Annotated in this window: 50 protein-coding genes (2 of these 50 only partly in view); 24 read left to right on the forward strand and 26 right to left on the reverse strand. The window is 65.5% G+C overall.

Annotated features, from left to right (window positions below):
• Together hslO and OIN59_RS07470 are read left to right on the forward strand one after the other, a co-directional pair.
• A protein-coding gene (gene hslO / locus OIN59_RS07465; protein WP_274108763.1) for an Hsp33 family molecular chaperone HslO crosses the window boundary here: on the forward strand, positions 1-935 show its 3' portion. 58 nt of this gene lie to the left of the window's left edge; the window shows 935 of its 993 coding nt (coding positions 59-993); its start codon lies beyond the left edge, outside the window; it ends in the stop codon at positions 933-935.
• A 241-nt stretch (positions 936-1176) separates the two neighbouring features.
• Positions 1177-1647, forward strand: coding sequence for a CZB domain-containing protein (locus tag OIN59_RS07470; RefSeq protein ID WP_274108765.1), 471 nt, complete (start codon positions 1177-1179; stop codon positions 1645-1647).
• Here OIN59_RS07470 and OIN59_RS07475 read toward each other — a convergent pair.
• From OIN59_RS07475 to OIN59_RS07500, 6 genes are all read right to left on the reverse strand, one after another.
• Positions 1628-2173 carry a hypothetical protein gene (locus OIN59_RS07475; protein ID WP_274108767.1) on the reverse strand — a complete coding sequence of 182 codons (546 nt, stop codon included), beginning with the start codon at positions 2171-2173 and terminating at the stop codon, positions 1628-1630. The genes OIN59_RS07470 and OIN59_RS07475 overlap by 20 nt on opposite strands.
• 97 nt (positions 2174-2270) lie before the next feature.
• A complete protein-coding gene (locus OIN59_RS07480; protein ID WP_274108769.1) occupies positions 2271-2549 on the reverse strand; it encodes a septum formation initiator family protein in 279 nt (92 codons plus the stop codon).
• Between the two features lie 34 nt (positions 2550-2583).
• Entirely contained in the window at positions 2584-3870 is a 1287-nt protein-coding gene (gene eno / locus OIN59_RS07485; RefSeq protein WP_274108789.1) for a phosphopyruvate hydratase, read from the reverse strand.
• A gap of 102 nt (positions 3871-3972) precedes the next feature.
• Positions 3973-4263, reverse strand: a complete 291-nt coding sequence (locus OIN59_RS07490; RefSeq protein ID WP_056061699.1) for a DUF1330 domain-containing protein — start codon at positions 4261-4263, stop codon at positions 3973-3975.
• Positions 4264-4266: 3 nt separating this feature from the next.
• The gene (gene kdsA, locus OIN59_RS07495; protein ID WP_274108794.1) at positions 4267-5124 is read right to left on the reverse strand and encodes a 3-deoxy-8-phosphooctulonate synthase; all 858 of its coding nucleotides are present in this window, start codon (positions 5122-5124) and stop codon (positions 4267-4269) included.
• Between the two features lie 12 nt (positions 5125-5136).
• On the reverse strand, positions 5137-6795 hold the full coding sequence (locus OIN59_RS07500; protein WP_274108795.1) for a CTP synthase: 1659 nt from the start codon (positions 6793-6795) through the stop codon (positions 5137-5139).
• 91 nt (positions 6796-6886) lie between these two features.
• Between OIN59_RS07500 and coaBC the strand changes: the two genes are divergently transcribed.
• The 4 genes from coaBC (at position 6887) to OIN59_RS07520 (ending at position 9779) form a co-directional block, all read left to right on the forward strand.
• Positions 6887-8110 carry a bifunctional phosphopantothenoylcysteine decarboxylase/phosphopantothenate--cysteine ligase CoaBC gene (coaBC, locus tag OIN59_RS07505; protein WP_274108797.1) on the forward strand — a complete coding sequence of 408 codons (1224 nt, stop codon included), beginning with the start codon at positions 6887-6889 and terminating at the stop codon, positions 8108-8110.
• Positions 8111-8134: 24 nt separating this feature from the next.
• Complete coding sequence (locus tag OIN59_RS07510; protein WP_274108799.1) at positions 8135-8632, forward strand: hypothetical protein; 498 nt, start codon at positions 8135-8137, stop codon at positions 8630-8632.
• On the forward strand, positions 8629-9075 hold the full coding sequence (dut, locus tag OIN59_RS07515) for a dUTP diphosphatase (protein WP_274108801.1): 447 nt from the start codon (positions 8629-8631) through the stop codon (positions 9073-9075). Before OIN59_RS07510 ends, dut begins: the two co-directional genes overlap by 4 nt.
• A 203-nt stretch (positions 9076-9278) precedes the next feature.
• Complete coding sequence (locus OIN59_RS07520; RefSeq protein ID WP_274108804.1) at positions 9279-9779, forward strand: outer membrane lipoprotein; 501 nt, start codon at positions 9279-9281, stop codon at positions 9777-9779.
• Between the two features lie 73 nt (positions 9780-9852).
• Here OIN59_RS07520 and OIN59_RS07525 read toward each other — a convergent pair whose 3' ends face one another.
• The gene (locus OIN59_RS07525; RefSeq protein ID WP_274108806.1) at positions 9853-10377 is read right to left on the reverse strand and encodes an FKBP-type peptidyl-prolyl cis-trans isomerase; all 525 of its coding nucleotides are present in this window, start codon (positions 10375-10377) and stop codon (positions 9853-9855) included.
• Positions 10378-10431: 54 nt separating this feature from the next.
• Here OIN59_RS07525 and OIN59_RS07530 point away from each other — a divergent pair, with 54 nt between their 5' ends.
• The 3 genes from OIN59_RS07530 (at position 10432) to OIN59_RS07540 (ending at position 12614) form a co-directional block, all read left to right on the forward strand.
• Positions 10432-11562 carry a cupin domain-containing protein gene (locus OIN59_RS07530; protein WP_274108808.1) on the forward strand — a complete coding sequence of 377 codons (1131 nt, stop codon included), beginning with the start codon at positions 10432-10434 and terminating at the stop codon, positions 11560-11562.
• A 13-nt stretch (positions 11563-11575) separates the two neighbouring features.
• Complete coding sequence (locus OIN59_RS07535) at positions 11576-12097, forward strand: hypothetical protein (protein WP_274108809.1); 522 nt, start codon at positions 11576-11578, stop codon at positions 12095-12097.
• 241 nt (positions 12098-12338) lie between these two features.
• A complete protein-coding gene (locus OIN59_RS07540) occupies positions 12339-12614 on the forward strand; it encodes a hypothetical protein (protein WP_108626913.1) in 276 nt (91 codons plus the stop codon).
• Positions 12615-12737: 123 nt separating this feature from the next.
• Here OIN59_RS07540 and OIN59_RS07545 read toward each other — a convergent pair whose 3' ends face one another.
• The 6 genes from OIN59_RS07545 to OIN59_RS07570 form a co-directional block, all read right to left on the reverse strand.
• The gene (locus OIN59_RS07545; protein WP_274108812.1) at positions 12738-13520 is read right to left on the reverse strand and encodes an MBL fold metallo-hydrolase; all 783 of its coding nucleotides are present in this window, start codon (positions 13518-13520) and stop codon (positions 12738-12740) included.
• Positions 13521-13618: 98 nt separating this feature from the next.
• The gene (bamC, locus tag OIN59_RS07550; protein WP_274108814.1) at positions 13619-14710 is read right to left on the reverse strand and encodes an outer membrane protein assembly factor BamC; all 1092 of its coding nucleotides are present in this window, start codon (positions 14708-14710) and stop codon (positions 13619-13621) included.
• A gap of 47 nt (positions 14711-14757) precedes the next feature.
• Complete coding sequence (gene dapA, locus OIN59_RS07555; protein WP_056061726.1) at positions 14758-15654, reverse strand: 4-hydroxy-tetrahydrodipicolinate synthase; 897 nt, start codon at positions 15652-15654, stop codon at positions 14758-14760.
• Between the two features lie 30 nt (positions 15655-15684).
• Positions 15685-16239: a class I SAM-dependent methyltransferase gene (locus OIN59_RS07560; protein ID WP_274108817.1), complete on the reverse strand. Its 555-nt coding sequence runs from the start codon at positions 16237-16239 to the stop codon at positions 15685-15687.
• A 79-nt stretch (positions 16240-16318) separates the two neighbouring features.
• The gene (locus OIN59_RS07565) at positions 16319-16474 is read right to left on the reverse strand and encodes a hypothetical protein (protein ID WP_274108819.1); all 156 of its coding nucleotides are present in this window, start codon (positions 16472-16474) and stop codon (positions 16319-16321) included.
• A gap of 25 nt (positions 16475-16499) precedes the next feature.
• Positions 16500-17717 (reverse strand): MFS transporter, encoded by a 1218-nt coding sequence (locus tag OIN59_RS07570; RefSeq protein ID WP_274108821.1) that lies wholly within the window; start codon positions 17715-17717, stop codon positions 16500-16502.
• Between the two features lie 157 nt (positions 17718-17874).
• On the opposite strand from OIN59_RS07570, the gene OIN59_RS07575 reads away from it, so the two are divergent.
• The 4 genes from OIN59_RS07575 (at position 17875) to OIN59_RS07590 (ending at position 25093) form a co-directional block, all read left to right on the forward strand.
• Positions 17875-19857 carry a DNA topoisomerase IV subunit B gene (locus tag OIN59_RS07575; protein WP_274108823.1) on the forward strand — a complete coding sequence of 661 codons (1983 nt, stop codon included), beginning with the start codon at positions 17875-17877 and terminating at the stop codon, positions 19855-19857.
• 33 nt (positions 19858-19890) lie between these two features.
• Positions 19891-20739, forward strand: coding sequence for a lytic transglycosylase domain-containing protein (locus OIN59_RS07580; protein ID WP_274108825.1), 849 nt, complete (start codon positions 19891-19893; stop codon positions 20737-20739).
• Complete coding sequence (parC, locus tag OIN59_RS07585) at positions 20736-23093, forward strand: DNA topoisomerase IV subunit A (protein ID WP_274108827.1); 2358 nt, start codon at positions 20736-20738, stop codon at positions 23091-23093. Before OIN59_RS07580 ends, parC begins: the two co-directional genes overlap by 4 nt.
• A 209-nt stretch (positions 23094-23302) precedes the next feature.
• A complete protein-coding gene (locus OIN59_RS07590; RefSeq protein ID WP_274108829.1) occupies positions 23303-25093 on the forward strand; it encodes a methyl-accepting chemotaxis protein in 1791 nt (596 codons plus the stop codon).
• Between the two features lie 139 nt (positions 25094-25232).
• On the opposite strand, the gene OIN59_RS07595 is transcribed toward OIN59_RS07590, so the two are convergent.
• Complete coding sequence (locus tag OIN59_RS07595) at positions 25233-25691, reverse strand: RidA family protein (protein WP_274108830.1); 459 nt, start codon at positions 25689-25691, stop codon at positions 25233-25235.
• Between the two features lie 137 nt (positions 25692-25828).
• Here OIN59_RS07595 and OIN59_RS07600 point away from each other — a divergent pair, with 137 nt between their 5' ends.
• The 4 genes from OIN59_RS07600 (at position 25829) to OIN59_RS07615 (ending at position 31122) form a co-directional block, all read left to right on the forward strand.
• A complete protein-coding gene (locus OIN59_RS07600; protein WP_274108832.1) occupies positions 25829-28393 on the forward strand; it encodes a DNA internalization-related competence protein ComEC/Rec2 in 2565 nt (854 codons plus the stop codon).
• Positions 28394-28478: 85 nt separating this feature from the next.
• Entirely contained in the window at positions 28479-30020 is a 1542-nt protein-coding gene (locus tag OIN59_RS07605; protein WP_274108834.1) for a circularly permuted type 2 ATP-grasp protein, read from the forward strand.
• A 2-nt stretch (positions 30021-30022) separates the two neighbouring features.
• A complete protein-coding gene (locus OIN59_RS07610; protein ID WP_274108835.1) occupies positions 30023-30169 on the forward strand; it encodes an alpha-E domain-containing protein in 147 nt (48 codons plus the stop codon).
• Positions 30163-31122, forward strand: coding sequence for an alpha-E domain-containing protein (locus tag OIN59_RS07615; RefSeq protein ID WP_274108837.1), 960 nt, complete (start codon positions 30163-30165; stop codon positions 31120-31122). The genes OIN59_RS07610 and OIN59_RS07615 overlap by 7 nt, the downstream gene beginning before the upstream one ends.
• Here OIN59_RS07615 and OIN59_RS07620 read toward each other — a convergent pair.
• The 3 genes from OIN59_RS07620 to OIN59_RS07630 form a co-directional block, all read right to left on the reverse strand.
• A complete protein-coding gene (locus OIN59_RS07620; RefSeq protein WP_274108839.1) occupies positions 31088-31579 on the reverse strand; it encodes a hypothetical protein in 492 nt (163 codons plus the stop codon). The genes OIN59_RS07615 and OIN59_RS07620 overlap by 35 nt on opposite strands.
• A 6-nt stretch (positions 31580-31585) precedes the next feature.
• The gene (locus OIN59_RS07625) at positions 31586-31867 is read right to left on the reverse strand and encodes a VF530 family protein (protein WP_274108841.1); all 282 of its coding nucleotides are present in this window, start codon (positions 31865-31867) and stop codon (positions 31586-31588) included.
• A gap of 156 nt (positions 31868-32023) precedes the next feature.
• Positions 32024-32941 (reverse strand): LysR family transcriptional regulator, encoded by a 918-nt coding sequence (locus OIN59_RS07630; RefSeq protein ID WP_274108843.1) that lies wholly within the window; start codon positions 32939-32941, stop codon positions 32024-32026.
• A gap of 268 nt (positions 32942-33209) precedes the next feature.
• On the opposite strand from OIN59_RS07630, the gene OIN59_RS07635 reads away from it, so the two are divergent.
• From OIN59_RS07635 to OIN59_RS07650, 4 genes are all read left to right on the forward strand, one after another.
• The gene (locus tag OIN59_RS07635) at positions 33210-34007 is read left to right on the forward strand and encodes an alpha/beta hydrolase (RefSeq protein WP_274108845.1); all 798 of its coding nucleotides are present in this window, start codon (positions 33210-33212) and stop codon (positions 34005-34007) included.
• A 473-nt stretch (positions 34008-34480) separates the two neighbouring features.
• On the forward strand, positions 34481-35743 hold the full coding sequence (locus tag OIN59_RS07640; protein WP_274108847.1) for an efflux RND transporter periplasmic adaptor subunit: 1263 nt from the start codon (positions 34481-34483) through the stop codon (positions 35741-35743).
• Between the two features lie 34 nt (positions 35744-35777).
• Positions 35778-39011, forward strand: coding sequence for an efflux RND transporter permease subunit (locus OIN59_RS07645; protein WP_274108849.1), 3234 nt, complete (start codon positions 35778-35780; stop codon positions 39009-39011).
• Positions 39012-39120: 109 nt separating this feature from the next.
• Positions 39121-40617, forward strand: coding sequence for an efflux transporter outer membrane subunit (locus OIN59_RS07650; RefSeq protein WP_274108851.1), 1497 nt, complete (start codon positions 39121-39123; stop codon positions 40615-40617).
• 185 nt (positions 40618-40802) lie between these two features.
• Here the strand turns inward: OIN59_RS07650 and OIN59_RS07655 are convergent, their stop codons facing one another.
• On the reverse strand, positions 40803-41975 hold the full coding sequence (locus OIN59_RS07655) for a pyridoxal phosphate-dependent aminotransferase (RefSeq protein ID WP_274108853.1): 1173 nt from the start codon (positions 41973-41975) through the stop codon (positions 40803-40805).
• An 88-nt stretch (positions 41976-42063) separates the two neighbouring features.
• Between OIN59_RS07655 and OIN59_RS07660 the strand changes: the two genes are divergently transcribed.
• From OIN59_RS07660 to OIN59_RS07670, 3 genes are all read left to right on the forward strand, one after another.
• Positions 42064-43500, forward strand: coding sequence for an NAD-dependent succinate-semialdehyde dehydrogenase (locus tag OIN59_RS07660; RefSeq protein WP_274108855.1), 1437 nt, complete (start codon positions 42064-42066; stop codon positions 43498-43500).
• 223 nt (positions 43501-43723) lie between these two features.
• Positions 43724-44278, forward strand: coding sequence for a MarR family winged helix-turn-helix transcriptional regulator (locus tag OIN59_RS07665; protein WP_274108857.1), 555 nt, complete (start codon positions 43724-43726; stop codon positions 44276-44278).
• Positions 44275-44967, forward strand: coding sequence for a GNAT family N-acetyltransferase (locus OIN59_RS07670; protein ID WP_274108859.1), 693 nt, complete (start codon positions 44275-44277; stop codon positions 44965-44967). The genes OIN59_RS07665 and OIN59_RS07670 overlap by 4 nt, the downstream gene beginning before the upstream one ends.
• 265 nt (positions 44968-45232) lie before the next feature.
• Here the strand turns inward: OIN59_RS07670 and OIN59_RS07675 are convergent, their stop codons facing one another.
• From OIN59_RS07675 to OIN59_RS07710, 8 genes are all read right to left on the reverse strand, one after another.
• A complete protein-coding gene (locus tag OIN59_RS07675) occupies positions 45233-46201 on the reverse strand; it encodes a porin (RefSeq protein WP_274108861.1) in 969 nt (322 codons plus the stop codon).
• Positions 46202-46591: 390 nt separating this feature from the next.
• Positions 46592-48769 (reverse strand): TonB-dependent siderophore receptor, encoded by a 2178-nt coding sequence (locus tag OIN59_RS07680; protein WP_274108863.1) that lies wholly within the window; start codon positions 48767-48769, stop codon positions 46592-46594.
• A gap of 100 nt (positions 48770-48869) precedes the next feature.
• Entirely contained in the window at positions 48870-50999 is a 2130-nt protein-coding gene (locus OIN59_RS07685; RefSeq protein ID WP_274108865.1) for a TonB-dependent siderophore receptor, read from the reverse strand.
• Between the two features lie 214 nt (positions 51000-51213).
• On the reverse strand, positions 51214-51951 hold the full coding sequence (locus tag OIN59_RS07690; RefSeq protein ID WP_274108866.1) for a TonB-dependent receptor: 738 nt from the start codon (positions 51949-51951) through the stop codon (positions 51214-51216).
• A 201-nt stretch (positions 51952-52152) separates the two neighbouring features.
• Positions 52153-54378: a TonB-dependent receptor gene (locus OIN59_RS07695; RefSeq protein ID WP_274108868.1), complete on the reverse strand. Its 2226-nt coding sequence runs from the start codon at positions 54376-54378 to the stop codon at positions 52153-52155.
• Between the two features lie 25 nt (positions 54379-54403).
• Positions 54404-54658 carry a hypothetical protein gene (locus OIN59_RS07700; protein ID WP_274108870.1) on the reverse strand — a complete coding sequence of 85 codons (255 nt, stop codon included), beginning with the start codon at positions 54656-54658 and terminating at the stop codon, positions 54404-54406.
• Positions 54655-55875, reverse strand: coding sequence for a PepSY-associated TM helix domain-containing protein (locus OIN59_RS07705; protein ID WP_274108872.1), 1221 nt, complete (start codon positions 55873-55875; stop codon positions 54655-54657). Before OIN59_RS07705 ends, OIN59_RS07700 begins: the two co-directional genes overlap by 4 nt.
• A gap of 300 nt (positions 55876-56175) precedes the next feature.
• Positions 56176-57179 carry the 3' portion of a TonB-dependent siderophore receptor gene (locus OIN59_RS07710; RefSeq protein WP_274108874.1) on the reverse strand. Its footprint extends 1102 nt past the window's final position, so 1004 of the gene's 2106 nt are visible here — the last part of the coding sequence; the start codon falls outside the window, past its right edge; the stop codon is at positions 56176-56178.

Below are 57179 nucleotides of genomic sequence, written 5' to 3' on the forward strand. Positions count from 1 at the left end.
GCCTGACCGATGCCTGGACCGAGATCCTGAAGCGCCGCGCGGGCAACACCGCCACTGGCGCCTACCCCGCACCCGTGAGCGAGTTGCTGGGTGAGATGGCTGCCGCCGGTGTGCTGATGCAGTCCAACATCAAGTTCAATGGCGCGCTGGTGCTGCAGGTGTTTGGTGATGGTCCCGTCAAGCTGGCCGTGGCCGAGGTGCAGTCGGACCTGAGCCTGCGTGCCACCGCCACGGTGAATGGCGAGGTGCCCGAGGGCACGCGCCTGTCCCAGATGGTCAACGTGGGCGGCGGCGGCCGCTGCGCCATCACGCTGGACCCCAAGGACCGCCACCCCGGCCAGCAGCCCTACCAGGGCGTGGTGCCGCTGCATGGGGACCACCATGAGAAGCTCGATCGCCTGTCGGACGTGCTGCAGCACTACATGCTGCAGTCCGAGCAGCTCGACACCATCCTGGTGCTGGGCGCCAACGAGCAGGTGGCGGCGGGCCTGTTGATCCAGCGCATGCCCATCAAGGGCGAGGGCAACCTGGCCGCAGGCCTCACGCACCGTGAGAACGAAGACCAGATTGGCCACAACGAGGACTACAACCGCATTGCCCACCTGGCCGCCAGCCTCACACGCGAGGAACTGCTGACGCTGGACGTGGACACCATCCTGCGCCGCCTGTTCTGGGAAGAAAAGCTGCTGCGCTTCGAGCCGCAGCAGGGCGCCAGCGGCCCGCATTTTGCCTGCACCTGCAGCCGCGAGCGTGTGAGCAACATGCTGCGCAACCTGGGGGTGGAAGAAGCTGAGAGCATCCTCGCCGAGCGAGACGACATCGAAGTGGGGTGCGAGTTCTGCGGCCAGCAGTACCGCTTTGACGCGGTCGATGCCGCGCAGATTTTTGTCTCGCCAGCGGTCGCGCAGCCGCCGGGGCCCACAGGCATCCAGTAGCCATCCGCCACGTCTGAGAGCCGCTTGTTGACGATCCCCTGCGAGATCTTCAATAGGCTCTGAGGAGCGTGGTGGTTGGCTGACCATCGTTGACAATCCCCCGCGCCATCCACGCCTAAGATCCCTGGGTCACCGCGCAGTATCTGCTGCTGAGCGCGGTTCATGCACACGGCCCACACACGTGGCCTGTGCGTGTCAATGCGACCACAGCGGGTCGCGCAGGAATCTAACGAGGGATGTCATGGAGTTTTTTCGCCGCGTTCTGGGGCCCCGCCGAGCCAACCCGGCTGCGCCCCCGCTAGCGCTGTATGACAGCGCGGCGGCGCCAGACTCTCGGCGTGCCGACACCTTGCTCGCCGCGCTGGACATCGATGCAGCCATCAACGCCCACGAGCGCTGGAAAAACCGCCTGATGGACTATCTGGAGGGTCGCACCACCGTCGGGCTGGACCCGGCGCTGGTGCGTCGCGCGGACCACAGTGCGCTGGGCCGCTGGCTGCATGGCGTGGGTGGTGAGTTGCTGGGTGACCAGCCGGCCTACCCGCTGCTGGTAGCGCGCTACCAGTATTTTCACGAGCAGGCCGCCACACTGGTGGAACTGGCCCAGCAAGGTGAATGGGACCGGGCCGTGCAGGTGCTCAACGGCGGTTACCGCTATGGCTCTAGTCAGGTGGTGCTGCTGCTCAAGGAGCTCAAGCGCGGTCTGGTGTGAAGCCTGGCGGCGGTGCGGCGTCCCGTTGCTCGACAAGCGCCGTGAACAGGCGGTGCTCACAAGTGGGGTCACTGCATTTCTCGCAGTTCCAGGCACGCAGCCGGGTAGCTCGTGGCGTATTTTCAGCGTCCCATGCGGCCCTTGCGCCCGTGGAATATGCCTTGGGTGCTACTTTTTGTATAGCAATGAGCGCATTGCGAATGCGCTGTTCGCCAACGCCGTACACCACGCGGTAGGGGGCCGCTGCCGCAGCCAGGGCCGCGCGCAACTGGGTGTCGAAGGCCTCTTGCGCATCCCGCTCCTCGGCGGGGCAGGGTTGGTCCAATCCCATCAATAGAGTCAATGCCACCGCATCGGACCTTGTGTGCTGTGCTGGCAGTGGGCTGGCTAGGTGAGGGTGGTGCAGGGTGATGTGCACCGAGCCCGGAGTGATCTGCTGCTGCAGCGCCTGGGCCAATGCCTCCGCCCCCGTGTGGGGGGCGCCCAGCAGGGCAATCAGGGGTGGCGGGGGAGATGGCTGCTGCACGGAGATGAAGGAAGCGCAGACCCCTCTGTCATATCTGCGTTGTGGGTATGGGCGGTGCGGGGAGTTGCAACGCGGTGGCGTGGCTCCGCGCGGCAGCTCAACGGGGTGTGAACTGCACGTACACCTCATTGGGCTTGACCATGCCCAACTCGCTGCGCGCCTTTTCTTCCACCATGTCCAGGCCTTCCTTGAGGTCGTGCACCTCTGAAGTCAGCCGCCCATTCACCTGGCGGGCCTGCTCGTTGGCCGCCTTCTGCACATCAATCTGCCGCTGCATCGCGTTGACGCGCGGCACGCTGCCACGCCCCAGCCAGAGCTGGGCGTGCAGCGCTGCCAGCAAGGCCAGCAGGATGACGGGGACGATGCGGGAGACCAATGGAGGGCTCGCTCAGGCGAGGGCTGTCAAGGGCTCAGCGGAGGTTATAGAACGCAGCGCGGCCGGGGTACTGTGCAATGTCGCCCAGGTCTTCTTCGATGCGCAGCAGCTGGTTGTACTTGGCGATGCGGTCCGAGCGCGACAGCGAGCCGGTCTTGATCTGGCCCGCATTGGTGCCCACGGCGATGTCAGCAATGGTGCTGTCTTCGGTTTCGCCCGAGCGGTGCGAGATCACGGCGGTGTAGCCCGCGCGCTTGGCCATCTCGATGGCGGCGAAGGTCTCGGTCAGCGTGCCGATCTGGTTGATCTTGATCAGGATCGAGTTGGCAATGCGCTTGTCGATGCCTTCCTTCAGGATCTTGGTGTTGGTCACGAACAGGTCGTCGCCCACCAGCTGGACCTTGTCGCCCAGGCGTTCGGTCAGGTGCTTCCAGCCGTCCCAGTCGCCTTCATGCATGCCGTCTTCGATGCTGATGATGGGGTACTTGTCCACCCAGGCCGCCAGCATGTCGGTCCATTGTTGGGCGGTGAGCTTGAGGCCGCCTTCGCCTTCCAGCACATACATGCCGTCCTTGTAGAACTCGCTCGCGGCGCAGTCCAGGCCCAGAGCGATCTGCTCGCCCGCCGTGTAACCAGCGGCTTCAATGGCTTGCAGGATGAGGCGGATGGCCGCTTCGTGGTTCTCTACGCTGGGGGCAAAGCCGCCTTCGTCGCCCACGGCGGTGCTGATGCCCTTGTCGTGCAAGATTTTCTTGAGCGCATGGAACACTTCGGCGCCCCAGCGCACGGCTTCACGGAACGTGGGAGCGCCCACGGGGATGATCATGAACTCCTGCAGGTCCAGGCTGTTGTTGGCGTGTGCGCCGCCGTTGATCACGTTCATCATGGGCACGGGCAACTGCACGCTGCCCATGCCGCCCAGGTAGCGGTACAGCGGCAGGCCGGATTCTTCTGCGGCGGCGCGGGCCACGGCCATGGACACGGCCAGCATCGCGTTGGCGCCCAGGCGGCTCTTGTTCTCGGTGCCATCGAGGTCGATCAGGGTCTTGTCCAGGAAGGCCTGCTCGGAGGCATCGAGGCCCAGCACGGCTTCGCTGATCTCGGTGTTGATGAATTCCACGGCCTTGAGCACGCCCTTGCCCAGGTAGCGGCCCTTGTCGCCATCGCGCATTTCAATGGCTTCGCGGCTGCCGGTGGACGCGCCCGAAGGCACAGCGGCCCGGCCCATCACGCCCGACTCGAGCAACACGTCGCATTCGACAGTGGGGTTGCCGCGGCTGTCCAGAATTTCGCGACCGACGATGTCAACGATGGCACTCATGGTTTTCCTTTTGCAGAAGTTTTAAATCAAATCAGGCTGTAGCGCTTGATGGACAAGCGCAACGAGCTATCAATTAGTGAGCAAATGTCGCGCGCGTTCAGCTCAGACACCTTCGACGCACACCATGCGCATGACGGCGGCGCCTTCACGGGCGGCCTTGGCTTTCTGGTATTCGGGCGTGTCGTAGAAGGCGCGGGCGGCTTCAAAGCTCGGGAACTTGAGGATCACGGTACGGCCGGGGTTCCAGTCGCCCTCCAGCACTTCGACCTTGCCGCCGCGCACGCACACCTCAGCGCCGTGGGCCTGCATGGCCAGGGTGCTCCACTTGCGGTACTCGTCGTACTGCGTCGGGTTGGTGACGGTGACGGATGCGATGACGTAACCACTGCTCATGTCTCAAGCTCCAAAGTTGTTTTCGAGGAATCCATTTTTCTTGGTGACATCGTCCAGCGCCACCAAGGTCTCCAGCAGCGCCTTCATGTGCTTGAGCGGCACGGCGTTGGGGCCGTCCGACCAGGCTTCGGCGGGCTTGGGGTGGGTTTCCATGAAGAGGCCCGCCACACCCACAGCCACACCGGCGCGGGCCAGCACGGGCACCATGTCGCGCGCTCCACCACTCACGGCGCCCAGGCCGCCAGGCTTTTGCACCGAGTGGGTCACGTCAAACACCACGGGGGCGCCCGAGTTGCGCATCTCGGCCAGGCTGGTCATGTCGGCCACGAGGTTGTTGTAGCCAAAGCTCACACCGCGCTCGCAGGCCAGGAAGCGGTCTTCTGACAGGCCCACTTCGGCTGCTGCCGAGCGGGCTTTGTCGATGACGTTCTTCATGTCCCAGGGCGCAAGGAACTGGCCCTTTTTGATGTTCACCGGCTTGCCGCTTTGCGCCACCGCGCGGATGAAATCCGTCTGGCGGCACAGGAAGGCAGGCGTTTGCAGCACATCGACCACGCTGGCCACCTCGGCCACGTGCGAGGTGTCGTGCACGTCGGTCAGGATGGGCAGTTGCAGCTGGCGGCGCACTTCATCGAGGATCTTGAGGCCAGCGTCGATGCCGACGCCGCGCTTGCTGGTGCCGGAGGAGCGGTTGGCTTTGTCGAACGAGCCCTTGTAGATCAAGGGAATGCCCAAGGCCGTGCAGGCTTCCTTGAGCTGACCCGCCACATCGAGCGACATCTCCAGGCCTTCGATGGAGCAGGTGCCTGCGATCAGGAAAAAGCGCTGGTCCAGGCCGACGTTGAATCCGCACAGCTGCATGGTGGGGCCCCCTTATGCTTTTTTCGCGGCTTGCTGGTGTTCCACGGCGGCCTTGATGAAGGCGTTGAACAGCGGGTGGCCGTTCCAGGGCGTGGACTTGAACTCGGGGTGGAACTGCACGCCGATGAACCAGGGGTGCACGTTTTGCGGCAGCTCCACGATTTCGGTGAGTTCCTCTCGCTGCGTCAGCGCCGAGATCACCAGGCCCGCCTTGCGCAGCTGGTCCAGGTAGTTCACGTTGGCTTCGTAGCGGTGGCGGTGGCGCTCGGTCACCACATCGCCGTAGATGCTGTGGGCCAGCGTGTCCTTGGCCACGTCCGAGCTTTGCGCACCCAGGCGCATGGTGCCACCCAGGTCGGAGTTTTCGTCGCGCTTCTTGATGGTGCCGTCGGCGTCCTTCCACTCGGTGATCAGGGCGATCACGGGGTGGGGGGTGGCGGGGTCGAACTCGGTGCTGTTAGCGTGGGCCAAGCCCGCCACATGGCGTGCGTATTCGATGGTAGCCACCTGCATCCCCAGGCAAATGCCCAGGTAGGGCACCTTGCGCTCGCGGGCAAACTGGGCGGTGGCGATCTTGCCTTCCACACCGCGCTGGCCGAAGCCGCCGGGCACCAGGATGGCGTCGTATTGCGCCAGTTTGGCCACAGCGTCAGCGCTGTCGATGGTTTCGGAATCGACGTGGTCGATTTTCACGCGCACATGGTTGCGCATGCCGGCGTGGCGCAAGGCTTCGTTGACCGACTTGTAGCTGTCCGACAGGTCCACGTACTTGCCCACCATGGCGATGGTGACCTCGCCTTGCGGGTGTTCGGTCTCATGCACCAGGTCGTCCCAGCGCTTGAGGCTGGTGGGCGGGGTGTTCAGGCGCAGCTTGTCGCAGATGAGGCCGTCGAGGCCCTGTTCGTGCAACATCCGGGGCACCTTGTAGATGGTGTCCACATCCCACATGCTGATCACGCCCCATTCGGGCACGTTGGTGAACAGCGAGATCTTGGCGCGCTCTTCCTCAGGAATACGGCGGTCGGCGCGGCACAGCAGCGCGTCGGCCTGGATGCCGATCTCGCGCAGCTTCTGCACGGTGTGCTGGGTGGGCTTGGTCTTGAGCTCGCCGGCCGCCGCGATCCAGGGCAGGTAGGTCAGGTGCACGAAGGCCGCGTTGTTGGGCCCCATGCGCAGGCTCATCTGACGCACGGCTTCCAGGAATGGCAGCGATTCGATGTCGCCCACGGTGCCGCCGATTTCGACGATGGCCACATCCACGGCATCGGGCGTGCCAATGCCGGCGCCGCGCTTGATGAATTCCTGGATCTCGTTGGTGACGTGGGGGATGACCTGCACGGTCTTGCCCAGGTAGTCGCCGCGACGTTCCTTCTCCAGCACGGACTGGTAAATCTTGCCCGTGGTGAAGTTGTTGGTTTTCTTCATGCGCGTTTCGATGAAACGCTCGTAGTGGCCCAGATCCAGATCGGTTTCTGCGCCGTCATCGGTCACGAACACCTCGCCGTGCTGGAACGGCGACATGGTGCCCGGGTCTACGTTGATGTAGGGGTCAAGCTTGATGAGGGTGACTTTGAGTCCCCGCGATTCGAGGATCGCGGCAAGGGAGGCTGAGGCGATTCCCTTACCGAGGGAAGACACCACACCGCCGGTGACGAAGACAAATTTGGTCATGTCTTTTTTGGTGGTGGGAAATTGGGATTATAGATGGCGCCCCGGCGACACCCCTGAGGGCAGGGTCACCCCCGTCTGCTAAATTCGCCCCATGAATGAGCTTGCTGGCAAACACATTGTTCTGGGTCTGAGTGGGGGCGTGGCTTGCTACAAGGCAGCCGATCTGTGCCGCCAGCTCATCAAGGAGGGCGCCACCGTGCAGGTGGTGATGACCGAGGCGGCAGAGCATTTCATCACCCCGGTCACCATGCAGGCGCTGTCTGGCCGCACGGTGTATGGCTCGCAATGGGATGCGCGCGAGCCCAACAACATGCCCCACATCAACCTCAGCCGCGAGGCGGATGCGATCCTCATTGCGCCCTGTAGTGCAGACTTCATCGCGCGCCTGGTGCAGGGCAGGGCGGACGAGTTGCTCAGCCTGATGTGCCTGGCACGCCCCGCGCAGCGCGTGCCGTTGTTGTTGGCCCCCGCCATGAACCGTGAAATGTGGGCCCACCCCGCCACGCAGCGCAATCTGGCCCAGGTGGCGCAGGATGGCGCGGTGGTGCTGGGTGTGGGCAATGGTGACCAGGCTTGTGGTGAGACGGGCGACGGCCGCATGCTGGAGCCGCTGGAGCTGCTCGATGAGCTGATCGCGTTTTTCACGCCCAAGACCCTCGCTGGCCGGTCGGTGCTCGTCACGGCAGGGCCCACTTTTGAGGCCATCGACCCGGTGCGTGGCATCACCAATCTGTCGAGTGGAAAGATGGGCTTTGCTGTGGCCCGTGCGGCCCGCGAGGCGGGGGCTGATGTCACCCTGGTCGCCGGGCCGGTGCATGTGCCCACGCCACGCGGTGTTCGGCGCGTCAATGTGCAGTCTGCGCAGGAGATGTTGGCTGCTGTAGAGCGGCATGTGCAGGCTGCCTCGGTGTTCATTGCCACGGCCGCCGTGGCTGATTGGCGCCCGGCCCACCAGTCCGACCAGAAGATCAAAAAAGACGGCTCGGGCCAGTCACCGTCGCTGGAATTTATCGAGAACCCCGACATTCTGGCCACCGTGGCCCGGTCGTCGCATGCGCTGGAAGGCGACCTCTTTTGTGTGGGTTTTGCGGCCGAAAGCCATGACCTGCTCGCTCATGCCACGGCAAAAAGAGCGCGCAAGGGCGTACCGCTGCTGGTGGGCAATATTGGCCCGGCCACTTTTGGACAGGATGACAACGCCTTGCTGCTGGTGGATGCGCAGGGCCACCGCGAGCTGCCCCGCGCGTCCAAACGCGTGCTGGCGCAGCAGCTCATTGCCGAGATTGCCGCGCGTTTGCCGCCCTTGCGTTTTTGACCGCCACTATGGTGGGGAGGTGCGATGACAACTGGAGCCACCAAGCCCGATTGGGACACGCCACCCGATGGCGACTTTGCAGCCTATGTGGAACGCCTGACAGCCCAGGCGCCGTTGCAGAAAGCCCGAGCGGCGCAGGCAAATGCAGCCGCCACCGCCGGGGCCGTGCAGTCATCCAAGGCCCGTGCACAACCTGCTTCAGCGCCCCAGGCCCTGCCGCCCGATTTGTTGCAGGTGATGCAGCCGCTGGCGGGCGTGTTGCGCACGGTGCGAGCTGTGTTGCTGGTGATGATGGTGTTGCATGGCATCGCGCTGCTCTTGCTCCGCCAGGGCTCGCTGCCGGGCCTGATGGTCATGGGGGCTGTGTGGTGGGGGCTGGGCTGGCTGATGCAGTCGGCTGCGCAGGTTGTTGGGGGTGCTCAGGCCTCGGGCGTGCGCGCAGGGGTGGAATCGTTGCAGGAGCGCCTGCGACATGTGGCGCAGCAGCGCAGTGGTAGTGGAACAGGAAAGAAAACACCGTGAAGATTGACGTCAAGATTCTCGATCCGCGCATGGCGGACCAATTGCCCACCTACGCTACGCCCGGCAGCGCGGGGCTGGACCTGCGTGCCTGTCTGGATGCGCCGCTGACCCTGCAGCCCAACGCGTGGCAGTTGGTGCCCACGGGGATTGCGATCTACCTTCAAGACCCCGGCTACGCCGCGCTGATCCTGCCGCGCTCTGGTTTGGGCCACAAACATGGCATCGTGCTGGGCAACCTGGTGGGTTTGATCGACAGCGACTACCAGGGCCAGCTCATGGTGAGTGCCTGGAACCGCAGTAACGTGGCCTTTACTGTGGAGCCTATGGAGCGGCTGGCCCAGCTGGTGATTGTTCCGGTGGTGCAGGCACAGTTCAACGTCGTCACCGAGTTTGCGGCCACGCAGCGGGGTGAGGGCGGATACGGATCCACCGGCAAAGCCTGACGCGCATCTTTGGCCGTTTTTTGGGGCTGCAGGCGATTGGCGGCCGGGTTGTAAGACCACGCTTACGTTTAGATGGGTCTGTTACCGACGCGGCGATGGCTCCTGTGTCTACGCTACGGCACCCTCAGGCGTTGTTCCAATCTGTATATGGGTTCTTAGTTTCTATCCGCCAGAGCCCGCCCCACAACTTCAGGAGATCGAACATGCGATTCACCCGTCCTCTCGCCCTCGTGGGCACCGTCGTTCTGGCAGCTTCGCTGGCCGCCTGCGGCCACAGTCGCCCGGCACCTGCGCCGCAATATTCCGGCGGTTATTCCAGTGGTTACCAGACGGCTCCTGCCTATCCGCAAAACCAGGCAGCCACCGAATATGGCCGCGTATCCAACATTGAGGTCCTACAAGGTCGCAGCCAAGGCCAGACCACCGGCACAGGTGCCGTTCTGGGTGCGGTGGTTGGCGGCGTTCTGGGCAACCAGGTCGGCAAGGGCTCTGGTCGTGCCGCAGCGACTGCTGTAGGGGTGTTGGGCGGTGCGGTGGCGGGCAACGCCATCGAGGGGCGCAACAACCAGGAATACGTGCAGGGATACCGGCTGTCCGTGCAACTGGACCAGGGCGGTTACCGTGTGTATGACGTGAGTAGCCTGGGCGATCTGCGCATTGGAGACCGCGTGCGTCTGTACAACGGCCAGATCTCGCGCATGTGATCTGACAGGCTGAATAAAACACAACAGGCGCCCTGAATCGCTTCAGGGCGCCTGTCGTGCTTTGGGAGGGGGCTCAGTGCAGGAGCGAGCTGCCCGGCGCCTGGGGCTGGACGCGGAAGAAGCCCGTTCCAGCCGTGCCGCGCCCGATTTCCTCTTCAGTGGCCTCGCGCACGGCCTGCACTGTCAATTGCAGGCGCAATGCAATGCCTGCCAGTGGGTGGTTGCCGTCGAGCACGATATGGTCGGGGTAGATCTCGGCCACGGTGTACAGGGCCGTGCGGGGGGCATCGGGGTTGCAGCCCTCGGGCAGCGCCATGCCGTCAAAGGTCATGCCTTCTTCGACCTCGGCGGGGAAGAGGGCGCGAGGCTCCAGAAACAGCAATTGGTCGTTGAAGTCGCCGAAAGCGTCCTCGGGCTCGAGGTGCAGTGCCAGCGTGGCGCCAGGGCCATGGCCTTGCAGGGCTTCTTCGATGCGGGGCAGAAGATCGTCACCGCCCACCAGAAACTCCACGGGCTCGTCGAGTACGTCGAGTTCTTCGCCCAGGGTGTCTTTCAGGGTCCAGGTCAGTGCGACCACACATTGTTGGGTAATTTCCATAGGAGAATTGTCGCAGTTTGACCAACGGCCCCGCCAAGGGGTAACACTTTCCTCATGAACATCCAGCAACCCCTGGCCTTGCTCGGCGGCCTCACTCCCGCGCAATTCATGCGTCGCCACTGGCAGAAGAAGCCCCTGCTGGTGCGCCAGGCTATCCCTCAGTTTGCGCCGCCAGTGTTGCGGGCCGAGCTGTTTGCGCTGGCGGGGCAGGAGGGCGTGGAGTCCCGTTTGGTACAACAGCTCAAGGGCGCCTGGAAACTGCGCCACGGGCCATTCAACCGCCGTGCGCTGCCCGCATTGCAGCAGCCGGACTGGACGCTGCTTGTGCAAGGCGTGGACTTGCACAACGACGCGGTACACGCCCTGATGCAGCAGTTTCGTTTTGTGCCCGAAGCCAGGCTGGACGATCTCATGATCAGCTATGCCAGCGACGGCGGTGGCGTGGGGCCCCATTTCGACAGCTATGACGTCTTTTTGCTGCAGGCACACGGTAAGCGCCGCTGGCGCATAGGGCGCCAGAAAGACCTGTCGCTGCGCGACGGTATCCCCTTGAAGGTGTTGGCCCAGTTCGAGCCCGAAGAAGAGTTTGTGCTGGAGCCGGGCGACATGCTGTACCTGCCCCCGCGTTATGCCCACGACGGCATTGCCGAGGGTGAGTGCATGACCTACTCCATCGGTTTTCGCGCTCCGGCCCGCGCCGAGCTGGCGCAAGAGCTGCTGGTGCGCCTGGCGGAAGATGCCGGGGACGACGACCACCCTCTGCTGTATCGTGATGTGGGTCAGGATGCGGTGGCGCAGCCGGGGGGCATTCCTGCAGGGCTGCAGGACTTTGCTCGCGAGGCCCTGTCCCGCGCGTTGGCCCAGCCCCTTGTGCTGGAGCGTGCGCTGGGTGAGTACCTGACCGAGCCCAAACCCAGCGTGTGGTTTGAGCCCGGCGACGCGGGTGTGATGCTGGAGGGCGTGCGCCTGGATCGCAAGAGCCGCATGATGTACGACGCACAGCACGTCTTCATCAACGGTGAAAGCTATCGCGCAGCGGGGCGTGACGCCACCCTGATGCGACGCTTGGCGGATGAGCGCCAACTGTCGGCGCGGGAACTGGTCCGCGCCAGCGACGATGCGCTGGAGCTGCTCTCGTCGTGGTGTGATGCCGGTTGGGCGCATGTCTGGACTGGCCGAGACTGATGAGGAGCTGGTGATGAACGACACGGCTGCCACCCCCGCCGAGCCTTTACGTGATCTGCCCAGTGGGCGATTCAGCGGGCGCGAGGCGTTTCAGCAACTGGTGCGCGACGCCATTGCAACGGCGGCACGGGATGGGTGGCAGGAGATTTTCGTCAGCGATGCCAATTTTCATGACTGGCCTTTGGGCGAGCGCGCCGTGGTCGAGGCCCTGCAGGACTGGGCCCGTAGTGGCAGGCGCTTTACCATGTTGGCCTGCAGCTATGACGACGTGATCCGTCGCCATGCGCGCTTTGTGCGCTGGCGTGGCACCTGGGACCACATCATCACCTGCCGCCGCAGCCCGGCTGCCGATCCGCTCGACCTGCCGAGCGCCTTGTGGTCCCCGCACTGGGTGCTGCACCGGCTCGACCCGGAGCGCTGTACGGGGGTAACGGGCTGCGAGGCGGACCGCCGGGTGCTGTTGCGCGAGACGCTCAATGAATGGGTGCGCAGCAAGAGCGCACCTGGGTTTCCTTCGACCACGCTGGGCTTGTAGCTATGGGAGGGCGCCCATTGGGGAGATGCCATACAGCAGGTGCCCCCGACGAGATACTGAGCAAAGTCAAGCTGATGTAAAGCTTTCGTCAGTGTTAGTCAGTATTGACTAAATACCAATATAATCTACGGCTATGCCCGAAAAGGGGCATACAAGTGCATTTTGCCAATGCGTGCATGGGCTCAGAAAGCCTGACGCCGTGGCTTTTCAAGATTCTGTCTGTCCAAATAGGAAAATCGAAATGAAGAACTCCCTCGTTCTGGCCGCCCTGATCGCTGCTGCTGCACTCGCCGCTTGTGGCAAGAAGGAAGAACCCGCTCCAGCACCCGCACCCGTGGAAGCCCCTGCCGCTGCACCTGCTCCCGCCGCCGAGCCAGCAGCTCCTGCCGCTTCCGACGCAGCAGCTCCTGCTGCCGCTGCACCTGCTGCTGACGCTGCTGCTCCAGCCGCTGACGCTGCCAAGGCTGCTGCTGACGCTGCTGCCACCGCCGCTACCGGCGCTTCCGCAGCCAAGTAAATCGCTGCAGGCTCTGGACTGACCTCAAGGTCGGTCTGTGCCACGGCCCCGTACCGCAAGGTTCGGGGCTTTTTTTATGCCTTCCGCCGGACTGAGGCATTCATTGATGCACAGTCCTGGCCATCAATCGTTCACACTGAACCATTCCGTCCCCTCGGTGGGGCTGGCGACCTGGATGTCTTCATCTGCCCAACCCAGTGCGGCGGCGAGCGATTGGCGGGCGAGGGCGGGGAGGTTGTTCTGCGCACTCAGGTGCGCTGCCACCACACGCTGCAAGCCGCCATGCTGCACCGCGCGCAGGATCTCCGCTGTCGCCGTGTTGGCCAGGTGGCCGTACATCCCGCCCACGCGGCGTTTTAAAAATGGCGGGTAGCGGGACGCGGCCAGCATCTCCGGGTCGTGATTGGCCTCGATCATCAGAGCATGGCATCCCTGCAGTTGCTGCAATACATGGGTACTGGCGTGGCCCAGGTCGGTCAGCACACCCAGGTGTGCAGCCCCGTCGGAGCAGCGCAGCTGCAGGGGCTCACGGGCATCGTGGGGTACCGTGAAGGGTCGGGCTTCGAAGGCACCCATGTCAATGACTTCCATGTCGCGCGCCACATGCAGCAAGCCGTCAAAGTCTGGCGCCCCCAGGGCTGCATGGGTGCCCTCGCTCATCCACACGGGAATGCGAAACCGCAGCGCCAGGGACTGCGCACACCCGATGTGGTCCGAGTGTTCGTGGGTGATGAAAATAGCGTCCAGGTCTTCAGACTGCAGCTGCGCCAGCGCCAGTCGCGCCTGCAATTGCCGGATGCCCAACCCGCAATCGATCAGCAGGCGGCGAACCTGGGTGCCGCTGCGGCCCTCGACGACCGTGGCGTTGCCGGTGCTGCCGCTGCCAAGGTTTTTGAATCGCAGCATGGCGGGGCGGGGGCAGGCCTGTGACCAGAAACACTGGCACCCTCACCCGCCAAAGGTGGATAGGGCGCCAGCGGGTGGCAGTGACCGGTGGCCAGCCTTTACTTCAGGTCGTCGGCAATCACGCGCACGATGCGCTCGGCATTGGCTGAGGACTCGGGCGCGCCGGCCTGGTTGAGCACCGATACCGTGGTCGATTCGCCCTGGCTGCGCACCACAATGCGGTACTTGAGTGGGGGCGTTGCACCGGCAGAGCTGAACAGCTTGCTGAAGAAGCCGGGCTCCTTCTTTTCGGTGTCTGGGGCCACGTAGCGCACGAAGTAGGTGCCTTCGTTGCGGTTGCGGTCTTCCACCGTGAAGCCGGTGCGGTCCAGGGCCAGGCCAACGCGGCGCCATGACCGGTCAAAGCCCTCGTCCAGCTGCACCACGGGCACGTTGTTGACCGTGGCCATGCGTGCCGCCTGGGCGCGCGCAGCGGGCGCTGCCGCGACGGCCTTGGACTGCTCCTGGCTCACGCCCAGCTTGACCATGAGGCGGCGCAGGAATTCGGTTTCGAGTTCGGCGTCGGAGGGGCGCGGCTGCCAGACCGTGCTGTCCTTGGAGACATTGCCATAGACCTCGATCATCCCGCGGTGGGTGATGTAGATCTCGGTGCTGCCATTGGCGGTGCGCTCCAGCCGGGTGCGGAATTTGTCACGCTCACCGGTCGAATACAGGGACTCCAGCAGCTTGCCGATGGTGGACCGGATGAAGTCCTGGGGCAGTTTGGCGCGGTTTTCGGCCCAATCGGTTTCCATGATGCCCACATTGGCCTCGGACTGGGCCAGCGTGAAGCCGCTTTCCTGCCAGAAGTCGCGCACGGGCTCCCACAGCTTGTCGGCGGGGCGGTTGACCACCAGCCAGCGCTGGCTGCCGTCTCGCTCGATCCGCACGTCGCCCAGCGACAGGGCTGCCGCATTGGCGGTGCCCGAAGGCTGAGCCGCCTGGCCTGCCTGCATGGCGGCCGCAGACACAGGGCCGCCTGGCATGGCGTAGCGCGAGTCGCGCGACAGCTGGGTGAGGTCTGGGGGGACTTCCAGCGACGAGCCCTTGGCGGCGCTCTTGTAATCGATCTTGTCTCCCTCCAGGGCGGCACAGGCGGACAGAGCCATGGCGAGGGCCAGCAGGCTGAGGCGGGTGGTAGCAGCTTTCACGCGGAAATCCTTGGGAAGTGTCTCGGGGAGCAGGCGCAGAGCCCGGATTAGATCAGGCCGCTGGTGCGCAGCGCCGACTCGACCACAGCCTCGTTGCTGCTGGCCAGGGGCGTCATGGGCAGGCGCATGGTGCCACCACACAGGCCCATGCGGGACATGGCCCACTTGACCGGGATGGGGTTGGCTTCGACAAACAGGTGCTTGTGCACGGGCATCAGCTGGAACTGGATCTGCATTGCGCGTTGCACATTGCCCGCCAGCGCAGCCACGCACAGTTCGTGCATCAGGCGCGGGGCCACGTTGGCCGTCACGCTGATGTTGCCGTGGCCGCCGCACAGCATCAGGGCCACGGCAGTCGGGTCGTCGCCCGAGTACACGCCAAAACCCTTGGGCACATCGCGAATGAGCCACTGGGCGCGCTCGATGTTGCCGGTGGCTTCCTTGATGCCGATCACGCCGGGCACCTGGGCCAGGCGCAGCACGGTGTCGTGTTGCATATCGGCTACCGAGCGGCCGGGTACGTTGTACAGCACGATGGGCAGGTCGCCCGTGGCCTCGGCAATCGCCTTGAAGTGCTGGTACTGGCCCTCTTGGGTGGGCTTGTTGTAGTAGGGCACGACCTGCAGTTGGCTGTCGGCCCCCACGCCGCGCGCGAACTTGGCCAGTTCAATGGCTTCGGCGGTGGAGTTGGCGCCGCAGCCGGCCATGATGGGCACGCGCTTGGCAGATTGCTCCACAGCCACTCGGATGATTTCGCAGTGTTCTTCTACATTCACCGTGGGCGATTCGCCCGTGGTGCCCACCACGCCGATGCAATCGGTGCCTTCGGCAATGTGCCAGTCAATCAGTTTGCGCAAAGTGGGGTAGTCCACGCTACCGTCCTCGTGCATGGGGGTGACGAGGGCGACGATGCTGCCGGTAAGAGGCACGGAAGAAGAAGTCATGTCCGCAGTGGTAAACGGTAAAAGGGCATTCTAACTAGCCCCGGTGGGCAAAAGATGTCGTGAGGGTACGCCCGCCTGCGGGAGTTCCCGCACGGCCGTGATGCGTTGCACGAAACGCGCGGGTTCGTCGATGAAGCCGTGCTCGTAGGCCACCACGCGCAGGTCCTGGCATGCCTGCAGCAGTTCGCCGGGCGCCAGCAGGAACTCCGCCCGCGCCGGGCGCCCCACGGTTTCGTTGCCTTGGGCAAAGGTTTCATAGACCAGCACCCCGCCCGGCGCCACGCTGGCGACGATGGTGGGCAGCAGTGGGCGCCACAGGTAGTTGGTGACGACCACGCCACCAAAGCGGCGACCTGCAAAAGGCCAGGGGCCGTTTTCGATGTCGGCCAGCACCATGTCGCCCAGCCCCGCGCAGGCGGCGATGGCCTCGGCTGACCGGTCTACCCCCACCACGGTGTGCCCCAACTCGCGCAGGTAACGCAGGTGGCGGCCCGCACCACAGGCCACGTCCAGCACGGCGCTCTGGGGGGCGATCAGGTGGCTCCAGCGCCGCACCCATTCCGAAGGGGCTTCCGTACCGTGCATAAGACTATAAAAATGATAGCTGTCGGCGCATGATTCACTTGCGCTAGGGGCCAAAAATGCTTCAAACCCTGTGGAGGGGTCAGAAACACGCCCACATCTGGTCGGCCAGCAGCACCATGAACTCGGGCACGGTGTACAGGCCAAACACCACCAGGCACAGCAGGACTGCCACGGCACCCCCCAGCCAGCGCAGGGCGCGCGGCACGGGTTTGTGGGGTGGGGTGGGGTGGTTCATGTTGGGCTCAGGCGGGTTAGTCGGACTATGCCGGTTGTGGGGTGTTGCGCGTGATCGGGCTTTCCTTGACCGGCAGGTTCACCAGCGCGGCAAACACGCCTAGGCCGATTGCGATGTACCAGACGATATCGTAGCTGCCGGTGGCGTCATACAGATAACCGCCCAGCCACACGCCCAGGAAGCTGCCGATCTGGTGGCTGAAGAACACAAAACCACCCAGCATCGACAGATGCTGCACGCCAAAGATCTGCGCGATGGTGGCGTTGGTGGGTGGGATGGTGGACAGCCACAACGTGCCCATTACCGCCGAGAACACGTACACCGACAGCGGCGACAGCGGCACCAGCAGGAAGATGCTGATCGCCACCGCGCGGGCAAAGTAGATGAAGGCGAGGATGTGGCGCTTGGGCATGCGCTGGCCCAGCGTGCCGGCGATGTAGGTGCCGAACACATTGAACAGCCCGATCAGCGCCAGTGCATAGCTGGCCACCTGCGGCGACAGGCCATGGTCCTTGAGGTAGCTGGGCATGTGCACGCCAATGAACACCACCTGGAAGCCACACACAAAGTAGCCCGCCATCAACAGGTTGAAGCTGGGGTAGCGGAAGGCTTCGCCCAGCGCCTGCTGGATGGTCTGCTCGCGCTTTGCCGGTGCCGTGCCCTTGAAGCCCGGCTCGCGCAGGCCAAAGGCCAGCGGCACGATCAGCAGCACGGCCATCGACAGCACCAGCAGTGCCTGCTGCCAGCCCAGTCCGGCAATCAGCCAGCCTTCGACCGGCACCATCAGAAACTGCCCGAACGAACCCGCCGCCGCTGCCACGCCCATGGCCCAGGAGCGTTTCTCGGGTGCAATCTGTCGCCCCAGCACGCCATAGATCACAGCATAGGTAGTGCCAGCCTGCGCGGCGCCAATCAGCACGCCGGCCGTCAGTGCAAACAGGGTGGGAGTGGGCGACAGCGCCATGCCTGCAAGGCCCAGGCCGTACAGAGCCGCCCCGCCGATCAGCACACGGAAGGCTCCGAACCGGTCGGCCACCATGCCCGCAAAAATACCGATCACGCCCCAGGACAGGTTTTGGATGGCGATGGCCAGGGCGAACGACTGGCGCGTCCAGCCCATTTCCTGGGTGATGGGCAAAAGCCACAGCCCGAACCCGTGGCGGATGCCCATGGACAGCGTCACGATGGCCGCACCGCACGCCAGCACCTGGAACATGGATAGTTTGGGAGGATTCATATGCATGCGCAGGAATGTAGCCAGATTGCGTGAACCGCGCTGATACACCCGCGACCAATACAGTTGGCGGTGGGGGCGGCGAAAACGCAGAGGCTGGCGCAATGGTTGGAGAGGCTGGGTATTTATCCAGCTATTGCTGCGGTGCCGCACTACAATCCGCCCCATGGCAGCCAAACCCTCTTCTGTTTCCGCGAGCGAATACTCCGAAGGCTCAATCCGCGTGCTCAAGGGCCTGGAGCCCGTCAAGCAGCGCCCGGGCATGTACACCCGCACCGACAACCCCCTGCACATCATCCAGGAGGTGCTGGACAACGCCGCCGACGAGGCCCTGGCGGGCTATGGCAAGAAGATCCGTGTCACGCTGCACGCTGACGGCTCGGTCAGCGTCGAGGACGACGGCCGGGGCATCCCGTTCGGCCTGCACCCTGAAGAAAACGCACCGGTGATCGAACTGGTCTTCACCCGCCTGCATGCAGGCGGCAAGTTCGACAAGGGCAAGGGCGGGGCCTACAGCTTCTCGGGCGGCCTGCATGGCGTGGGTGTGTCGGTTACCAACGCCCTGGCCACCCGGCTGGAGGCCACCAGCTACCGCGAAGGCAAGGCGGCGCGGCTGGTGTTCGCGGGCGGTGACGTGGTCGAGCCCCTGGTGGCCCGCCCGCTGGAGGCCGGTGAGCGCAAGCAGGGCACCTCGGTGCGCGTGTGGCCCGACGCCAAGTATTTCGAGTCGAGTGCGTTGCCCATGGGTGAGCTGACCCACCTGCTGCGCAGCAAGGCCGTGCTCATGCCGGGCGTGACGGTGCAGCTCGTGAACGAGAAAACCCGCGACACGCAGACCTGGCAGTTCAAGGGCGGCCTGCGCGACTACCTGATGCAGACGCTGACTGGCGACCCGGTCATCCCGCTGTTTGAGGGCGAAGGTTTTGCCGACAGTGGCAACGAGAGCTTTGCCGAAGGCGAAGGGGCGGCCTGGGCCGTGGCCTTTACCGAAGACGGCCAGCCCATGCGCGAGAGCTATGTCAATCTGATCCCCACCAGCGCCGGAGGCACGCACGAAAGCGGCCTGCGCGACGGCCTGTTCAACGCGGTCAAGAGCTTCATCGAGCTGCACAGCCTGCTGCCCAAAGGCGTGAAGCTGCTGCCCGAGGACGTGTTTGCGCGCGCCAGTTATGTCCTCTCAGCCAAGGTGCTCGACCCGCAGTTTCAGGGCCAGATCAAGGAGCGCTTGAACTCGCGTGATGCGGTGCGCCTGGTCAGCGGCTTTGTGCGTCCGTCGCTTGAACTCTGGCTCAACCAGCACGTCGAGTACGGCAAAAAGCTCGCCGAGCTGGCCATCAAGGCCGCGCAAACCCGCCAGAAGGCCGGGCAGAAGGTCGAAAAGCGTAAGGGCTCGGGCGTGGCCGTGTTGCCCGGCAAGCTCACCGATTGCGAGAGCAAGGACATTGCCCACAACGAAGTCTTCCTGGTCGAGGGCGACTCGGCCGGCGGCAGTGCCAAGATGGGCCGCGACAAGGAAAGCCAGGCCATCCTGCCGCTGCGTGGCAAGGTGCTCAACACCTGGGAGGTGGAGCGCGACCGGCTGTTTGCCAACAACGAAATCCACGACATTTCGGTGGCCATTGGCGTGGACCCGCACGGCCCCAACGACACGCCAGACTTGAGCGGCCTGCGCTACGGCAAGGTCTGCATCCTGTCAGATGCCGATGTGGACGGCTCGCACATCCAGGTGCTGCTGCTCACGCTGTTCTTCCGCCACTTTCCCAAGCTCATCGAAACCGGCCATATCTACGTGGCGCGCCCGCCGCTGTTCCGCGTGGACGTGCCTGCGCGCGGCAAGAAGCCCGCCGCCAAGATGTATGCGCTGGACGACGGCGAGCTCACGGCCATCCTCGACAAATGCGCCAAGGATGGTGTGCCGAAAGAGAAGTGCCAGATCAGCCGCTTCAAGGGGCTGGGCGAGATGAACGCCGAGCAGCTGTGGGAGACCACGCTCAACCCCGACACCCGCCGCCTGCTGCCCGTGCAGCTGGGGGATGTGGACTTTGCCGCCACCGAAGGGCTCATCACCAAGCTCATGGGCAAGGGCGAGGCCGCCGCGCGCCGCGAGCTGATGGAACTGCATGGCGATGCGGTCGAAATCGATATCTGACGTGCTGAGCCCTAGGCACCCGCGCTGCTTGCCATGACCTCATTTCGCAAAATCGGCCGCTTGCGCTGGTATTTATTGAGTTGTTTGCTATGCATTTTGCAGCAAACCGCCCATGCGGACCTGTGGGCACATGTGGACGAGCGCGGCGTGACGCACTTTGCGGCCGAGCAGGTCGATGCGCGCTACCAGCTGTTTTTTCGCGGCAACGACTTCGACTCGACCCGCGATGCGCCTGCCGGTGCGTTGCCCATGCCCTACGCGCTGCCAGCAGCGGGCGCACGCCTGCTGGCCTTTTTTGACATTGCGCCCGACTACAAACGCGTGAAACACCACCTGCGCTCGGCGTCCGCGCGGCACGGGGTGGACTACGAACTGCTGCAGGCCGTGATCGCGACCGAGTCCGGCTTTGACGCCACCGCCGTGTCGCCCAAAGGCGCCGTGGGCCTGATGCAGGTGATGCCCACCACGGCCAACCGCTTTGGTGTGAGCAGCGACGCCAAGCGCACGGTAGAGCAAAAGCTGGCCGACCCGGCCGTGAACGTGCCCATCGGTACCCGCTACCTGCGCCACCTGCTGGACCTGTTTCCTGGTCGCATGGATCTGGCTGTGGCCGCCTACAACGCTGGCGAAGGCGCGGTGCAAAAGGCGGGCAACCAGATACCGGCCTTCAAGGAAACGCAGAACTATGTGCGCACCGTGCTGGGCCTGTACGCCCAGCTCAAGCCCCCGGCGCCGGTGCTGGCGCAGCGTGCGCTGCCCGGCCGTGTGCGCATGGAGCTGTCGGGCGGCGCGCAGAACCGGGGCAGCCTGCCGCCCACCCGCGTGGCGCAGACACCCCCCGCCCCCCAGAACGTGAATCCAGAAACTGTATCCAACGAATGAGCGACCAACCCACTCTCGATTTCACCACCGCAGGCGATGACGGGGGCGACTCCCTGGGCCTGGCGGGCTATGCCCAGCGCGCCTACCTCGAATACGCGCTGTCGGTCGTCAAGGGCCGTGCGCTGCCCGATGTGTGCGATGGCCTCAAGCCCGTGCAGCGGCGCATTCTGTATTCCATGGACCGCATGGGCCTGGGCTACAGCGGCCCCACGCGCAGCGCGGCGGCCAAGCCCGTCAAAAGCGCCCGCGTGGTGGGCGATGTGTTGGGCCGCTTCCACCCCCACGGCGACCAGTCGGCCTACGACGCACTGGTGCGCATGGCGCAAGACTTTGCCCAGCGCTACCCGCTGATCGACGGCCAGGGCAACTTCGGCAGCCGTGACGGCGACGGCGCAGCGGCCATGCGCTACACCGAGGCCCGTCTGTCGCGCATTACCAGCCTGCTGCTCGACGAGATCGACGAGGGCACCGTGGATTTCATGCCCAACTACGACGGCAGCACCGAGGAGCCACGGCAGCTGCCCGCGCGCCTGCCGTTTGCATTGCTCAACGGCGCCAGCGGCATCGCCGTGGGCCTGGCCACCGAGATCCCCAGCCACAACCTGCGCGAGATCGCGGATGCCTGCGTTGCGCTCATCAAGACGCCGTCGTTGAGCCAGGAAGAGCTGCTGGCCTTGGTGCCCGGCCCGGACTACCCCGGTGGCGGCCAGATCATCAGCAGCGCGGGCGACATTGCCGATGCCTACCGCACGGGGCGGGGCAGCCTCAAGGTGCGCGCGCGCTGGAAGATCGAAGACATGGCGCGTGGCCAGTGGCAACTGGTGGTCAACGAGCTGCCACCCGGCGTGAGCACGCAAAAGGTGCTCGAAGAGATCGAGGAAATCACCAACCCCAAGGTCAAGGCCGGCAAGAAGGCCCTGAGCCAAGACCAGACCCAGCTCAAGGCCAGCATGCTGGCCGTGCTGGACGTGGTGCGTGACGAGTCGAGCAAAGACGCTCCCGTGCGCCTGGTGTTCGAGCCCAAGACCGGCAAGACCCCACAGCAGGAGCTGATCACCGCGCTGCTGGCCCATACCAGCCTGGAGACTTCGGCCCCCATCAACCTGACCATGGTGGGGCTGGATGGCAGGCCCGTGCAGAAGTCGCTGCGCGTGATGCTCGAAGAGTGGATCGCCTTCCGCCAGACCACCATCACCCGCCGCAGCCAGCACCGGCTTACCAAGGTGCTGGACCGCATTCACATCCTCGAAGGGCGGCAAACCGTGCTGCTCAACATCGATGAGGTGATCGCCATCATCCGTGCGGCCGAGGAGCCCAAGGCGGCGCTGATTGCACGCTTCAACCTCAGCGACCGGCAGGCCGAGGACATCCTTGAAATCCGCCTGCGCCAGCTCGCGCGGCTTGAAGCGATCAAGATCGAGCAGGAGCTCAAGGAACTGCGCGAAAGCCAGGGCAAGCTCGAAGACATCTTGAACAACCCCGGCTCGCTGCGCCGCACCATGGTCAAAGAGATCGAGGCCGATGCCAAGACCTTTGCCGACGCGCGCCGTACGCTGATCCAGGCCGAGAAAAAGGCCGTGGCCGAAGTCAAGGTGGTGGACGAGCCTGTTACCGTCGTGGTGTCTGAAAAAGGCTGGGTGCGCGCGCGTACCGGCCATGGGCACGAGGCCGCCAGCTTCGCCTTCAAGGCGGGCGACGGGCTGTATGGCACGTTCGAGTGCCGCACGGTCGATACCTTGCTGGCCTTTGGCAGCAACGGCCGTGTGTATTCGGTGGCCGTGTCGTTGCTGCCCGGTGCGCGCGGTGACGGCCAGCCCGTGACCACGCTCATCGAACTGGAGTCGGGCACGCAACTGCTGCACTACTTTGCGGGCCCGGCCAACGCCACGCTGTTGTTGTCCAACTCGGGCGGCTACGGCTTTTTGGCGGCGGTGGAGAACATGGTGTCGCGCCAGAAAGGCGGCAAGGCCTTCCTCACGCTCGGCGCGGGCGAAACCGTGTGTGTGCCGTCGCACGCTGTGGGCACCACGGGTAGCAAGCCGGTGATGCCTGCCACGCATGTGGCCTGCGCCTCTACGGGCGGGCGCATCCTCACGTTCGAGATCACCGAACTGAAAACCATGGCCAACGGCGGTCGGGGGCTGATGCTCATCGACCTGGAAGACAAGGACCAGTTGGCGGGCGCTGCCGCCTACACGCGCAGTATTCGCCTGGACGGCATGGGCCGGGGCGGCAAGGTGCGCGACGAGACGCTGGAGATCCGCAGCCTGAACAATGCCCGCGCAGCGCGCGGCCGCAAGGGCAAGGCAGCGGATCTGGGCTTCAAGCCCACGACAGTGACGCGCGTCGAGTAGTCGTTTTCGGTTCGGGGCGGTTGCCCGCGCCCGTGCGGCGCCGGGGCCCGCCCAGCGCGCGGCTCAGAGGGCAGGCGCCGTGCTGCAGGGGGGCAAAGGTGGACCCCATGCCGGGCAAGGGCAGACCCTGATGCCGAGGTGATGTGTTTGTGCGATGGTGAAAAAAAGAGCAACATCTGCACACAAACACAACGCTTCAGGAGACGTCCATGCCCAAGCAATTCCGAATGGCCCACAAACTCTGGCTGGCGGTGGTGCTGATCGTGGTGCTGCTGGCCGCCGTGGTGGGCTTCTCGGGCTACCGGTCGGCCAAGGTGCAGGCCGAGGCCGATGCGGTGGCGAAGGACATGGAGGCCCGCGTGCAGGCCGCAATCCGCTGGTCGGGCCTGACAGAGACCAACGCGGCGCGCACCCAGGCGCTCATCGTCAGTGGTGACGCAGCGGTGGAGGCCGAGTTCAAGGACGTGATTGCGGCGACCACGGCGCAGATCAGCGAGGTACAAAAGTCTCTGGAGGCCATGGCCCTGTCCGACGCCGACAAGGCGCAGATGGCCAAAATCGCCGGAGCCCGCAAGGCCATGATCGACCTGCGCGGCCAGGCTCGCAAGCTCAAGGCCGACGGGCAGCAAGACCAGGCCATTGCACTGGTCAAGCAGTCGTACAACCCGGCCGTGGCCACTTACCTGCAAACCCTGCGAGATTTTGTGCAGCAGCAACAACAAAATGCGGCCGCCAAGCAGCAAGAGATGGCGGCCTCGCGCATGCTCACCGTCAAGATCGCGGCGGTGGCCGTGGGCCTGCTGCTGCTGGCCATCATCGTGGGGGCGTATTACCTGATTGGCAGCATTCAGCGGCCTTTGGCCCAGGCCAATGGCCTGGCTGACCGCATTGCGGGTGGCGACCTGAGCCTGCAGGAGGCTGTCACCCGGGGCGATGAATTCGGCGACCTTCTGCGCTCGCTCTATGCCATGAGCAATGCATTGGGGCGCATGGTGCACCAGGTGCGCCAAAGCACGGACAGCATTGCCATTGCCAGCGCAGAGATCGCGACCGGCAACCAGGATCTGTCGGCCCGCACCGAGCAGACCTCCAGCAACCTGCAGGAGACCGCCGCTGCGATGGAGGAGTTCACCAGCACCATCCAGCAAAGCGCAGGCAGCGCCCAGCAGGCCAGCAGCCTGGCAGCAGGCGCAAGCGGCGTGGCACGCCGGGGCGGCGAGGTGGTGACCCAGGTGGTGGCCACCATGGAGGACATCAACCACAGCAGCAAGAAGATCGCGGACATCATTGGCGTGATCGACGGCATTGCGTTCCAGACCAACATCCTGGCGCTCAATGCGGCGGTGGAGGCCGCTCGGGCCGGTGAGCAAGGCCGGGGCTTTGCCGTGGTGGCCAGCGAGGTGCGCAGCCTCGCGCAGCGCAGCGCCGAGGCGGCCAAGGAGATCAAGCTGCTCATCAGCGCGTCGGTCGAGAAGGTGGAGACCGGTTCGCGCCTGGTGTCTGACGCGGGTACCACCATGACCGACATCGTGCAGTCGGTGCAGCGCGTGACCGACATGATCGGCGAGATCACCGCCGCATCGTCCGAGCAGAGCGCGGGGGTGTCGCAGGTCAACAAGGCGATCAGCAACCTGGACCAGATGACCCAGCAGAACGCCGCCCTGGTGGAAGAAAGCGCGGCAGCCGCGCAGAGCCTGCGCGAGCAGGCCGATCACCTGGCGCGCGAGGTGTCGATGTTCAAGGTGAACGCCGCCAGCTACGGGCCTGCGCAGGCCGCCATCGGGGTCGCACGCGGTGCGGCCAAGGCCACAACCACCATGCCTGCTACCCGCAACAAGCCCGCAGCGGCCACCGCCGGGGGCGGTGCCCCTGCAGCCCGCATCAGCACTGCGAGTGCCCCGGCGGCGCTGGCCAAGGCGCCTCCACCATCGTCAGCCGCGAGGCAAAGTGCCAAGCAGGGCGCTACGGCCGGTGCGGAGGACGACTGGGAGTCTTTCTGACGCGCTGAGGTGGGCGGCCCCCGGCTGCCGCAAGCCGCCGCAACTGGCCTCAGCGCTGCGCAGACAACAAAAAACCCATGGCAGCGATGCCATGGGTTTTTTGCTAGGGCGCGCGGTCTGCGAGATCGTCAACAGGTTTTTAGGCCAGTTCGGCGATCAGCTCAATCTCAACGCATGCACCCATGGGGATCTGGGCGACGCCGAAGGCGCTGCGGGCATGCACGCCCTTCTCGCCAAACACCTGGCCCAACAGTTCGCTGGCGCCATTGGTCACCAGGTGTTGCTCGGTGAAATCGCCCGTGGAGTTCACCAGGCTCATCACCTTGACGATGCGCTTGATGCGATTCAGGTCGCCGCCGCAGGCGGCCTGCAGCGTGCCCATCAGGTCGATGGCCACGGCACGCGCGGCCTGCTTGCCTTCTTCGGTGCCGATATCGCGGCCAAATTGCGCGGCCCAGGGCTTGCCGTCCTTGCGGGCGATGTGGCCACTCAGAAACACCAGGTTGCCTGTCTGCACATAGGGCACGTAGGCGGCGGCGGGCACCGACACGGGGGGCAGTGTGATGTTGAGTTCTTTCAGCTTGTCGTAAACGCTCATGGTGGTCCTCGGTAGGAAATGCGGGGTTTATGAAAGAGGGCGATCCGATGCACGGGCCGCCAGGCGCGGTAAGTGTTACACAGCGCCTCGTCTTCGCACCCGCGCAGCAGGCCCCAGCGGCGCATTAGCATCAGCGCATGTCCGCCATAAGCGCCCCTAATGCCGCGCCGCTGCCCGCTACAGGCCAGGGAGTGGAGTTGCCCGTGCCCTCGCGCCCGTGGCTGCTGCCTGCCGCGTTACTGGGCGTGGTGGCGGGTGCCGCGCTGCAACTGCAGCAGCCCACGCTATGGCCTGCAGCAGACTATGGATGGCTGCTGGGGGTGGGTTTGCTGCTGGGTGGTTGTGCGGTGGCTGCAGCACGGCTGCGCCCAGGACAGGGCTGGGCCCGCTGGGTCGTTGCCGTCGCGCCCTGGCTGGTGTTGCTGGCGGGTGCGCTGGCCATGGCGGGTGGAACCGGCCTGCGGGCGGTGGCCTACCAGGCGCAGGCATTGCCAGCGGCGCTGGAGGGCCAGGACCTGCGCATCACCGGTGTGGTGGCCGCCATGCCGCAGATCAACGAGGCGGGCACCCGTTGGCGCATGGCGGTGGAGTCGGCTACGCGGCAAGGCGCACCCGTGCCCCTGCCCCCGCAGATCGATGTGGCCTGGTATGGCGGCGCCTTCGGCGGTGCGGGGGAGGTGTTGGACCTGCAGCGCCTGCCCGCCCCGGTGCGTGCGGGCGAGCGATGGCAGATCACCGTGCGTCTGAAGGCGCCGCACGGCCTGCGCAACCCGCACGGTTTTGACTACGAGTTGTGGATGTGGGAGCAGGGCGTGCAAGCCACCGGCTATGTGCGTGCAGGCCCCAAGGACGAGCCTCCGGTGCGTGTTGCGTCTACCTGGCAGCACCCGGTGGAGCAACTGCGCCAGCGGGTGCGAGACGCCATCATGGAGCGCCTGGTGCGCGGCCAGGATGGGGAGCTGGGCGACACCACCGACCCTGGCCGCACGCGCACCGCAGGGGTGGTGGCGGCGCTGGTCACCGGCGACCAGCGCGCCATTGACCGGGCGGACTGGGATGTGTTTCGTGCCACCGGGGTAGCCCACCTCATGAGTATTTCGGGCCTGCACATCACCCTGTTTGCCTGGCTGGCGGCGCTGGCTGTGCGGGCACTGTGGCGGCGCTCACCCCGTTTGTGCCTGGCAGTGCCGGCGCCCTCAGCTGCGCTGGTGGCAGGTGTGCTGCTGGCCACGGCCTACGCCCTTTTCAGCGGCTGGGGCGTGCCCGCGCAGCGCACGGTGACCATGCTGGCCATCGTGGCGCTGCTGCAGCTGAGTGGGCGTCGCTGGCCCTGGCCCCAGGTGTGGCTGCTGGCCTGTGGGGCCGTGGTGCTGGTGGACCCCTGGGCGCTGGCACAGGCGGGCTTCTGGTTGAGCTTTGTGGCTGTGGGGGTGTTGTTTGCTACTAATCCAATAGCTGCTGAGGCAATTGGGACAAGCGCTACAGGCCATTTTTATGCATTGGTGCGCGAGCAATGGGTGGTGACGCTGGCGCTGACGCCCCTGGGCTTGTTGCTGTTTGGCCAAGTCTCGCTGGTGGGTTTTGTGGCCAACCTGGTGGCCATCCCCTGGGTCACGCTGGTGGTTACGCCACTGGCGCTGGGGGGCGTGTTGTGGGCGCCGCTGTGGAGTGTGGCGGCCCTCAGCCTGCAGCCGTTCACATTGTTTCTGCAGTGGCTGGCGCAGTGGCCCTGGGCCGCCGTGTTTTTGCCTGCTGCACCGCTGTGGGCGGGCGTGGCGGCGGTGGCCGGGGGCGCGCTGCTGGCCATGCGCCTGCCCTGGCGGCTGCGTTTGCTCGCGCTGCCTTTGTTGCTGCCGGTGTTGTGGTGGCAGCCAGCGCGGCCCGCAGCGGGGCAGTTTGAGCTGTTGGCCGCCGACATTGGCCAGGGCAATGCCGTGCTGGTGCGCACCTCCACGCACACGTTGCTGTACGACGCCGGACCGCGCTTCAGCCGCGAGAGCGATGCGGGCCACCGCGTGCTGGTGCCACTGCTGCGCGCGCTGGGGGAGCAGGTGGATGTGCTCATGCTCAGCCACCGCGATGCCGACCACACCGGTGGGGCGGCGGCGGTGCTGGCCCAGCAGCCCCATGCCGAACTCACCGGCTCCATCGAGGCCGAGCACGCCCTGCAACGCTTGCGCCCCAACCGGCCCTGCCTGGCGGGCCAGCGCTGGGAATGGGATGGCGTGACTCTGGAGGTGCTGCACCCCCTACCCGGCGACGACGCCCCAGCGCCCAAGGCCCCGCGTCCCAACGCGCTCAGCTGCGTGCTGCGCATCACCGCCGCCGGGCCAGAGGGCGCGTCGGCTTTGCTGGTGGGCGACATTGAGGCACCACAGGAACAATCCTTGCTGGCGCGCGGCGCACCCCTGCAGGCCGACCTGCTGCTGGTGCCGCACCATGGCAGCAAGACCTCGTCGTCCGTGGCTTTTCTGGAGGCAGTCCAGCCGCGCACTGCTTTGGTGCAGGCCGGGTATCGCAACCGGTTTGGCCATCCGGCGCCGGATGTGCTGCAGCGTTACCGCGCGCACCACATTGCGGTGGTGGAGTCTTCGCGCTGTGGGGCGGCCCGCTGGGCCTCGTCACAACCTGCGCAGGTTGCCTGCGAACGCGACACCCGTGAGCATTACTGGCAGCACCGCATGGTGCCACGGGACGATTGATTCGGGGGCGATGGCGCAGCGCCGCCAGGGGTGTTGCGCGATGGCAGGCTCACAACTTGCTATCCTGACTGCAGGAGGCCCGTTCATGCAGAAATTTGACGAGATGTACGCCATGCTGCCGTTTGATGGCAGCGATGTGCGGGAACACTACAAGCGCTATGCGCAGTGGTTGAGCAAACAGCCCCCTGACGTGATGCAGGCCCGCAGGGCCGAAGCCGAGATGATCTTCCGGCGCGTGGGCATCACCTTCGCCGTGTATGGCGCCAAGGACGAGGGCGGCGTCGGCAATGAGCGGTTGATTCCGTTCGACCTGATCCCCCGGATCATCCCGGCCCGCGAGTGGAGCAGCATGCAGCAGGGGCTGGTGCAGCGCGTCACCGCGCTCAACCGCTTCATCCATGACGTGTACCACGGCCAGGACATCATCCGCGCCGGCATCGTGCCTGCCGATCTCATCCTGAACAACGCGCAATACCGGCCCGAGATGGCCGGCGTGCATGTGCCGCAAGACATCTATGCGCACATCGCTGGCATCGACATCGTGCGTGCGCCCGATGCCCAGGGCAACGGCGAGTATTACGTGCTCGAAGACAACCTGCGCGTTCCCAGCGGAGTGAGCTACATGCTCGAAAACCGCAAGATGATGATGCGGCTGTTCCCCGAGCTGTTCAGCCTGCACAAGGTGGCACCCGTGGCGCATTACCCGGACATGCTGCTCGAAACCCTGCGCGCCAGTGCCCCGGCCACGGCCGACGAACCCACCGTGGTGGTGCTCACGCCCGGCATGCACAACAGCGCGTACTTTGAACACGCATTCCTGGCCCAGCAGATGGGCGTGGAGCTGGTCGAGGGGCAGGACCTGGTGGTCAAGGACAAGTTCGTCTACATGCGCACCACACGCGGCCTGCAGCGGGTGGACGTGATCTACCGCCGCGTGGACGACGACTTCCTCGACCCGCAAGTCTTCCGCCGCAATTCCACCCTGGGCTGTTACGGCCTCATGGAGGCTTACCGCGCAGGCAACGTGGGCATCTGCAATGCGGTGGGCACCGGCGTGGCGGACGACAAATCGGTGTACCCCTACGTGCCCGAGATGATCCGCTTTTATCTGGACGAGGAGCCCATCCTCAAGAACGTGCCCACCTGGATGTGCCGCAAGCAGGACGACCTGCAGTATGTGCTGGCCAACCTCAAGGACCTGGTGGTCAAGGAAGTACACGGCGCGGGTGGCTACGGCATGCTGATTGGCCCGGCCGCCACGCAGGCCGAGATCGAGGACTTTCGCCGCGCGGTGCTGGCCAACCCGGCGGGCTACATTGCGCAGCCCACGCTCAGTCTGTCGAGCTGCCCCACGTATGTGGAAAGCGGCATCGCTCCCCGTCACATCGACCTGCGCCCCTTTGTGCTCAGTGGCCGCGAGGTGCAGATGGCCGCAGGGGGCCTCACGCGCGTGGCGCTGCAGGAGGGGTCACTGGTGGTGAATTCGTCGCAGGGTGGGGGCACCAAAGACACCTGGGTGTTGGGTGAGGGTACGCCTGCCTCGCAACCCAAGGCAGAGCAATCCCAGTCGCAATCGCAGTCCCGTGGCCAGGGCCAGTCGCAAAGTCAATCGCAAGGGAGCCTCTGAACATGTTGAGCCGCACCGCCGACCATTTGTTCTGGATGTCCCGCTACACCGAGCGGGCTGCAAACGCCGCCGAAGGCGGGGTTTCACCACAACACAGCCAGCGTGCGCAGCACGCGCGGGGTTCTCTGCCCGGGGAGGAAAAATGCTAAGTCGCACTGCCGATCATCTGTTCTGGATGTCCCGATATACAGAGCGGGCAGAGAACACAGCAAGAATGCTCAATGTGAGCTACGAGACTTCCCTGCTGCCCCAGGCTGCCGATGTGGCGCAAAAAGGCTGGGAGGGCCTGCTGTCCATCAGCGAGCTGATCCCTGCCTACACCGCCAAACATGGCGAAGTGACGCCCGCCAACGTGCTGGAGTTCATGGTGCACGATGGCAACAACCCGTCGTCCATCCTGTCATGTCTGCGTGCCGCGCGCGAGAACGCGCGGGCCGTGCGCGGCGCGCTGACCACCGAGGTGTGGGAGACGCAGAACCAGACCTGGCTGGAGCTACACCGCCAGCTCGAAGGTGGCGCCTTTGAGCGCGACCCGGGCCAGTTCTTTGAATGGGTGAAGTACCGCTCGCACCTGTCTCGCGGCGTGGTGCTGGGCACCATGCTGCAGGACGAGGCGTTTCACTTTTTGCGTATGGGCACCTTCCTGGAGCGCGCAGACAACACCGCGCGGCTGCTGGATGTGAAGTTCCACGCCGTCAAGAACGACTTCTTCGGCCGCCCCAGCGACCGCAACCAGGAGAGCGACTTCTACCACTGGAGCGCCATCCTGCGCAGCGTGTCGGCGTTCGAGGTGTACCGCAAGGTGTACCGCGACGTGATCACGCCCGGACGCGTGGCCGACCTGCTGATACTGAGCCGCGACATGCCGCGCTCGCTGCACGCCTGCCTGCGTGAAGTGGTGGACAACCTGGCCGTGCTGGCCAACGGGCAGTCCGCCGAAACCAGCCGCAGGGCAGGGCGCTTGCTGGCGGACCTGCAGTACGGCCGCATCGACGAGATCCTGGCCACCGGCCTGCATGCGTTCCTGACCCAGTTCCTGGACCGGGTCAACGACCTGGGTGGCGGCATCAGCCGCGACTTTTTGGTGACGGCTGGCGATTGAACACCAGCATGGCCGCGCCATGCAAGCCCAGCCCCGCTCCGTAGGGTAGGAGTGGGGCCCAGGGCGACCCCAGCCAGGTTCTTGCCTGCGCGCCGCGTAGCCAGTCGGGCATCACCGCGCCCCAAGGGGCGTGCAGGCTCGCCTGCAGAACCCCATAGGTCGTTAGCCCCAGGCCCACTCCCGCACCCAGAACGATGCCGTAGGCCACCGGCAGCTTGCGGTGGCCTGCAATGGCCATGAAGGCTGCACTGAAGAAAACTCCAAGGAATGCGGTCGCCAGCCAGGCCACTGGCCACCAGCCCGCGTCACCCGCTTCGGACTGCGCCACTAGCAGTGCGTTGAAGCCGCCCATGACGCCCAGTGTCAGCAGGGGTACCAGAAAATTGCGGTACCGTGCGCTCAACCGTGCCGAATACGCCGTCTGGTCTGGAGACGTTTGGGGCGTGGTGGCGTGCATCGCAAGTTACTCCTGCGCGTTGCGCCGCTGGTCGCGCAGCATGAAGAGGTAGAGGCTCTCGACCTTCTCGCGCGCCCAGGGGGTTTTGCGCAAAAACTTGAGGCTGGAGCCCACGCTGGGGTCGATCTGGAAGCAGCGGATGGGAATCTGTCGTCCCAGCTCGTCCCAGCCAAAATAATCTGCCAGGCCCACCACCATGGCTTCGAGTGTGACGCCGTGCAGGGGATTGCGCGGCTGGGTGGGCTTGCTGGCTGGCGGGGTTGGCGGTGGGGTATCTGGGGTGCTCATGGCGCCAAGCATACAGACTGAGATCGTGAACACGTTCTGAGGGCAACCCTGTCGCGTGCATCGAGCGTGAACCCCACCAGCGCCACCGTGGAACTGGCTTTGCCAGGCCACGGGTGGCGTCCCCCTTTGGGATGACGCGAAGCGGCTCAGGGGGCGTCAGGCCGTGCGCTGCAGGTGAGCCTCGCGTTGAAACAGCTCTGCCGCCCAGTCCACAAATGCGCGCACCTTGGCGCTCAGGTGGCGGTTGGGCGGGTACACCACATACACGGGCAGCAGGGTCTGGGTCCAGTCGGGCAGCAGTTGCACCAGGGTCCCGCTGCTGAAGTGCCGCTGGGCCTGCCAGCTGCTGATCTGGCCAATGCCCAGGCCCGCAACGATGGACGTGACGTAGGCGTTGCTCTCGTTCACGCTCAGGTGGTAGGGGCCGGTGATGTCGATGGACTCGGACCCTTTTTGAAACTCCAGTGGGTAGTGCCGGCCGCTTTGCGGCGAGAAATAGATCACGCTGACGTGTTTTTCTTCGATCTCCAGCGGATGGGTGGGCGTGCCCTTGCGCGCCAGATAGTCGGGCGAGGCCACCGTGATGAACTCCAGGTTGCCAATGCGCCGCGCCACCAGCGACTGGTCGCTCAGCTCGCCACCCCGGATCACGCAGTCCACGTTGTCGCCAATCAGGTCCACCATGCGGTCACTCACGCCCAGGTCCACCTGGATGTCCGGGTAGCGGGCATGAAACTCCGCCAGGTGCGGAATGATGAGCAACTGCGCCACCGACGTACCCACGTCGATGCGCAACCGCCCGCGCGGGTTGGCGCGCGCGTTGGTCATGCTGGCCTCGATGTCGTCCAGGTCGGTCAGCAGCCGCACCGTGCGGTCGTAGTAGGCCGCGCCGTCGGGTGTCACCGTCACGCGGCGCGTGGTGCGGTTGAGCAGCTTCACACGCAGCCGCTCCTCCAGCGCTTGCACATGCTTGGTCACGGTGGCTTTGGGCAAATTCAGCGAATCTGCTGCCCGGGTAAACGTGCCGGCCTCCACCACCCGCACGAATATGCGCATGGCCTGAATCTGGTCCATGGCTTCTCCTTGAGTCATCAGCACCCAGATTGGGTGCTGAAGAATTCTCACACGGGCGACAGGGTTTGATTGTTGAGCTTTTGGAAACAGTGCAGTGGTGTTTGACCTGTTTATCTGAAAGGCCCAACCCACTACATTTCATCCATCGTCAACCGACCCTTCACCTACTTACTGGGTACCTGCCATGCAGCCCGACCGCCCGTCTTCGTCAATTTCGCCATCGCAGCCCGCTGCGGCGCCCGCCAAGGCGTCCGGGGCGGCATCGTCCATGTGTTCCGATTCCACCATTGAGGTGGCCCAGGGGCAAGACGTGGCGGTGCGCATGTACGGCCGCAAGAAGGCCGGCCAGGCGTCACCGGTGGTCGTGCACTTCCACGGTGGGGCCTTCATGTCGGGTGACCTGGACAACGGCTGCACGGTGGCCTCGCTGCTGGAGAGTTCCGGGGCGGTGGTGGTGTCGGTAGCGTATCCGCTCACGCCCTTCCCCCAGCCGGTGGACACGGGTTACGGCGTGCTCAAGTGGGTGCACAAGCACCGTACCAAACTCGGGGGGCAGGGCGCCGCCGTGTACCTGGCGGGCGAAGAGGCAGGTGGCAACCTGGCGGCGGCCGTGGCCCTGATGGCGCGCGACCAGTCGCACCCGCCGCTGGCCGGGCAGATTCTGTTGTCGCCCATGCTGGACCCCTGTGTAGGCACCGCGTCGCTGCGCGAGGCCACGGGGGATTCCACTGGATGCAAGTGGACCGAAGGCTGGCGCAACTTTCTGCGTTGCCCGCGTGATGCCGAACACCCCTATGCCGTGCCTGCAGGCGCGCAGCGCCTGGCAGGGCTGCCACCTACGCTGATCTTGGTGGGCGACACCGACCCTATGCACGACGAGGCGCTGGCTTACGCGGCCCGGCTGGAGGCCGCAGGCCTGCAGGTCACCCGCCATGTGTTCTCCAAGAACCCGCAGTGGCCCGATGCCCTGTTGCAGACCGGTTCGCACGAATGCCCTTGTGCTGTGGGTGCGCAGCAGCAGTTCCGGCAGTTCTTCGCGGCCACGCGAAGTCCGGTGCCGTCCTGACGGCCCCTGACTCTCTCGTACACCACTGAAAGCTGCTGACCTCCCCCTGGTGGAGGCAGAAAAACAGGGGGCTCGGCGCGAGCCCCACTCCCTTTTTGCGCATTGATTTTCCGGCCTGGCGTGTCGGAGGGGAAACGCTTGCCCGGCGTTGTCCTGCCTGCACGCTGGGGCCACGCCACCCATTCAAACAAACGACACGGAGGAAAAAACGAACCATGAATGCATCCCCTATCCCGTTGGCCTGCAGCCGTTGTCACAGCGCGCTCGACCGCAGCGTCTTGTGACGACGGTGACGCACAGGCCACCCAGGTATTTGTCGCCGGGGTATTGACCTTTCCTCCGTGTCATTGCCCAGACTTTCATTTCGCCCCCTTGCATTGACACCTGCCGAGCACAGCCCACAGGCGCCAGCGCACGGCAGACAAGCTTCACAGCGTGCTCCACAAGGGCACCCCAACTGATCGAAAGTGACCATGAACTTCCCATCCTTCTCCAAGTTCTCCCAGCGCCGCCCTCTGGGCCTGGCCACCCTTGCCACCGCCGTGACGGCCACCGTGGCCGCCGCCGTTCTGGTGTTCCAGTCGCCCGTGGCGCAGGCTGATAGCGCCCCTGCAGCACCACCCGCCATGCCGGTGTCGGTGGCTGCCGTGCTCCAAAAAGACATCGCCCTGTGGGATGAGTTCTCGGGCCGTCTGGAGGCGGTGCAGCGCGTGGACGTGCGCCCGCGCGTCTCGGGCGCTGTGCAGTCCGTGCATTTCCGCGAAGGCTCGCTGGTCAAGCAGGGTGACCTGCTGGTCACTGTGGACCCGGCCCCTTACGCTGCCGAAGTGGACCGCGCCGAGGCCCAGGTGGTCGCCGCCCAGGCTCGCGTGTCATACACCCGCAGCGAGCTGGAGCGCGCCACACGCCTGCTGGAGGAAAAAGCCATTGCTCAGCGTGAGCACGACGAGCGCCTGAACGCGCAGCGTGAGGCCGATGCCAACCTGCGCGCCGCCCAGGCCGCGCTGCAGACCGCCAAGCTGAACCTCAGCTACACCCAGGTACGCGCCCCGGTGGCGGGCCGCGTGGGCCGCATCGAAGTCACCGTGGGCAACCTGGTGGCTGCCGGTGCGGGTGCCCCCGTGCTGACCACGCTGGTGTCCGTGAGCCCCATCTACGCCAGCTTTGATACCGACGAGCAGATCGTGGTGAAGGCCCTGGCAGACCTGCAAAGCGGCCAGCGCGGCAATAGTGCCCGCCAGCTCATCGAGCGCATCCCCGTGCAGATGGGCACTGGCACCACGGGCGGTACGCCGCACGCCGGCCGCTTGCAGCTCATCGACAACCAGGTGGATGCCAAGAGCGGCACGGTGCGTGTGCGCGCCGTGTTCGACAACGAAGACGGCGTCCTGATGCCCGGCCAGTTTGCGCGCATCCGTATGGGCCAGGCACGCAACACGCAGGCGCTGCTCATCAACGAGCGTGCCGTGGGCACCGACCAGAACAAGAAGTTCGTGATGGTGGTGGGCGAGGGCAATAAGGCCGAGTACCGCGAGGTCACCCTGGGCGCACCGATTGACGGCCTGCGCGTGGTCACCTCGGGCCTCAAGGCAGGCGAGAACATCGTCGTCAACGGCCTGCAGCGCGTGCGCCCCGGCGCCGTGGTGGCGCCCCAGCCTGTGCCCATGACGGCTAAGGCCGAGGTGGCAGGCGACCGTAAGGAAGCCAAGAACAACAGTAAGTCGCCCGCCGCCTGAGCGCGCGAACCAGCGACGCAAGGAATTTGCATCCATGAACCTATCCCGCTTTTTCATCGACCGCCCCATCTTTGCCGGGGTGCTGTCGGTGCTCATCTTCCTGGGGGGGCTCATCGCATTGCGCGGTCTGCCTATCTCCGAATACCCTGAAGTCGCGCCCCCCTCCGTGGTGGTGCGCGCACAGTACCCCGGCGCCAACCCCAAGGTGATCGCCGAGACCGTGGCCACGCCGCTGGAGGAGTCCATCAACGGCGTGGAAGGCATGCTCTACATGGGCAGCCAGGCCACCACCGACGGCGTAATGACGCTGACCGTGACCTTTGCCCTGGGCACCGACCCCGACAAGGCCCAGCAGTTGGTGCAAAACCGCGTCTCGCAGGCCGAACCACGCCTGCCCGAGGAAGTGCGCCGCCTGGGCGTCACCACCGTCAAGAGCGCGCCGGACCTGACCATGGTGGTCCACCTGGTCTCGCCCAACAACCGCTATGACATCGATTACCTGCGCAACTACGCGGTGCTCAATGTGAAGGACCGCCTCGCCCGCATCGGCGGCGTGGGCCAGGTGCAGATCTTCGGCGGCGGCGACTATTCCATGCGTGTGTGGCTCGACCCGCAAAAGGTCGCGCAGCGCGGCCTTTCGGCCAGCGATGTGGTAACCGCCATCCGAGGCCAGAACGTGCAGGCTGCCGCCGGTGTGGTGGGTGCATCGCCCGGCCTGCCGGGCGTGGACCTGCAACTGTCCATCAACGCACAGGGCCGTCTGCAGACCGAAGAAGAGTTCGGCGACATCATCGTCAAGACCGGTGCCGACGGCGCGGTGACGCGCCTGCGCGACATCGCCCGCCTGGAGCTGGGCGCGGCCGATTACTCGCTGCGTTCGCTGCTCAACAACGACCCCGCCGTGGGCATGGGCGTGTTCCAGGCGCCGGGCTCCAACGCGCTCGACATCTCGGCCAACGTGCGCAAGACCATGGACGAGATCCAGAAGAACATGCCCGAAGGCGTGGAATACCGCATTGCCTACGACCCCACGCAGTTTGTGCGCGCCTCGATCAAGTCCGTGATCCACACGCTGCTCGAAGCCATCGCCCTCGTGGTGCTGGTGGTGATCCTGTTCCTGCAGACCTGGCGCGCGTCCATCATCCCGCTGCTGGCCGTGCCGGTGTCGGTGGTGGGCACGTTCGCGGTGCTGCACCTGCTGGGCTTTTCGATCAACGCGCTGAGCCTGTTCGGCCTGGTGCTGGCCATCGGCATCGTGGTGGATGACGCCATCGTGGTGGTGGAGAATGTCGAGCGCAACATTGAGGCGGGCCTGACCCCGCGCGAGGCCACCTACCGCGCCATGCGTGAAGTGTCTGGCCCCATCATCGCCATCGCATTGGTGCTGGTGGCTGTGTTCGTGCCGCTGGCCTTCATCAGCGGGCTCACGGGCCAGTTCTACCGCCAGTTCGCGGTCACCATCGCGATCTCCACGGTGATCTCGGCCATCAACTCGCTGACCTTGTCGCCCGCGTTGTCGGCACTGCTGCTCAAGGGCCACAACGAGCCCAAGGATGCGCTCACGCGCGGCATGGACAAGGTGCTCGGCGGCCTGTTTCGGGGCTTCAACCGCTTGTTCCATCGCGGCTCCGAGGCGTACAGCGGTGGCGTCAAGCGCGTTATCGGCCGCAAGGCACTCATGCTCGTGATCTACCTCGCGTTGGTGGGCGCCACCGTGGGTCTGTTCAAGATCGTGCCCGGCGGCTTTGTGCCCGCGCAGGACAAGCAGTACCTGATCGGCTTTGCCCAGCTGCCCGACGGCGCCACGCTGGACCGCACCGAGAACGTGATCCGCCGCATGGGCGAGATCATGAAGGAGAACCCGAACGTCGAAGACGCCATCGCTTTCCCGGGCCTGTCGATCAACGGCTTCACCAACAGCTCCAACGCCGGCATCGTGTTCGCCACGCTCAAGCCCTTTGCCGAGCGCACCCGCGCCGACCAGAGCGGCGGCGCCGTGGCAGGCCAGCTGAACCAGGCCTTTGGCAGCATCCAGGACGCGTTCATCGCCATGTTCCCGCCACCCCCGGTGGCGGGCCTGGGCACCACCGGCGGCTTCAAGCTGCAGATCGAAGACCGTGCCTCGCTGGGCTACGAAGCCATGGACAACGCCGTGAAGGCCTTCATGGCCAAGGCCTACCAGACACCCGAGCTGACCGGCATCTTCAGTAGCTGGCAGGTCAACGTGCCGCAGCTGTACGCCAACATCGACCGCACCAAGGCACGCCAGCTCGGCGTGCCGGTGACGGACATCTTCGACACGCTGCAGATCTACCTGGGCAGCCTCTACGCCAACGACTTCAACCAGTTTGGCCGCACCTACAGCGTGCGCGTGCAGGCCGATGCGGCCTACCGCGCGCGGGCCGAAGACGTGGGCCTGCTCAAGGTGCGTTCCAGCACCGGCGAGATGGTGCCGCTGTCGGCGCTGATGAAGATGGAGCCCAGCTTCGGCCCCGAGCGTGCCATGCGCTACAACGGCTACCTCGCTGCTGACGTGAACGGTGGCCCTGCGCCCGGTTATTCGTCGGGCCAGGCACAGGCCGCCATCGAGCGCATTGCCAAGGAGACGCTGCCCCAGGGCATCACGTTCGAGTGGACCGAGCTGACCTACCAGGAAATCCTGGCCGGCAATTCCGCCGTGCTGGTGTTCCCGCTGGCCATCCTGCTGGTGTTCCTAGTGCTGGCCGCGCAGTACGAAAGCCTCACGCTGCCCATTGCCATCATCCTGATCGTGCCCATGGGCATCCTGGCCGCGATGACGGGCGTGTGGCTCACCAAGGGCGACAACAACGTGTTCACGCAGATCGGGCTCATCGTGCTGGTGGGGCTGTCGGCCAAGAACGCGATCCTGATCGTGGAGTTTGCGCGCGAGCTGGAGTTTGCCGGGCGCACGCCCGTGCAGGCCGCCATCGAGGCCAGCCGCCTGCGGCTGCGCCCCATCCTGATGACCTCGCTGGCCTTCGTGATGGGTGTGCTGCCCCTGGTGCTGTCCACCGGCGCGGGTGCCGAAATGCGCAGCGCCATGGGCGTAGCGGTGTTCGCCGGGATGATTGGTGTGACGGCCTTTGGCCTGTTCCTCACGCCCGTGTTCTACGTGCTGCTGCGCAAGCTGGCGGGCAACCGCCCGCTGGTGGAGCACGGTGCGCATGTGGCGCCCATCTCGCACACCCCAGGCACTGGTGGCACCGCCCACCCCGTGCTGGCCGCGCCGCGCAAGGAGCACGAATGATGCCCCTGACCACGGCGACAACAACGACTTTTGTGGCCCTATACGCGCGCTCCACGATGTCCACGCTGCTGATCGCGGCGGGTGCATCGGCCGGGGCAGGAGACCAACCATGACCGATTTGCTATTGAAGAAAAACTCCACCGACAGTGCCTTCGCAGCGCGCAAGCGCAGCCTGCTGGCGCCCTTGGCCGCCGCCTTGGTGTTGGCCGGTTGCATGACCCAGCCCGTGGCCCCCGCGCCGCATGCCGGTGTGCCCGTGCCCACCAGCTTCACGGCAGGGGGCGACACCCTGCCCACGGCTCCATGGACGGTTGCTGCCCCCGCCGAGGCGCAGCCGCGCGGCGAATGGTGGCTGGGCTTTCAAGACCCGGTGCTGGCCGACCTGGTGCTGCGTGCGGGCACGGCCAACACCAGCATCCAGCAGGCCGCTGCACGGCTGGCCGAGGCGCGCACGCTGCTGCGCTCTGCCGACGCCGCCCGCTCGGTGCAGGTAGGTGCATCGGCGGGCGTGACGCGCCAGGCAGGCGCTGCCACCACGGGCAGCGCGGCACCCGCCACACTGGGCACGGCGGGGCTCAATGCCTCGTACGAGCTGGACCTGTTTGGCCGCCTCTCGCAAACCAGCGACGCTGCGCGCCTGGATGCCGACACGCGCGAGGCTCTGCTGCAAAGCACGCGCCTGATGGTGCAGGCCGACGTGGCGCAAACCTATCTGCAGCTGCGCGCCGTGCAGACCGAGCAGGTGCTGGTGCAAGAGAGCCTGGCCGCCTACCAAGGCACCCTGCGCCTCACGCAGCGCCGCCTGCAGGCGGGCGATGTGGCCGAGCTGGACGTGGCCCGCGTGTTGACCGAAGTGGCGGCCACCGAATCCGAAGCCCTGGCCTTGCAGCGCCAGCAAGCCCTGCTCACCAACGCCCTGGCCGTGCTGACGGGCGAGGTGGCCAGCGGCTTTGTGTTGCCCCCCGCCATGGGCGACGCTGCGCTGCCGGTAATTCCGCCTGGCGTGCCCGGCACCGTGCTGGCCCGCCGCCCCGATGTGTCGGCCGCACAGACCGCTGTGCTGGCCGCGCAGGCCCGCGTGGGTGTGGCACAGAAGGCGTGGTTCCCAGCGGTCACGCTCACGGGCAATGCGGGGCATGCATCGCCCGAGTTGGGTGATTTGTTCAAGTGGTCGGCGCGTGCGTGGGGCGTGAGTGCGCTGCTGTCGCTGCCGATCTTTGACGGTGGCCAGCGCGATGCGCAGATCGAAGGGGCCAAGGCACGCCTGGAGGCCGCGCTGGCGGACCACCGTGGGCAGGTGCTCAATGCGTTTCGCGACGTGGAGGATCAGCTTACCTCGCTGCGTCTGCTGTCCGGCCAGGCCGAGGCGCAGGGGCGCGCGGTGACTGCCGCGCGACGGGCGACGCAGTTGTCGGATGCGCGGTATCGCAATGGGCTGGTGAGCCAGCTCGAACTGCTGGACGCGCGCCGCAGCGAGTTGCGCAACCGGCGGCAGGAGCTGCAGGTGCGGACGGCGCAGTATGTGGCGACGGTGGGGTTGATTCGCGCGCTGGGTGGCGGCTGGGGGGATCAGCCTGCTGTGAAGGTGGCGCAGGTGTCTCAGTAGTTTTTTGGGCGATTTTGGCTGCTGGCGCTTATTTATTAGGCGCCAGCAGCTATTGTTTTTGTAGTCCTTGGTCTTGCCGAACGGTCTCCCCAGTCAGAACGCCAGACAAAACGCTACAAAATTAATAGCTGCCAGCGCATATTCCATAAGCGCTAGCGGCCAAAAAATCCAAAAGTCTCTCTCCATTACCCCTTCAGCCACCCCCTCAACCTCTCCACCCCTTCCTCCAACCTCCCCACATCCCGGCTCGCAAAACACCACCGCAACCACCCCGCCGCCTCGCCCCCAAACGCACTGCCCGGTGCCAACCCCAACCCCGCCTCCCGCACCAGCCGCTTGGCCAGTGGCAAGCACTCGTCATGCCCCGCGATGTGGAAGAACGCATACATGCCCCCACGCGGCGTGGCTACCGACACCCCCGGCACATCGGCCAGCAACGGCACCAGCGTGTCGCGGCAGGTTTTCAGGTGAGCGACCAGCGAAGGCGTCACCTCGTCCGTGCGTTGCAATGCCACTGTGGCCCCGCGCTGCACAAACACCGGCGCGCACGAGGTGTTGAACTCGATCAGCTTGCCCACCGCAGGCGTCATGGACGGCGGCAGCACCAGCCAGCCCAGTCGCCAGCCAGTCATCAAGAAGCTCTTGGAAAAACTGTGCGTCACCACCAGGCGGTCCTCGGGCTCGGCCACGTCCAGAAAGCTCGGTGCGGCGCCATTGACCGTGTCGCCCGCGTAGTACAGCCGCTCGTACACCTCATCCGCCAAAATCCACGTGCCCGTGCGGCGGCAGTGCGCCAGGATGGTGGCTTGCTCCTCGCGCGTCAGCGTCCAGCCCGTGGGATTGTTGGGAGCGTTGACGACCAGCAGGCGCGTGGTGGGGGTGATGGCGGCCAGCAGCGTTTCCATGTCCAGCCGCCATGCGCCGTGCGCGTCGGCCACCAGCGGCACGGTGCGCACCTGCGCGCCCAGAATGCGCGGCTGCGCCACCAGGTTGGGCCACACGGGCGTCACCAGCACCACCTCGTCGCCCGCGTCCACCAGCGCCTGCACGGCCACCATCAGGCCGTTCACACCGCCGGAGGTGACTGCGATGCGGTCAAACCACGCATCGGTATGCTGCTGCGGGTGCAGGCCGTGCATGTAGCCCGCAATGGCGTGGCGCAGCTCGGGCAGGCCCAGGTTGTGGGCGTAAAAGGTCTCGCCCTTTTGCAGCGACGCAATGGCCGCGTCGCGGATGAAATCGGGCGTCACCTCGTCGCTCTCGCCAAACCAGAACTTCAGCACATCGCTGCGCCCCAGGCCTTCGTTGGCCACCTCGCGGATGCGCGACTCTTCGAGGCTTTGGACTACTTCTCGCATGCAATCTCCTTGAAATACACAGCCATCATCGCAGGCGTATAGTCGTTTTTTCGATTTTTTCACCACATTGGCTGACCAACCAACACACATGACTTATCCCAACACCCAGCTCTTCATCGCAGGCCAGTGGCAAGACGCCGCCGAAGGCAAAACCATTGCCGTGTTCAACCCCTCCACCGGCAAAGAAATCGGCCGCGTGGCCCACGCCAGCAAGACGGACCTGGACCTGGCACTCGCCGCCGCGCAAAAGGGCTTTGAAGCTTGGCGCGACATGCCCGCCGCCGAGCGCGCCAAGACCATGCGCCGCGCCGCCGCACTGATGCGCGAGCGCGCCGAGGCCATTGCCGCCATCATGGTGCAAGAGCAGGGCAAGCCGCTGGCAGAGGCCAAGGTCGAAACCATGGCATCGGCCGACATCATCGAATGGTTTGCCGATGAGTCGCTGCGCGTGTACGGCCGCATCGTGCCCTCGCGCAACCTCAAGGCCACGCAGATGGTGCTCAAGGACCCCGTGGGCCCCGTGGCCGCTTTCACGCCGTGGAACTTCCCCATCAACCAGGTGGTGCGTAAGCTGGCCGCCGCCCTGGGCGCAGGCTGCTCCATCCTGGTGAAGGCGCCCGAAGAAACCCCTGCCAGCCCGGCCGAGCTGATCCGCGCGTTTGCCGATGCAGGCGTGCCCGCAGGCACCGTGGGCCTGGTGTATGGCGACCCGGCTGAAATCTCCAGCTACCTCATCCCGCACCCCGTGATCCGCAAGGTCACCTTCACCGGCTCCACGCCCGTGGGCAAGCAGCTGGCCGCGCTGGCTGGCAAACACATGAAGCGCGTGACCATGGAGCTGGGCGGCCACGCACCGGTCATCGTGGCGGAAGATGCCGACCTGGAACTGGCCATCAAGATCAGCAGCGGTGCCAAGTTCCGCAATGCAGGCCAGGTCTGCATCTCGCCCACGCGCTATCTGGTGCACGAAAGCATCCGCGCCGACTTTGTGGCCGCGTTTGCCAAATACGCCCAGGGCCTGAAGGTGGGCGACGGCCTGACCGCAGGTACGCAGATGGGCCCACTGGCCAACCCGCGCCGCATCACCGCCATGGCCGACCTGATGGCCGACGCCGTGCAGCACGGCGCCACGCTGGTAACGGGGGGCGAGCGCATTGGCAGCGAAGGCAACTTCTTCCAGCCCACCGTGCTGAATGATGTGCCCCTGTCTGCTCGCATCGTCAACGAAGAACCCTTCGGCCCTGTGGCGGCCATTCGTGGGTTTGAAAAGATCGAAGACGCGATTGCCGAAGCCAACCGCCTGCCGTTTGGCTTGGCCGGTTATGCGTTCACCTCGTCGCTCAAAAATGCGCACCTGCTGGCCCAGCGCCTGGAAGTGGGCATGTTGTGGATCAACCAGGCTGCTGCCCCTGCGGCTGAGCTGCCGTTTGGTGGGCTCAAGGATTCGGGCTATGGCTCGGAGGGTGGCCCAGAAGCCATCGAGGCGCATCTGAATACGCGCCTGGTGTCGATCATGAACGTGTAAACGTCGAGGTCAGCCAAGCCCGGGGCTGTGCGCATGTGGCCCAGGGACAGTTCGGCACAGAGCCTGCGGGCGATCTTCAGGAGCATTCCTGCGAGATCGCCCGCAGGCTTTTGTTTTTTGCGAGTCGCAATGAGCCGGTAAGGAGTGTCAAGGAAGAAGCGAAGAAATCGATTGACATGGCTTGTCAAATACATATCATGATATATATCAAAGATAGGAAACCATGATCGAAGACGTCGTCAAGGAACTCGGATTCCTCACCCTCGGTACGCGCTTCAAGCGCATTGGCGAGGCGCTGCAGGCCCAAACGCAGGCACTGCTGACCCAGCACGGCATTGACATGCCCGCTGCGCACTTCCCGCTGCTGGCGGCACTGGACTGGCATGGTGCGCTGGGTGTGGGCGAGTTGAGCCAGGCCGTTGGCGTCAGCCAGCCCGTGGTCACCCGCTCCTTGAAAGGGCTGGAGGACAGTGGGTTGGTGCAGTCGGAGGCGGTGGAGGGCGACCGGCGTGTGCGCCGGGTGGCGCTCAGCCCGCAAGGCCAGGCCTTGGTCCAGCGAGCGCAGAGCGATGTCTGGCCCGTGCTGGAAGCCTCAGTCGCTCAAGTGTGTGCGTCGCTCGAAGGCCCTTTGCTGGACCAGTTGGCGGCACTGGAAGCGGGGCTTGCGCGCACCTCGCTGTTGCAGCGCTCTGCAGCCTCCATCGCCACGGAGCAAGCCATGCGCATGCGCAAGCGCAAAAAAACCACCACCGCCAAAGGAAAGGAACAAACACGATGACCACCACGATGACCACGACCAACCCCTTGGACCGCCCCGTCTGGGCGTCACTGACCTTTGCCCCCGCCCTGGCCGAGGGCTGTGATCTGGCCAAGCGCTACCGGCGTGATGTCAACCTGTTTGCTTCGGCCAGGGATGACGATGACGCCAGCCTTTTTGTGCTGGCCAACCTGGTGGCCGAGGGGGAATCGGTCTTCGTATTGCAAGCGCAACCCATCCCGTTGCCCAAGGGCATGCAGGCCCTTCGCCGTGCCCAGGGCGTGCAGATGGTGGCCGGACGTGCCATTGCGGCCGAGTCGGGTGCCGAGACGGTCGTCGCGCTTGGCGACGCCGATGCCGCAGAGATGCTGGCCTTGGCGCAGTTGACCGAGCCCGGCCCGTTCCTTGTACGCACTCACACCATGGGCCGCTTTGTGGGCATCCGGTCCGAAGGCGTGCTGGTGGCGATGGCGGGTGAACGCATGCGGTTTGAAGGCGGTACGGAGGTCAGCGGCGTGTGTGTCCATCCAGACCGTCGGGGGCGAGGCTTTGCCCGTCGGCTTTCGTCGGTGGTGGCTCATGCCATCCAGCAGCGCGGGGACCGGCCTTTTCTGCACGCCTGGACCACCAATGAAGCGGCCATTGCCTTGTACGAAAGCCTGGGTTTTCAGATCCGTACCGAAGTGCAGGTGGCTGTGTTGGGGCGCTGATTTTGGATGTGTCCGCGAGGATTTGCCACATCTCTTTGCGTTGATTCTCGGCATCCCTTTGAAACGAATGCTTCACTTGGGACATCCGGGACATCCGGGACATCCGGGACATCCGGGACATCCGGGACATCCGGGGCATCCGGGACACCTGGGATGCCGCGCGCTTTCGTCGGGCACAAAAAAACCCCGCACTCCAAAGAAGTGCGGGGCAATTGGCTGTGTGTCTGCCCTCCCACCAGTCAGGGCAGCAGCGCGTGGGGCGCCATCAGAAGTTGTGGCGCACGCCCACTGCGAAGGAGCTGAAGTCGTTGCCCGCAGCGGACACGCCGTAGCTGGCAGCCTGGCTGTTGTTGACGCGGGTGTAGTAGGTGTAGATCTTGGTGCGCTTGCTCAGGTTGTAGTTGTAGCCCAGCGTGTATTGGGTGGCGGCGCTGTCGCTCACGTTGGAGTACTTGCCGGCACGGCCCACGTTCACGTGGAACTCGGACACGCCCATGATGTAGGCGGCCGACAGGCGCAGGTTGGTGCGGTTGCCGCCGTTGGCGATGAACACGTTCTTGTCGCGTTGCACGTAGGCGCCGACCACGAAGGGGCCGGTGGAGTACGAAGCGCGCACTGCGAACTGGTTCTGGTCGCCCAGCTTGGAGTAACCGGCGCCCAGGCCCAGCTTGCCGATTTCGTAGTTGGCAGCCAGGTCCATGCTGTTCTTGCCGCCGGTGCCGCTGGCCTGCTCGTGCTGGGCCCAGCCCGCTTCGAACGTGGCGCCGCCCAGGCTGGGGGTGCGGTAAGCGATCTTGTTCACGTCACGGGCAGGGTAGGCGTACAGCGCGTCTGCCGAGGAGCCGGTGTCGTGGTTGTGGTTGCTGATGAAGTCAGCCGTGGCGTAGTACGACTCGGACGTGAAGTTGCCCAGACGCACCATGCCGAAGCCGCCGGACAGGTTCACTTCGCTCTGGCGGGCAAAAATGCCGCGCGAGTCGGAAGCGCCGGAGCTGGAGTCAAAGCCGCTTTCCAGCTGGAAGCCTGCCATCAGGCCGCCGCCCAGGTCTTCCTGGCCCTTGAAGCCGAAGCGGGAGGAGTTGTTGAACAGGCCAGTCTTGGAGACATCGCCGTCTTTTTGGTGTTCGAAGCTGGTGTTGACCCGGCCGTACAGGGTGACGCTGCTCTGTGCAAAGGCAGCAGACGTGCCCACCAGGGCCAGCGCGGCGAGGGCGCAGCGGTTCAGTGTTTTCATTCGCGAGGTTCCTTAAATCAAATTTTGTTTGATGACAAATAATCACCGGCCAAAAAAACGCACAGGGGTGATGCCTTTGGGCCGCCGCTACAAGCAAGTTTGATGCCTGTGGTGATGTGATCGTTGCACTTTGCAACGGAGAGGGATGCTAATGGCCGCCGTGATTGGCCGCCACAGGGGTAAACACCTTTTTGTCATGAAGATGTCGTTGCGGCGCAACATCGTTGTGATATTTGCCCGCAATACCCAGAGTCCAGCCGAAGCCGGCATCCCCGCCGGGGTCGCGAATGCGGTGCCAACCCGCGCGGGCTGGCACCGATGTGGCGCCGGGCGCCACATGGCGGCTTTCAGAGTCTGTTGACGATCCCCAGGGAGACCGTCAACAGCCTCTCAGAACCGGTAGGTCGAAGTCAGCGTGTACGTCCGCGCCTGTCCGTAGAAGCAATCCCCGCGTGCCAGGCACTGGGTGATGTGCACCTTGTCGGTCAGGTTGACCACGTTGAAGGCCACGCGCCAGTCGCCAGCGTCGTAGGCCAGCATGGCATCGGCCAGGGTGGCGGCAGGGGTGCTGATGGCGCTGGTGCCGCTCCATTGCGAGCCGGTGTGGCGCACGCCCGTGCCCACTACCCAGCCACCGCGGCCCTGCGCTGCAAACCGGTGGCTCAACCAGGCCGATGCGGTGTGCTTGGGCACACTGGCCACGGGCTGGCCCTGGTCGCCTGCGTTGCTGCGGCTGATCTTGGCGTCAGTGAAGGCGTAGCCCACCGTGAAGTCCCACTGGCGGGCCAGGCTGGCTTGCACTTCGGCCTCAAAGCCGTTGACCTTCACCTCGCCGATCTGCAGGCTGTTGAGCGGGTTGCTGGGGTCGGTGGTCTTGCGGTTCTTCTCGCGCAGGGTGTACACGGCGGCAAACGCACTGATGCCCTGGCCGGGCGGCTGCCACTTCACACCGGCCTCCCACTGTTCACCGCGCTGGGGTTTGTAGGGGGCGCCGTAGGCATCGATACCACCCAGGGGCTGGAACGATTCGGAGTAGCCCGCATACGGTGCCCAGCCGCCATCCATTTGGTAGGTGACACCGGCTCGCTTGGTCCAGGCCTTGTCGTCCGCGGCGGCAGCAGGGCGGCCTTCGGTGTCGGTCTGGGTGCTGTCGTGGCGCAGGCCCACGGTGGCGGTAAAGCGGCCCCATTGGATCTGGTCCTGCGCGTAGAAGCCCAGCTGCTTTTGCACCACGTTGGGCTGGCGCACCAGTTGTGCCGCAGTGGGCGGCGTGAAGTTGCCGTACACGGGGTTGTACACGTCGATGGCGGGCGCCACGGCGCGCCAGGCCTGCTGGCCGGTGTGGTTGCGTTGCACGTCCAGGCCTGCGAGCACGGTGTGCGTGGCGCTACCTGCCTGCAGCTTGCCTTCAAGCTGCGTGTCGACGAGCAGCATGCGGCCAGTGTTGAGGTTCCACACCGCATCGCGCACCACAGTGCGGTTGTCGCTGTTGAACACGGGGCGCGCAGGGCGACCCGTGGCGGCGTTGGCGGTGAAGCTGGTGTAGATGGTGCGGTAGTCCACCTCGCTCACGGTGCGGCGCAGGTTCTGGCGCACGGTCCAGTCGCTGTTCAGGCGGTGGCTGAACAGGTAGCCCCACGAGTTGTTGGTGGTGTCATACGCGTCCCAGCCCGGCTCGCTGATGGAGGTGTTGCGCGGGATCTGCCCGTACTGGCTGGGCAACCGCGTGCCTTGCCAGGGGAAGAAGCCGATGAGCGAGCCGCTTTGGTCTTTCTGGTGCAGTGCCTGCAGCGTGAGCGATGTGTCGGCATTGGGCTTCCAGGTGAGCGATGGCGCAAACACCACGCGGTTGTCGTCCACATGGTCCACCTGCGTACCGCTGTCGCGGCCCACGGCCACCAGGCGGTAGAGCCACTGGCCGTCCTGGTCGAGCGCGCCGGTCAGGTCGGCGGCGATCTGCTTGCGCGCGTTGTTGCCCACTTGCACCTGTACCTCGCGCAGGGTGTCGGCCTGCGGTCGCTTGCTGGTGAGGTTGAGCACGCCGCCCACGCTGCCCTGGCCGTAGAGCACCGATGTGGGGCCGCGCAGAAACTCCACGCGCTCCAGCGTGTACGGGTCCGGCCGACTGGTGTTGTAGGTGCCGTAAGTGCGCAGCAGGCCGTCCTGGTACTGCGACACGGTACCGCCGCGTGCGGCAAAGCTGTCCACGCGGCTGTCGAAGTAGTTGGACACGGCACCTGCCGTGTACGCCGTCACCTGGCGCAGCGTCTGCACACCCTGGGCTTCCATCTGGTCGCGCGTGATCACGCTGATGGCCTGCGGGGTTTCGATGAGCGGGGTGTCGGTTTTGGTGGCGCTGAGCGCGCGCTTTGCCACAAAGCCCGTGACGGGGGCCGTGGGGCTTTGCTGCTCTGTGCCCGCATTGACGGTGACAGGGGCCAGTGCCTTTTCGGCCGTGGGTTCAGTGGTGCCAGTGGCTGTGGTCTGCTGCGCGTGGGCGGTGCCACACAGGGCCAGCAAGGCCGCGTGCGCGATGGCGGTGCGGCAGGCGGTGATGCCAGGTTTCATGGTGCGGTTTCTCCGATCGTTAAACAAAGAAAAGAGGGGCAGACCCGAAGGCGCCAGGTGGCGGTCACTACACACCTGGCGTCGGGCTCTGTGGGGGCCGTCAGAACGTGTAGTCCAGCGACACCTGCAGGCTGCGCGGCTGGCCCGGCACCACGGCGCCAAAGCCCGCTGCGGTGGTCGTTCCGTCCAGGTAGTAGCGCCGGTTGCCAGCGTTCTTCAGGTTGGCCTGCAGCCGCACACCACCTGCAAACTGATAGCCCACGGCCAGGTCCACCACGGTGTAGCCGGGCAGGCGCCACTTGTTGTCGTTGGCGGTGAACTTGTCGCCCTGGTGCACCAGGCCGCCGCCCACCCACAGGCCGGGCAGCTGGGGCAGGTGGTATTGCGTCCACAGCGATGCGTTGCGGCGCGTGGCCAGCGCAATGCGGTTGCCCACGTTGGCGCCAGCCGTGGTGTCCGCCAGCACCTTGGGGTCTTGGAAGCTGGCATTGGCGGTCACCGTCCAGCCGGGCGTGATGCGGCCTTGCAGCTCCAGCTCCACGCCCTTGATGCGCTGGCGGGCGGTCAGCACCGAATAGCCTGGGTGTTGCGGGTCGGTGGCGGGCGCGTTGGTCAGCTCCAGGTCAAACACCGACACCGTGGTCATCAGGCGCTGGTCCAGCCATTCCTGCTTCCAGCCTACTTCCAGTTGTTTGCCTTCAGACGGCGGCGCCGCGCGGTCGCCCCAGATCAGCGTGCCCGAGTTGGCCTGGAACGAGCGCGCATAGCTGGTGTAGACCATGCTGCCCGGCCGCACTTCCCAGCTCAACGCGGCGCTGGGCTGGGTCTTGCTCAGGTCGGTGACGGGCGTGGTGTAGGCGTCCTTGAAGCGGTCGTGGCGCAGGCCCAGCAACAGGCCGAAGTCGCCCAGCACCATGCGGTCCTGCACGAACACGCCGGTGTTGCGTGCATCGGATGACAGCCGCGTCACGCCGGTGGATGCGACTGGCGGCACCAGGCCCGCGATGGGGTGGTAGAGGTCGATGGCGCCCAGGTTGCCCGTGGTGCGCGCGCCGTAGATGCCTTCGATGGCGCGCCAGTCCATGCCGGCCAGCAGGGTGTGCTGCACCGCGCCGGTCTGCACCTTGGCACGCAGCTCGGCCAGTGCGGTGTCGGACGTGTATTCCTGCCCCGGCGCCAGCCAGTAGCCGCGCGCCACCTTGCCGTTGGTGACAGGGCCCATGGGCGAAGGAAGGTTGACGTTGCGGTGGGTCTCGTTGCGCGACAGGTGCACACGGCCCTCCAGCCCGTTGGCAAAACGGTGCTGCAGCTCGGTGGAATAAAAGCGCAGATGGCCGTCGGTGTTCAGCCACGGCTCGCCATAGAAGGCGCCCACCGGCAGCGCGTCGGCGCTGCGCGGGTTCTTGGGGTCGGGCACGGCCAGGCCCACGGTGGAGGTGCCGTGGATGCTTTGGGTCTCGGCCTGCGCACGCCAGACGGTGTCGGGCGTGATCTGCCACTCCAGGCTGCCCGCCACGCCCTGCTTGCGCGGGGTGTTGCCGTCCACAAAACTGCCGCCCCGGCTGGCGCCGCCATCGAGCCGGTAGCGCAGCGTGCCATCGGCGTTGAGCGGGCCGGTCAAGTCGAACTCTGCACTGCGCCAGCCGTGGCTGCCCGTGCCGATCTTCACGGTGCGCAGCGGGTCGGCCTGGGGCCGCTTGCTCACGTAGTTGACCAGGCCCCCGGGCGCGACCTGGCCAAACTCCAGCGCGGCAGGGCCCTTGATGACTTCGACACGTTCGATGTTGAACAGCGGTGGGTCCAGCAGGTGAACGAACTTGGCGCCGTCGCGCAAGAAGTTGAAGGTGTTGTTGGCCCATAGCCCCCGGATGGAGAACTGCGAGTACGAGCCGTAATACTCGCTGCGCGACGACACGCCTGAGGCATTGCGCAGCACGTCGCGCTCGGAGGTGGCCATCTGCTGCTCCAGCAGCACGTTGTCGATCACGCTGACCGCGCGCGGCGTCTCCAGCACCGACAGGCCCAGGCGCGAGCTGCTTTGCGCGCGCCGTGCGGGCGTGGCGGCTGCGCCTGCGGTGGAGTCGATGACATCCACCTGGCGCAAGGAGGGGGCTGCCGCTGGCGGTTCAACGGGCGCGGGCTCTGCGCTGGTTTGTGCCAGGGCGGTCCCGCACAGGGCCAGCAGGGCTGCGTGGGCCACGGCGGTGCGCAAAAAAATCGGTTGAATCATGATGCTATATATTTAATAGCTGCTGGTGCTTGTATATCAAGCGCTTGGCGGCAATTTGATGCTGAATGGTGGGCGTGAAGCGGCCTGCATGAACCCGCTGGCGTCATCGGCTGGCTGTTGCCGGGCGGGCTGCAGCGCCGGTGTGCACCGGGCTGCTGGCTGCACGCCGCGGCCCGGCGCAGCGGGCGTGTGGCGTGGCGGTGGTTGCTACGGCTTAGTGGGCCTTGGGCGGCTCGGGCAAGGCGGGCGACGCCATGCCGTCGGCCAGCACAAACGTGAGCGTGGTCACGTAGCTGGCTTCTCCGTACTTCTCGCCCTGGGCTTCGCCAGGGGTTTTGTCGCTGTGTTTCACCTCGGCCACGTACTGGCCCTTCCAGGGGGTGACAAAGGTCACGGTGCCGTCTTCACCGGCCTCGGTCTCGCGCGTCCAGCCAGAGGGGGCTGCCAGCTGCACCTTGGCCTTGGGCAGCGGCGCACCCTTGTAGACCACCTTGAACTCACCGGGCTTGCCGGTGGGCACCAGGTCCAGCGGGGCGGTGGGCGCCACGGGTTGCGCCAGGCTGGCCACCCAACGGGCCGAGGGCTGCCAGTACATGGCGGGCAGGTTGCGCTTGCTGCGGTCGATCAGCGGGTAGGTGGGCGCCACAAACAGGGTCTGGGGCGTGCCTGCCACGGTGTAGCTGAAAGCGTCCTTGCCCAGTTGGCCTTGCACGGGCTGCGCGGTAGCGCCGGTGCGCTGCTGCTCCAGCGTGGGCACGCCCTTGAACTGGTCGAGTCGGCCGGGTGAGGTCTCGCGCAGGTTCTCGTTGAACTCGCCAAAGTGCAGGCGGGCCTGGCCGCCCGTGTTTTCCAGCCACACCTGGTGGGCGTTGGCAGAGGTGACTGCGGCGATGGAGGCACAGGCGATCAAGGTGGCCAGCAGCGGTGTCTTGAGGTGTTGGGTGGAGGACATGGACGTTTCCTTTCGGTGGTTTCAACAAAAATCAAAAACAAAGGGCGTGCAGCGCCACAACCCCCGGTTGCGCAGGGGCTGAGAACTCACTGATTGATAGCTGCCAGCGCTTGATGGATAAGCGCCAGGTGGCTTTTTGACCCTGAAATGGGTCAGGGCAGAAGTGCCTGTGCGGTGCCTGTGCGGTGCGGGGGAGCCGCCTTAGAAGTCCACGCTCACACTCAGCGACAGCGTGCGCGGCGCACCCACCACCAGGTAACCCGAGCCGGGGTAGCCGCCGACCGAGGCCCAGTCGTTGCTGTTGGTCAGGTTGTCGATGCGCGCGCGCAGCGTGATGAGCTTGCCTTGCACTTCCGTCATATAGCGGGCACCCACGTCGAGCCGGTTCCAGCCGGGCACGCGCAGGGTGTTGGTGGCGTTGGCGTAGCTGGCACCGGTGTGCACCCAGCGGCCATCCACGGCCAGGCCGGGCACGCCGGGCACGTCCCATTCAGCGCCCAGGTTGGCCTGCAGCTTGGGCACACCGATGACGCGCTGGCCGTCGGTGGTGGCCGAGCCGGTGCTGACCTGCTTGGCATCCAGCCACGTCAGCCCGCCCAGCACGCGCAGGCCCTTGGTGGCCTCGCCCTGCAGGGCCAGCTCCACGCCCTGGTGGCGGTCCTTGCCGCTGGTGCTGAAGAGGTTGGCCGCGTTCAAAAACGCACGCGGCTTGGTGGTGGAGAACAGCGCCACGCTGCCGCCCACGCGGCCCGCGTCGAACTTGATGCCCACTTCCTTTTGTTTGGAGGCGTACGGCGCCAACATCTCGCCCCGGTTGGCCGCTGTGCTGGGCGCGGTCTGGCCCTGGCTCAGGCCCTCCACATAGTTGGCATACACCGACAGGCTTTTATCCACCTTGAAGACGGCGGCCAGCAGCGGGCTGGTGCGGCTCTGGTCATAGCGGTCGGTTTGCGCGGCAGTGCCGTAGGCGTAGTTGGCGATCTCGATCTTCTGGTGGCGCAGGCCCGCCGTGAACAGCAGGCGGTTGTCCACCAACGACAGCGTGTCGCCCAGCGCAAAGCTGGTCAGGCGGGTGCTGCCGGTGCGCTGCGGGTTGGCCAGGTCGCCGCCGAAGAGGGTGTTGGCGCTAAAGCCGGGCAGGCCGGTGGCTATGGGGTTGTAAAGATTGGTGGCGTGCGTGTTGCGCCAGTCCATGGCGTAGGCGTTCTTCTTTTCGAAGTCGTAGTGCGACGCCACTGCCACCCATTCATGCCCCACGCTGCCGGTCTGCAGCTTGCCACGCAGGCCCAGCTCGCCGGTGTTCACGCTGTCCTTGCGGGTGTTGTCAAAACGGTAGGTGGTGCCCGCGCCGGTGGTGCCGTTGGTCACCGTGAGGTTGGCCAGCGAATTGGCTTCTTCGCCCCGGCGCGCGCCCGCCGCTGCCCAGGCTGTGGTGGTGGGCGACAGGTCCCACTCGCCGCGCAGCGTGCCGAACACATCGCGCTCGTTCGAGTAGCTCCAGGGCTGGGCAAAGTTGGTCTGGTTGTCGGGCGCGTTGGGCACCGTGGTCACCGCACTGCCCAAGGTCACGTTGGTGCGCGTGTTCTTGAGCTGGTGGTCCTGCCAGCCGATGTCGCCCGACAGGCGCACGTCGCGGCTGCGCCAGTCCAGGCCCACGGCCAGCAGGCCGAGCTGCACATCTTCGTTGTCCACCGCCGTACCGCCGTTGCGCGCGGCCGCATTCACGCGGATGCCGGTGTTGCCGTCGGGCCCAAAGCGGCGGGCAATGTCGGCTGCCACCTGCGTCTGGCCACCGCTGGCCACGCCAAAGGTCACGCGGTTCAATGGCTCGTTGGGGGCCCGCTTGGGCAGCAGGTTGATGCTGCCGCCCAGGCCACCGCCGTTGGGGCTGGCGCCGTTCAGAAAGGCTGAGGCGCCACGCAGCACCTCCACCCGCTCGAACAGCTCGGTGGCGATGTACTGGCGCGGCAGCAGGCTGTACAGGCCGTTGTAGGCGGTGTCGTCCGAATCGAGGATGAAGCCCCGGATGAAGAACGCCTCCTGAAAATTGCCAAAGCCGCGTGCCACGCGCACCGTGGGGTCGTTCTGCAGCACATCGCCCACGCTGCGGGCATGGCGGTCCTGGATCAGTTCGTTGGTGTAGCTGGTGATGGAAAACGGCGTGTCCATCGCATCCTTGGTGCCCAGCACACCGGCACGGCCACCGCGCGCCACCTGGCCGCCGGGGTAGGCGGGCGACAGGCCTTGGGCCGACGCATCGGCGCTGGCGCTCACGGTGACGGTGGACAAGGTCTTGTTGCCCTCGGGCTCGGTGCCTTTGGCTGTCGCTTGTGCCCAGGCCGTGGGCGCGCCCAGCGTGAAGAGCAGGGCAGCGGCCAGGGCGGCCGGGGTTAGGGCAGGGCGACGAGAGGAATGAAGGTGGCGCATGGCGGCAGGTTGGTGCTTGAAATCGTCAGAGTGGCGTGGCGTTGGCGCTCGCTTTGTCGGCATCGGGGTGCGGTGGGCTGTGCGCTGCACGGGCGGTGGCTGCAAACGGGCTGCGCGGCCAGCTGAACCAGCCCATCACCGCAACCGGCACACCCAGGCCCACCCACGACCACCAGTCGCCCCAGGTGTCGGACACGAGGGCGGTGGCTAGGCCCGTGGTGGTGAGCACGGCCATCACAAGGGGCCCACCCCACAGCGACCAGAAGGGGCTCGGCTTCATGTGCGGCCCTCGGTTTGCGGCAGCGGGCTGCCGGTGCGGGCCGTGGCCGTTAGGGGCAGGCTGCTGCGGCCAGGGGCCGTCGCGGCGGTTGACGGGTGGGTGTTGTTGGTGCTGCCCGCCTGCACACCCTTGCGCAGCCACAGGTACAGCCCGCTGCCCAGCACCACGATGGTGGCAAGGTCGAGCAACGCCCACAGGATCTTCATCGGCATGCCGCCGTAGTCGCCAAAGTGCAGCGGCTGCGACACTAGCAGCGCTGTCAGGTACCAGGGCAGCTGGGGCGCTGCAGTGACCTGCGCCGTGCGCGCATCCACCAGCACGGGCTTGAGCAGGCGCGAGGTGAGCGGCTCATTGCCCCGCAGGAAGAACGTGTTGTGGTGCGGGCTGGAGAACGCCGTGCCCGGGAACGCAATGAACGACAGCTTGGTGCCGGGCGCCTGGGCCTGCGCGGCCTCCAGCGCCTGCTGCAGCGGGCCGCGCTCTGCGACGGGCACGATGGGCTGGCCCTCGTAGGGCTTGAGCAGCACCGAAAGCTGGTCGTACTGCCAGTATTTGATGAGCAGATCGGCCCACGTGTTGATCATGCCCGTGCCGCCCACCACCAACGCCCACACCAGCGTGACGATGCCCAGCAGGTTGTGCAGGTCCAGCCACTTCACGCGGGTCGAGCGATCACGCCGCACCTCGCCAAACGCCAGCTTGCGCATGAACGGTGCATACAACACCACCCCGGTGACGATGGCCACCAGCAGCAGCAAGCCCATGAAGCCCAGAAACAGCTTGCCCGGCAGGCCTGCAAACAGGTCCACGTGCAGCTTGAACATCACGTACATGAAGCCCTCGTCAAACCGAGGCTGCGCCAGCACCTGCGCCGTGCGCGCATCCACCGCCACAGAGCGGAAATCATCGGTGGGCGCCGGTGTGGGCGTGAGCGTGACGAACCACACGTTGTCATCGTCCTCCGCGTGCGACGCGAACTGCACCACACGATCAGGGTGCAGCGCATGCGCGGTAGCCAGCACTTTGTCGAGGCTGGCGCGCGGCGTGTTGGCAGGCATGGCAGGCGCCTCGACCTCAGTGCCCAGCAGGTGGCCAATTTCGTGGTGAAAGATCAGCGGCAGGCCCGTGAGGCACAGCAGCAGCATGAAGACGGTGCACACCAGGCTGGACCACTTGTGGGTCCAGCTCCAGCGGCGCAGGGCGGTGGGGCTCAGCATGGTGTGGAGCTGGGTTGGCAAGGGCCGAGTTGGCGCACATCCACATGGCCGACCCACATGACAGGGGCAGCAATAGCGGCGGCAGAAGGCGCGAAAAAGGAGTGGTTCAAGCCAGACAACCCGAAAACATCGAAGGACGGTGGGTGCTGGCTGCAGCCTTAGAGCGGGTCTAAGCGGAGAGGCTGTGGCTGGCGGACACGGAATTTTACATTGCAAATGGGAATGATTCGTTTTTGTATATTTGTGTGTTGGTTTTTCGGTGCTGCACCGCCAGGGGACGACGGTGGTGCGCAGGCATGCTCAATACCGAGCCTTGAATGCGATGGTCACGCGGCGTGGCTCGCCGTAGAAGTTCTGGCGTGAGATGCCCGACACCTTCTCGTAGTAGGTCTTGTCCAACAGGTTGTCCACCGACAGGTTCACCGACAGGTGGTCGTTGATCTGGTAGCCCACCTGGGCGTTGAACACTGCGTAGCCCGGCGCGTTGATGCGCAGCGCGCCGCTTTGCGCAAAGAATTCGCTGCGGTACGACATGCCGCCGCCCACGCTCCAGCCGCGCAGTGCCGGGCTGGTGAAGGCGTAGCGGGTGAACAGGTTCACGCTGTGGCGCGGCGTGATGGGGCTGAACACCTGGCCCTGCTGTGCCACCGGCGCCTTGAGATAGTGGGTGTCGTTGTAGGCGTAGCCTGCCACGATGTCCCAGCCGGGCTGGGGTTGGCCGCTGACCTCGGTTTCAAAGCCTTGCGCGCGCACCTTGCCGCCTGCGATGTAGGCGCCGGTCACCACCGGGTCGGCGATGGCGCGGTTCTCGTCGATGATGCGGAACAGCGCTGCGTGGGCCTGCAGGCGCTTTTGCAAAAACTCACCTTTCACGCCCAGCTCAATCTGCTTGCCCGTGCGCGGGTCGAGCAGTTGCTTGGCCGCATTGAGCTGGCTTTGCACCACGAAGGTCTCGGCGTAGCTGGCGTAGCCGGTGTACTGCGGATGGAAGTCCCACATCAGCGCCACGGAGGGCACGAACTGGCGGCCGGGGTCTGCCGACGCAGTGACGGCGCCCGTGCTGGTGCTGCGCGTCACGACGTCGGCCCAGGAGAGGCGCCCGCCCGCCAGCAACTTCACCGTGTCGGTCAGCGCGATCTGCGCCTGCCCGTACAGCGCGTTCTCGCTGCGTTTGACGATGGAGGTGAAGCCTTTGAGCGTGATGTCAGGGTAGGCCAGGCCGTAGTTGGGCTGCAGCAGGTTGAAGGGCAGGCTGGGACCGTAGACGTAGTTGCCGTCCCAGGTGGTGCCTTCGTTGTGGCTGG

The organism is Acidovorax benzenivorans (genome assembly GCF_028680575.1).
In the GTDB taxonomy this organism is placed as follows: Bacteria; Pseudomonadota; Gammaproteobacteria; order Burkholderiales; family Burkholderiaceae_C; genus Acidovorax; species Acidovorax benzenivorans.

Coding starts and splice junctions, on each gene's coding strand:
- OIN59_RS07535 (WP_274108809.1), top strand. CDS start 11,576: ATGAACGACACGGCTGCCACCCCCGCCGAGCCTTTACGTGATCTGCCC.
- OIN59_RS07690 (WP_274108866.1), bottom strand. CDS start 51,951: ATGTCCTCCACCCAACACCTCAAGACACCGCTGCTGGCCACCTTGATC.
- OIN59_RS07525 (WP_274108806.1), bottom strand. CDS start 10,377: ATGGAAATTACCCAACAATGTGTGGTCGCACTGACCTGGACCCTGAAA.
- OIN59_RS07655 (WP_274108853.1), bottom strand. CDS start 41,975: ATGCGAGAAGTAGTCCAAAGCCTCGAAGAGTCGCGCATCCGCGAGGTG.
- eno (WP_274108789.1), bottom strand. CDS start 3,870: ATGAGTGCCATCGTTGACATCGTCGGTCGCGAAATTCTGGACAGCCGC.
- OIN59_RS07705 (WP_274108872.1), bottom strand. CDS start 55,875: ATGCTGAGCCCCACCGCCCTGCGCCGCTGGAGCTGGACCCACAAGTGG.
- OIN59_RS07635 (WP_274108845.1), top strand. CDS start 33,210: ATGTGTTCCGATTCCACCATTGAGGTGGCCCAGGGGCAAGACGTGGCG.
- OIN59_RS07650 (WP_274108851.1), top strand. CDS start 39,121: ATGACCGATTTGCTATTGAAGAAAAACTCCACCGACAGTGCCTTCGCA.
- OIN59_RS07500 (WP_274108795.1), bottom strand. CDS start 6,795: ATGACCAAATTTGTCTTCGTCACCGGCGGTGTGGTGTCTTCCCTCGGT.
- OIN59_RS07560 (WP_274108817.1), bottom strand. CDS start 16,239: ATGCACGGTACGGAAGCCCCTTCGGAATGGGTGCGGCGCTGGAGCCAC.
- OIN59_RS07530 (WP_274108808.1), top strand. CDS start 10,432: ATGAACATCCAGCAACCCCTGGCCTTGCTCGGCGGCCTCACTCCCGCG.
- OIN59_RS07595 (WP_274108830.1), bottom strand. CDS start 25,691: ATGAGCGTTTACGACAAGCTGAAAGAACTCAACATCACACTGCCCCCC.
- OIN59_RS07610 (WP_274108835.1), top strand. CDS start 30,023: ATGTTGAGCCGCACCGCCGACCATTTGTTCTGGATGTCCCGCTACACC.
- OIN59_RS07645 (WP_274108849.1), top strand. CDS start 35,778: ATGAACCTATCCCGCTTTTTCATCGACCGCCCCATCTTTGCCGGGGTG.
- OIN59_RS07685 (WP_274108865.1), bottom strand. CDS start 50,999: ATGATTCAACCGATTTTTTTGCGCACCGCCGTGGCCCACGCAGCCCTG.
- OIN59_RS07600 (WP_274108832.1), top strand. CDS start 25,829: ATGTCCGCCATAAGCGCCCCTAATGCCGCGCCGCTGCCCGCTACAGGC.
- OIN59_RS07565 (WP_274108819.1), bottom strand. CDS start 16,474: ATGAACCACCCCACCCCACCCCACAAACCCGTGCCGCGCGCCCTGCGC.
- OIN59_RS07545 (WP_274108812.1), bottom strand. CDS start 13,520: ATGCTGCGATTCAAAAACCTTGGCAGCGGCAGCACCGGCAACGCCACG.
- OIN59_RS07625 (WP_274108841.1), bottom strand. CDS start 31,867: ATGAGCACCCCAGATACCCCACCGCCAACCCCGCCAGCCAGCAAGCCC.
- OIN59_RS07580 (WP_274108825.1), top strand. CDS start 19,891: ATGACCTCATTTCGCAAAATCGGCCGCTTGCGCTGGTATTTATTGAGT.
- OIN59_RS07615 (WP_274108837.1), top strand. CDS start 30,163: ATGCTAAGTCGCACTGCCGATCATCTGTTCTGGATGTCCCGATATACA.
- OIN59_RS07695 (WP_274108868.1), bottom strand. CDS start 54,378: ATGCGCCACCTTCATTCCTCTCGTCGCCCTGCCCTAACCCCGGCCGCC.
- OIN59_RS07570 (WP_274108821.1), bottom strand. CDS start 17,717: ATGCATATGAATCCTCCCAAACTATCCATGTTCCAGGTGCTGGCGTGC.
- OIN59_RS07630 (WP_274108843.1), bottom strand. CDS start 32,941: ATGGACCAGATTCAGGCCATGCGCATATTCGTGCGGGTGGTGGAGGCC.
- OIN59_RS07490 (WP_056061699.1), bottom strand. CDS start 4,263: ATGAGCAGTGGTTACGTCATCGCATCCGTCACCGTCACCAACCCGACG.
- OIN59_RS07700 (WP_274108870.1), bottom strand. CDS start 54,658: ATGAAGCCGAGCCCCTTCTGGTCGCTGTGGGGTGGGCCCCTTGTGATG.
- OIN59_RS07605 (WP_274108834.1), top strand. CDS start 28,479: ATGCAGAAATTTGACGAGATGTACGCCATGCTGCCGTTTGATGGCAGC.
- OIN59_RS07575 (WP_274108823.1), top strand. CDS start 17,875: ATGGCAGCCAAACCCTCTTCTGTTTCCGCGAGCGAATACTCCGAAGGC.
- OIN59_RS07520 (WP_274108804.1), top strand. CDS start 9,279: ATGCGATTCACCCGTCCTCTCGCCCTCGTGGGCACCGTCGTTCTGGCA.
- OIN59_RS07590 (WP_274108829.1), top strand. CDS start 23,303: ATGCCCAAGCAATTCCGAATGGCCCACAAACTCTGGCTGGCGGTGGTG.
- OIN59_RS07665 (WP_274108857.1), top strand. CDS start 43,724: ATGATCGAAGACGTCGTCAAGGAACTCGGATTCCTCACCCTCGGTACG.
- parC (WP_274108827.1), top strand. CDS start 20,736: ATGAGCGACCAACCCACTCTCGATTTCACCACCGCAGGCGATGACGGG.
- OIN59_RS07470 (WP_274108765.1), top strand. CDS start 1,177: ATGGAGTTTTTTCGCCGCGTTCTGGGGCCCCGCCGAGCCAACCCGGCT.
- OIN59_RS07670 (WP_274108859.1), top strand. CDS start 44,275: ATGACCACCACGATGACCACGACCAACCCCTTGGACCGCCCCGTCTGG.
- OIN59_RS07680 (WP_274108863.1), bottom strand. CDS start 48,769: ATGAAACCTGGCATCACCGCCTGCCGCACCGCCATCGCGCACGCGGCC.
- OIN59_RS07620 (WP_274108839.1), bottom strand. CDS start 31,579: ATGCACGCCACCACGCCCCAAACGTCTCCAGACCAGACGGCGTATTCG.
- dapA (WP_056061726.1), bottom strand. CDS start 15,654: ATGACTTCTTCTTCCGTGCCTCTTACCGGCAGCATCGTCGCCCTCGTC.
- OIN59_RS07540 (WP_108626913.1), top strand. CDS start 12,339: ATGAAGAACTCCCTCGTTCTGGCCGCCCTGATCGCTGCTGCTGCACTC.
- OIN59_RS07660 (WP_274108855.1), top strand. CDS start 42,064: ATGACTTATCCCAACACCCAGCTCTTCATCGCAGGCCAGTGGCAAGAC.
- OIN59_RS07675 (WP_274108861.1), bottom strand. CDS start 46,201: ATGAAAACACTGAACCGCTGCGCCCTCGCCGCGCTGGCCCTGGTGGGC.
- OIN59_RS07510 (WP_274108799.1), top strand. CDS start 8,135: ATGACAACTGGAGCCACCAAGCCCGATTGGGACACGCCACCCGATGGC.
- kdsA (WP_274108794.1), bottom strand. CDS start 5,124: ATGCAGCTGTGCGGATTCAACGTCGGCCTGGACCAGCGCTTTTTCCTG.
- OIN59_RS07640 (WP_274108847.1), top strand. CDS start 34,481: ATGAACTTCCCATCCTTCTCCAAGTTCTCCCAGCGCCGCCCTCTGGGC.
- coaBC (WP_274108797.1), top strand. CDS start 6,887: ATGAATGAGCTTGCTGGCAAACACATTGTTCTGGGTCTGAGTGGGGGC.